The organism is Streptomyces sp. NBC_01381, assembly GCF_026340305.1.
Taxonomy (GTDB): domain Bacteria; phylum Actinomycetota; class Actinomycetes; order Streptomycetales; family Streptomycetaceae; genus Streptomyces.
Genome location: NZ_JAPEPI010000002.1, coordinates 2,684,306 through 2,740,021, shown reverse-complemented (window position 1 = coordinate 2,740,021; position 55,716 = coordinate 2,684,306). Strand labels below are relative to the sequence as shown.

General features: G+C 69.9%; 54 protein-coding genes and 1 pseudogene (2 of these 55 only partly in view). 29 read left to right on the top strand and 26 right to left on the bottom strand.

Annotated features, from left to right (window positions below; translation table 11 throughout):
* A protein-coding gene (locus OG453_RS33780) for a hypothetical protein (protein WP_266872362.1) crosses the window boundary here: on the top strand, window positions 1-2,155 show its 3' portion. 317 nt of this gene lie to the left of the window's left edge; the window shows 2,155 of its 2,472 coding nt (coding positions 318-2,472); its start codon lies off the left edge, out of view; it ends in the stop codon at window positions 2,153-2,155.
* Between the two features lie 24 nt (window positions 2,156-2,179).
* Here the strand turns inward: OG453_RS33780 and OG453_RS33775 are convergent, their stop codons facing one another.
* Complete coding sequence (locus tag OG453_RS33775; RefSeq protein WP_266872361.1) at window positions 2,180-2,419, bottom strand: WhiB family transcriptional regulator; 240 nt, start codon at window positions 2,417-2,419, stop codon at window positions 2,180-2,182.
* Window positions 2,420-2,643: 224 nt separating this feature from the next.
* Window positions 2,644-3,438 carry a VOC family protein gene (locus OG453_RS33770; RefSeq protein ID WP_266872360.1) on the bottom strand — a complete coding sequence of 265 codons (795 nt, stop codon included), beginning with the start codon at window positions 3,436-3,438 and terminating at the stop codon, window positions 2,644-2,646.
* Window positions 3,439-3,679: 241 nt separating this feature from the next.
* Between OG453_RS33770 and OG453_RS33765 the strand changes: the two genes are divergently transcribed.
* Window positions 3,680-4,906, top strand: coding sequence for a glycoside hydrolase family 64 protein (locus OG453_RS33765; protein WP_266872359.1), 1,227 nt, complete (start codon window positions 3,680-3,682; stop codon window positions 4,904-4,906).
* A gap of 85 nt (window positions 4,907-4,991) precedes the next feature.
* Here OG453_RS33765 and OG453_RS33760 read toward each other — a convergent pair whose 3' ends face one another.
* The 3 genes from OG453_RS33760 to OG453_RS33750 all read right to left on the bottom strand — a co-directional run bounded on the left by OG453_RS33760 (window position 4,992) and on the right by OG453_RS33750 (window position 8,110).
* Window positions 4,992-5,162: a chaplin gene (locus OG453_RS33760; protein WP_323178720.1), complete on the bottom strand. Its 171-nt coding sequence runs from the start codon at window positions 5,160-5,162 to the stop codon at window positions 4,992-4,994.
* Between the two features lie 207 nt (window positions 5,163-5,369).
* On the bottom strand, window positions 5,370-6,389 hold the full coding sequence (locus OG453_RS33755) for a LacI family DNA-binding transcriptional regulator (protein WP_266872358.1): 1,020 nt from the start codon (window positions 6,387-6,389) through the stop codon (window positions 5,370-5,372).
* Between the two features lie 128 nt (window positions 6,390-6,517).
* On the bottom strand, window positions 6,518-8,110 hold the full coding sequence (locus OG453_RS33750) for a GMC family oxidoreductase (protein ID WP_266872357.1): 1,593 nt from the start codon (window positions 8,108-8,110) through the stop codon (window positions 6,518-6,520).
* A 168-nt stretch (window positions 8,111-8,278) separates the two neighbouring features.
* On the opposite strand from OG453_RS33750, the gene OG453_RS33745 reads away from it, so the two are divergent.
* The 4 genes from OG453_RS33745 (at window position 8,279) to OG453_RS33730 (ending at window position 12,981) form a co-directional block, all read left to right on the top strand.
* Window positions 8,279-9,274: a hypothetical protein gene (locus OG453_RS33745; protein WP_266872356.1), complete on the top strand. Its 996-nt coding sequence runs from the start codon at window positions 8,279-8,281 to the stop codon at window positions 9,272-9,274.
* 66 nt (window positions 9,275-9,340) lie between these two features.
* A complete protein-coding gene (locus tag OG453_RS33740) occupies window positions 9,341-10,816 on the top strand; it encodes a HEAT repeat domain-containing protein (RefSeq protein WP_266872355.1) in 1,476 nt (491 codons plus the stop codon).
* 30 nt (window positions 10,817-10,846) lie between these two features.
* A complete protein-coding gene (locus tag OG453_RS33735) occupies window positions 10,847-12,331 on the top strand; it encodes a HEAT repeat domain-containing protein (RefSeq protein WP_266872354.1) in 1,485 nt (494 codons plus the stop codon).
* Between the two features lie 11 nt (window positions 12,332-12,342).
* On the top strand, window positions 12,343-12,981 hold the full coding sequence (locus OG453_RS33730) for a LysE family translocator (protein WP_266872353.1): 639 nt from the start codon (window positions 12,343-12,345) through the stop codon (window positions 12,979-12,981).
* A 26-nt stretch (window positions 12,982-13,007) separates the two neighbouring features.
* Here OG453_RS33730 and OG453_RS33725 read toward each other — a convergent pair whose 3' ends face one another.
* Window positions 13,008-14,084: a multicopper oxidase domain-containing protein gene (locus OG453_RS33725; RefSeq protein WP_266872352.1), complete on the bottom strand. Its 1,077-nt coding sequence runs from the start codon at window positions 14,082-14,084 to the stop codon at window positions 13,008-13,010.
* Window positions 14,085-14,493: 409 nt separating this feature from the next.
* Between OG453_RS33725 and OG453_RS33720 the strand changes: the two genes are divergently transcribed.
* From OG453_RS33720 to OG453_RS33710, 3 genes are all read left to right on the top strand, one after another.
* Window positions 14,494-16,839, top strand: a complete 2,346-nt coding sequence (locus OG453_RS33720; protein WP_266872351.1) for a ThuA domain-containing protein — start codon at window positions 14,494-14,496, stop codon at window positions 16,837-16,839.
* Window positions 16,836-19,040, top strand: coding sequence for a family 16 glycoside hydrolase (locus OG453_RS33715; protein ID WP_266872350.1), 2,205 nt, complete (start codon window positions 16,836-16,838; stop codon window positions 19,038-19,040). The genes OG453_RS33720 and OG453_RS33715 overlap by 4 nt, the downstream gene beginning before the upstream one ends.
* 75 nt (window positions 19,041-19,115) lie before the next feature.
* Window positions 19,116-21,230 (top strand): HEAT repeat domain-containing protein, encoded by a 2,115-nt coding sequence (locus tag OG453_RS33710; protein WP_266872349.1) that lies wholly within the window; start codon window positions 19,116-19,118, stop codon window positions 21,228-21,230.
* A 35-nt stretch (window positions 21,231-21,265) separates the two neighbouring features.
* On the opposite strand, the gene OG453_RS33705 is transcribed toward OG453_RS33710, so the two are convergent.
* Window positions 21,266-21,607, bottom strand: coding sequence for a hypothetical protein (locus tag OG453_RS33705; protein ID WP_266872348.1), 342 nt, complete (start codon window positions 21,605-21,607; stop codon window positions 21,266-21,268).
* 101 nt (window positions 21,608-21,708) lie between these two features.
* Here OG453_RS33705 and legP point away from each other — a divergent pair, with 101 nt between their 5' ends.
* Window positions 21,709-23,571 (top strand): Dot/Icm T4SS effector Zinc-dependent metalloprotease LegP, encoded by a 1,863-nt coding sequence (legP, locus tag OG453_RS33700; RefSeq protein WP_266872347.1) that lies wholly within the window; start codon window positions 21,709-21,711, stop codon window positions 23,569-23,571.
* Between the two features lie 49 nt (window positions 23,572-23,620).
* Here legP and ligD read toward each other — a convergent pair whose 3' ends face one another.
* On the bottom strand, window positions 23,621-24,634 hold the full coding sequence (gene ligD, locus OG453_RS33695; protein ID WP_266872346.1) for a non-homologous end-joining DNA ligase: 1,014 nt from the start codon (window positions 24,632-24,634) through the stop codon (window positions 23,621-23,623).
* Between the two features lie 168 nt (window positions 24,635-24,802).
* Window positions 24,803-25,063, bottom strand: coding sequence for a hypothetical protein (locus tag OG453_RS33690; protein WP_266872345.1), 261 nt, complete (start codon window positions 25,061-25,063; stop codon window positions 24,803-24,805).
* Between the two features lie 70 nt (window positions 25,064-25,133).
* On the opposite strand from OG453_RS33690, the gene OG453_RS33685 reads away from it, so the two are divergent.
* The 3 genes from OG453_RS33685 to OG453_RS33675 all read left to right on the top strand — a co-directional run bounded on the left by OG453_RS33685 (window position 25,134) and on the right by OG453_RS33675 (window position 27,544).
* The gene (locus tag OG453_RS33685) at window positions 25,134-25,319 is read left to right on the top strand and encodes a hypothetical protein (RefSeq protein ID WP_266872344.1); all 186 of its coding nucleotides are present in this window, start codon (window positions 25,134-25,136) and stop codon (window positions 25,317-25,319) included.
* Window positions 25,320-25,886: 567 nt separating this feature from the next.
* The gene (locus OG453_RS33680; protein WP_266872343.1) at window positions 25,887-26,963 is read left to right on the top strand and encodes a tyrosine-type recombinase/integrase; all 1,077 of its coding nucleotides are present in this window, start codon (window positions 25,887-25,889) and stop codon (window positions 26,961-26,963) included.
* A gap of 11 nt (window positions 26,964-26,974) precedes the next feature.
* Window positions 26,975-27,544 carry a hypothetical protein gene (locus OG453_RS33675; protein WP_266872342.1) on the top strand — a complete coding sequence of 190 codons (570 nt, stop codon included), beginning with the start codon at window positions 26,975-26,977 and terminating at the stop codon, window positions 27,542-27,544.
* A 127-nt stretch (window positions 27,545-27,671) separates the two neighbouring features.
* On the opposite strand, the gene OG453_RS33670 is transcribed toward OG453_RS33675, so the two are convergent.
* Window positions 27,672-27,878, bottom strand: a complete 207-nt coding sequence (locus OG453_RS33670; protein ID WP_266872341.1) for a helix-turn-helix transcriptional regulator — start codon at window positions 27,876-27,878, stop codon at window positions 27,672-27,674.
* A 277-nt stretch (window positions 27,879-28,155) separates the two neighbouring features.
* Here OG453_RS33670 and OG453_RS33665 point away from each other — a divergent pair, with 277 nt between their 5' ends.
* On the top strand, window positions 28,156-28,371 hold the full coding sequence (locus OG453_RS33665) for a helix-turn-helix transcriptional regulator (protein ID WP_266872340.1): 216 nt from the start codon (window positions 28,156-28,158) through the stop codon (window positions 28,369-28,371).
* Window positions 28,372-28,443: 72 nt separating this feature from the next.
* Here OG453_RS33665 and OG453_RS33660 read toward each other — a convergent pair whose 3' ends face one another.
* Window positions 28,444-29,154, bottom strand: a complete 711-nt coding sequence (locus OG453_RS33660; RefSeq protein WP_266872339.1) for a hypothetical protein — start codon at window positions 29,152-29,154, stop codon at window positions 28,444-28,446.
* A gap of 74 nt (window positions 29,155-29,228) precedes the next feature.
* Here OG453_RS33660 and OG453_RS33655 point away from each other — a divergent pair, with 74 nt between their 5' ends.
* Window positions 29,229-29,621 (top strand): NUDIX domain-containing protein, encoded by a 393-nt coding sequence (locus OG453_RS33655; protein ID WP_266872338.1) that lies wholly within the window; start codon window positions 29,229-29,231, stop codon window positions 29,619-29,621.
* Window positions 29,622-29,675: 54 nt separating this feature from the next.
* Here OG453_RS33655 and OG453_RS33650 read toward each other — a convergent pair whose 3' ends face one another.
* The 7 genes from OG453_RS33650 to OG453_RS33620 all read right to left on the bottom strand — a co-directional run bounded on the left by OG453_RS33650 (window position 29,676) and on the right by OG453_RS33620 (window position 34,152).
* The gene (locus tag OG453_RS33650) at window positions 29,676-30,479 is read right to left on the bottom strand and encodes a hypothetical protein (RefSeq protein WP_266872337.1); all 804 of its coding nucleotides are present in this window, start codon (window positions 30,477-30,479) and stop codon (window positions 29,676-29,678) included.
* Between the two features lie 133 nt (window positions 30,480-30,612).
* Window positions 30,613-31,236: a hypothetical protein gene (locus tag OG453_RS33645; RefSeq protein ID WP_266872336.1), complete on the bottom strand. Its 624-nt coding sequence runs from the start codon at window positions 31,234-31,236 to the stop codon at window positions 30,613-30,615.
* Between the two features lie 68 nt (window positions 31,237-31,304).
* A complete protein-coding gene (locus OG453_RS33640) occupies window positions 31,305-31,550 on the bottom strand; it encodes a hypothetical protein (RefSeq protein WP_266872335.1) in 246 nt (81 codons plus the stop codon).
* Window positions 31,551-31,670: 120 nt separating this feature from the next.
* Window positions 31,671-31,955, bottom strand: coding sequence for a hypothetical protein (locus OG453_RS33635; protein WP_266872334.1), 285 nt, complete (start codon window positions 31,953-31,955; stop codon window positions 31,671-31,673).
* A gap of 656 nt (window positions 31,956-32,611) precedes the next feature.
* Entirely contained in the window at window positions 32,612-33,535 is a 924-nt protein-coding gene (locus tag OG453_RS33630) for a hypothetical protein (RefSeq protein WP_266872333.1), read from the bottom strand.
* 114 nt (window positions 33,536-33,649) lie between these two features.
* Complete coding sequence (locus OG453_RS33625) at window positions 33,650-33,808, bottom strand: hypothetical protein (RefSeq protein WP_266872332.1); 159 nt, start codon at window positions 33,806-33,808, stop codon at window positions 33,650-33,652.
* Entirely contained in the window at window positions 33,805-34,152 is a 348-nt protein-coding gene (locus OG453_RS33620) for a hypothetical protein (RefSeq protein WP_266872331.1), read from the bottom strand. The genes OG453_RS33625 and OG453_RS33620 overlap by 4 nt, the downstream gene beginning before the upstream one ends.
* 143 nt (window positions 34,153-34,295) lie before the next feature.
* Here OG453_RS33620 and OG453_RS33615 point away from each other — a divergent pair, with 143 nt between their 5' ends.
* Together OG453_RS33615 and OG453_RS33610 are read left to right on the top strand one after the other, a co-directional pair.
* Entirely contained in the window at window positions 34,296-35,567 is a 1,272-nt protein-coding gene (locus OG453_RS33615) for a hypothetical protein (RefSeq protein ID WP_266872330.1), read from the top strand.
* Between the two features lie 11 nt (window positions 35,568-35,578).
* Window positions 35,579-36,106 carry an N-acetyltransferase gene (locus tag OG453_RS33610; protein WP_266872329.1) on the top strand — a complete coding sequence of 176 codons (528 nt, stop codon included), beginning with the start codon at window positions 35,579-35,581 and terminating at the stop codon, window positions 36,104-36,106.
* Between the two features lie 49 nt (window positions 36,107-36,155).
* Here OG453_RS33610 and OG453_RS33605 read toward each other — a convergent pair whose 3' ends face one another.
* Window positions 36,156-36,527, bottom strand: coding sequence for a hypothetical protein (locus tag OG453_RS33605; protein WP_266872328.1), 372 nt, complete (start codon window positions 36,525-36,527; stop codon window positions 36,156-36,158).
* A gap of 872 nt (window positions 36,528-37,399) precedes the next feature.
* Here OG453_RS33605 and OG453_RS33600 point away from each other — a divergent pair.
* The 3 genes from OG453_RS33600 (at window position 37,400) to OG453_RS33590 (ending at window position 39,501) form a co-directional block, all read left to right on the top strand.
* Complete coding sequence (locus OG453_RS33600; protein WP_266872327.1) at window positions 37,400-37,969, top strand: peptide deformylase; 570 nt, start codon at window positions 37,400-37,402, stop codon at window positions 37,967-37,969.
* Complete coding sequence (locus OG453_RS33595; RefSeq protein WP_266872326.1) at window positions 37,969-38,298, top strand: hypothetical protein; 330 nt, start codon at window positions 37,969-37,971, stop codon at window positions 38,296-38,298. Before OG453_RS33600 ends, OG453_RS33595 begins: the two co-directional genes overlap by 1 nt.
* A gap of 141 nt (window positions 38,299-38,439) precedes the next feature.
* Window positions 38,440-39,501 carry an ATP-dependent DNA ligase gene (locus OG453_RS33590; protein WP_266872325.1) on the top strand — a complete coding sequence of 354 codons (1,062 nt, stop codon included), beginning with the start codon at window positions 38,440-38,442 and terminating at the stop codon, window positions 39,499-39,501.
* A gap of 15 nt (window positions 39,502-39,516) precedes the next feature.
* On the opposite strand, the gene OG453_RS33585 is transcribed toward OG453_RS33590, so the two are convergent.
* From OG453_RS33585 to OG453_RS33565, 5 genes and pseudogenes are all read right to left on the bottom strand, one after another.
* Window positions 39,517-40,788, bottom strand: coding sequence for a vanadium-dependent haloperoxidase (locus tag OG453_RS33585; RefSeq protein ID WP_266872324.1), 1,272 nt, complete (start codon window positions 40,786-40,788; stop codon window positions 39,517-39,519).
* Window positions 40,785-42,131, bottom strand: a complete 1,347-nt coding sequence (locus OG453_RS33580; protein ID WP_266872323.1) for an LLM class flavin-dependent oxidoreductase — start codon at window positions 42,129-42,131, stop codon at window positions 40,785-40,787. The genes OG453_RS33585 and OG453_RS33580 overlap by 4 nt, the downstream gene beginning before the upstream one ends.
* 512 nt (window positions 42,132-42,643) lie before the next feature.
* A pseudogene (locus OG453_RS33575) lies at window positions 42,644-43,303 on the bottom strand (ABC transporter ATP-binding protein); the annotation flags it as partial.
* Window positions 43,279-44,133: an ABC transporter permease gene (locus tag OG453_RS33570; RefSeq protein WP_266872322.1), complete on the bottom strand. Its 855-nt coding sequence runs from the start codon at window positions 44,131-44,133 to the stop codon at window positions 43,279-43,281. The pseudogene OG453_RS33575 and the gene OG453_RS33570, both read right to left, overlap by 25 nt.
* Window positions 44,130-45,188: an ABC transporter substrate-binding protein gene (locus tag OG453_RS33565; RefSeq protein WP_266872321.1), complete on the bottom strand. Its 1,059-nt coding sequence runs from the start codon at window positions 45,186-45,188 to the stop codon at window positions 44,130-44,132. Before OG453_RS33565 ends, OG453_RS33570 begins: the two co-directional genes overlap by 4 nt.
* Before the next feature lie 433 nt (window positions 45,189-45,621).
* Here OG453_RS33565 and OG453_RS33560 point away from each other — a divergent pair, with 433 nt between their 5' ends.
* Both OG453_RS33560 and OG453_RS33555 read left to right on the top strand, forming a co-directional pair.
* A complete protein-coding gene (locus OG453_RS33560) occupies window positions 45,622-47,406 on the top strand; it encodes an FAD-dependent oxidoreductase (RefSeq protein ID WP_266872320.1) in 1,785 nt (594 codons plus the stop codon).
* A 75-nt stretch (window positions 47,407-47,481) separates the two neighbouring features.
* Window positions 47,482-48,435, top strand: coding sequence for a DUF3048 domain-containing protein (locus OG453_RS33555; protein ID WP_266872319.1), 954 nt, complete (start codon window positions 47,482-47,484; stop codon window positions 48,433-48,435).
* A 2-nt stretch (window positions 48,436-48,437) separates the two neighbouring features.
* Here the strand turns inward: OG453_RS33555 and OG453_RS33550 are convergent, their stop codons facing one another.
* Window positions 48,438-48,905 (bottom strand): MarR family winged helix-turn-helix transcriptional regulator, encoded by a 468-nt coding sequence (locus OG453_RS33550; RefSeq protein WP_266872318.1) that lies wholly within the window; start codon window positions 48,903-48,905, stop codon window positions 48,438-48,440.
* A gap of 170 nt (window positions 48,906-49,075) precedes the next feature.
* Between OG453_RS33550 and OG453_RS33545 the strand changes: the two genes are divergently transcribed.
* From OG453_RS33545 to pcaD, 7 genes are read left to right on the top strand one after another with little or no spacing between them, the layout of a single operon-like run.
* Complete coding sequence (locus tag OG453_RS33545; protein ID WP_266872317.1) at window positions 49,076-49,858, top strand: CoA transferase subunit A; 783 nt, start codon at window positions 49,076-49,078, stop codon at window positions 49,856-49,858.
* Window positions 49,858-50,505, top strand: coding sequence for a CoA transferase subunit B (locus OG453_RS33540; protein ID WP_266872316.1), 648 nt, complete (start codon window positions 49,858-49,860; stop codon window positions 50,503-50,505). The genes OG453_RS33545 and OG453_RS33540 overlap by 1 nt, the downstream gene beginning before the upstream one ends.
* Before the next feature lie 2 nt (window positions 50,506-50,507).
* Window positions 50,508-51,710, top strand: a complete 1,203-nt coding sequence (locus OG453_RS33535; RefSeq protein ID WP_266873223.1) for a thiolase family protein — start codon at window positions 50,508-50,510, stop codon at window positions 51,708-51,710.
* Between the two features lie 48 nt (window positions 51,711-51,758).
* A complete protein-coding gene (pcaH, locus tag OG453_RS33530) occupies window positions 51,759-52,529 on the top strand; it encodes a protocatechuate 3,4-dioxygenase subunit beta (RefSeq protein WP_266872315.1) in 771 nt (256 codons plus the stop codon).
* Entirely contained in the window at window positions 52,529-53,083 is a 555-nt protein-coding gene (gene pcaG, locus OG453_RS33525; RefSeq protein ID WP_266872314.1) for a protocatechuate 3,4-dioxygenase subunit alpha, read from the top strand. Before pcaH ends, pcaG begins: the two co-directional genes overlap by 1 nt.
* Window positions 53,080-54,420 (top strand): 3-carboxy-cis,cis-muconate cycloisomerase, encoded by a 1,341-nt coding sequence (gene pcaB, locus OG453_RS33520; protein WP_266872313.1) that lies wholly within the window; start codon window positions 53,080-53,082, stop codon window positions 54,418-54,420. Before pcaG ends, pcaB begins: the two co-directional genes overlap by 4 nt.
* On the top strand, window positions 54,417-55,538 hold the full coding sequence (gene pcaD / locus OG453_RS33515) for a 3-oxoadipate enol-lactonase (protein ID WP_266872312.1): 1,122 nt from the start codon (window positions 54,417-54,419) through the stop codon (window positions 55,536-55,538). The genes pcaB and pcaD overlap by 4 nt, the downstream gene beginning before the upstream one ends.
* Window positions 55,539-55,621: 83 nt before the next feature.
* On the opposite strand, the gene OG453_RS33510 is transcribed toward pcaD, so the two are convergent.
* A protein-coding gene (locus tag OG453_RS33510; RefSeq protein WP_266872311.1) for an alpha/beta fold hydrolase crosses the window boundary here: on the bottom strand, window positions 55,622-55,716 show its 3' portion. 922 nt of this gene lie beyond the right edge of the window; 95 of the gene's 1,017 nt are visible here — the last part of the coding sequence; its start codon lies off the right edge, out of view; its stop codon occupies window positions 55,622-55,624.

Here is a 55,716-nt window from a genome sequence, read left to right as displayed (position 1 = left end):
GCCGCAGCTGACGGGCGGCGGGACGGTCGGGCAGCGCATGGAGGCGCCGCATCTGCCGGTGGTCCTGACGACGTTCCGCACCGCCGACGGCACCGAGTTCGTGCAGCGGACCTTCGCTACCACCGTCGGTGCCCGGCAGCGCGATCTCGTCGTGACCCGCCTGACGGTGGGCAGCGCGACCGGGCAGGCGCGCGAGGGCTGGCTGTGCGCGGCGGTCATGCCCGCGGGGCCGAGCGGTTTCCAGCGGCACGACCGCAACGGCCGGCAGATCGCCGACCGGCGCCTGACGTTCCTGCGCCATCTGCCGGACGAGGGGCGGATGGAGACCAACAGCGGGTGGGGCCCGGTGTTCGACACGGCTCCGGAGCAGTACGGCGTGTACGGCAACCCGGACTTCACGTACGACCCCGACTCCTACCTCACGCACAGCCCGTTCCACGACCTGGTCAACGGCGGCAAGCTGAACGGCGCGCTGCGCGCCCAGGACCAGATCGCGGGGCTGTGCAGCGCGGCGTTCGCCTGGCCCTACCGGGTCGTGGACGACGAGCTGTTCGAGCTCGACGTCCGGCTCCCGGTCGATCTCTACAGCGGGGCCGCCGACCTGGCCGAGATCAAGGCCACTCCGGCCGCCCGCCTGGAAGAGGCCAACCGCGGCTTCTGGACGGACAAGCTCCTCTCACAGGGGGTCCAGCCCGAACTGCCGTCGCCCGTCGCCCACTTGACGGACCGGTTCCGGCAGTGCCGCTCGCAGCTGCTCATCCTCTCCGACCACGGCGAGATCCATCCCGGGCCGACGGTGTACGACTCCTTCTGGATCCGCGACTCGTCCGTCGAGGCCACGGCATGTTCACTGGTGGGCGATTCGGCCCTGGCCGAGCACCAGTTGGGTACGCACTACCCGCTCAAGTTCAACCGCGGGACGGGCCGGATCGGGCCGTGCGCCGAGTACGGCTTCTACGGCGGCCCGCACGAGAAGGACGACCGCGAGTGGGACAGCAACGGCCAGGCGCTGTGGGCGATCGGCCGCTTCGACCGCACGCGCGGCCGGACCGCCGCCTTCGGCGCGAAGCTCTACACGCCGTACGTCATCGACGGCGCCCGGTGGCTGCGGGACAACCGCGACCAGTACGGCCTGCTGCACAGCGGCTGGAGCGCCGAGCACCTCGGCGAGCGCGACAAGCCGCACTACTGGGACGACCTGTGGGGCCTGGCCGGACTGTACGAGGCGGCGCGGCTCGCGGAGCGCATCGGCTCGCCCGACGTGCCGGAACTCTGGGGCGCCTTCGATGACTTGAAGCGCGCGACGGCCGCGTCGGTGCGCTGGGTCCTTGAGGAGCAGCGCCGGCGCGGCGCCTGGGAGACGTACATACCGACGGGACCCGCCGACGTCGGTCGGCTCGACTCGACGATGATCGGCACGGCGGCGTTCTTCCATCCGCTGCGGCTGCACATGGGCAGCAAGCTGGGCGAGGACATCGACCGGGCGGCACGCCACACGCTCGACACGATGTACACCCATTTCGTGACCGGCGGCTACCGGCACGAGGCGGCGTGGAACACCTACGGCCCCTACCTGACCACGCAGTTGGCGCACGCCTACCTCCTGGCCGGCGACGCGGCGCGAATGGACGCGCTGCTCGGCTGGATCGTGGGCGCGTCCATGCCGCGGACCGATGAGCGTGCGGTGGCGCTGGGCGCGTGGAACGAGCAGCACGCGTTCCCCATCGCGTCCGACTACCGCGAAGTCCCCGGCCGCCACTGGTACATGGGGGACATCCCGCACGGCTGGGCGGCGGCCGAGTATCTGCTGCTGCTCCGCGACATCCTCTTCTTCGAGGCCGACGAGGACCGCGACCCGCATCTGTACATCGCTCCGGGCGTACGTCCGCACTGGGTGCCGGACGGCGAGTCGGTGGCCGTCGACGACGCCCCGAACCTGTTCGGGACGCCCTTCGGCTACTGCCTCACCCATGACGCGGGCGCGCGGAAGGTCACCGTGGACATCACCCGGTCACCGGAGCGGGTCCGCTATGTCTATCCGTGCCGGTTCGGCTCGGTGCGGTCGGCGACCGCGGACGGCCGTGATCTGACGGTCACGGGCGACGATGTGCGCGTACCGGCAGGGACGAGGAGGTTCACGGTCACGTACGCGTGAGAAGGTCGCGTACGCGTCAGATGATCACGTACGCCTGAGGTGGAGCCGCTCCTTCTCGGAGAGCCCGCCCCAGACACCGAACCGCTCGTCATGGGCCAGGGCGTATTCGAGACAGGCGGGGCGCATCTCGCAGAGCTGGCAGATGTACTTCGCCTCGCGCACGGAGCTGCCCGGTTCGGGAAAGAAGAAGTCGGAGCCCGTCTGCGCACACAGCGCCTGCTCCTGCCAGGCGAGTTCCGGCTCGGTGGTCATGTCGATCTTCATGCCGATGATGCTGGCAGGGCGCGCGAAACAACCGATCAACGAACGATCAACGCGGCGCGGCGAGGCGTTTCGGCCGTTCTGGAACGTGGCGAAATCCTCCATGCCCGCCAGGAACGCGGCGAAACCCCCGTCGGGTTCAAGTGATGGACGGGGCGGCCCGATCCACGGCTCCGGCCTGCCCGGCGCCGCCCCCAGTGGCGGGCGACGCCGGAAGGTCGACTCCCTCAGCCCGCGCTCGGCGCCTCCGGCTGCATCAGCGCGAACCGCGCCCCGGACGGATCGGCGAGCTTGGCGAAGCTGCCGACGCCCGCCAGGTCCATCCGCGGCACCCGCACCGTGCCCCCGGCGGGCTCGACCTTGGCGAGCACCGCGTCGATGTCGGTGACCTGGAAGTACGGAGTCCAGTAGGCCCCGCCCTCGGCTTCCTCCGGGGCGTCGGCCAGCGGCCACAGTCCGCCGAACATGTCGTCCGCGGTGCCGTCGGCGGGGTGGATCATCGTGTACGAACCGCCGGGGAAGGACTGGGTGGTGGTGCCCCAGCCGAAGACCGTGCCGTAGAACGCGGCGGCCGCCGCGATGTCCGGCGTGTACAGCTCGGTCCAGTTCATGCTGTTCGGCGCGTCGACGAGGTCGAGGCCCTTGATCGTGCCCGGCTGCCAGACGGCGAAGCCGACGCCCTGGGCGTCGGTGAACACCGCCATGCGGCCGAGGTCACCGACGTCCACGGCCTCGTACTTGACGCTGCCGCCGGCCTGCTCGACCGCCTTGCTCGTCGCGTCGGCGTCCGGCGTCTTGAAGTAGATCGTCCAGGACGGCGGGGCCTCATCGACGGGGACGGTCATGGCGCCCGCCACGGTCTTTCCGCCCGACTGATACATGCCGTATCCACCGAATTGCTCGCCGCCGGACTGGAACTCCCAGCCGAAGAGCGCGCGATAGAAGGCGTTGGCGCGCTCCAGGTCCGGAGTGCCGAGGTCCACCCATACAGGGGCACCCGTGAGGAAACGGGTACTAAGCATGATCGACTCCTTTGTCGCATCTCGCTTCCGTTCCTCCGAGTCTGGCACCTGGCACTGACACCGCACGCCGACCGCCACCTTGTGAAGGAACAACATTTCTGAGAGCGCTCTCAGCCCCATCTCTTGACGCCGGATTTCCCTGACGCAACAGTGGTCGCACGGCACGGCCGGCCGCACCCCCTCCCATCCCCCACCCCCCACGTACGACATCCCCACACCCCCACATTCCGGGAGATCCACCGTGATATCGCGTCGCGTATTCCTGTCGTCCGCAGCCGGTGCCGCAGGAGCCCTGACCTATCCGGCCTGGGGCAGCCTCCTCAGCCCCGACGCCAAGGCGGCGCCCGCCACCTGTGAACTCGCCCTGCAGAACAAGTCGTTGCCCGGCGAGGTGCGCGCCTACGTCACCGGGCACGAGCAGGGCACCGACCGCTGGGTCCTGCTCAAGCCGGACGGCGGTGTCTACCGGCCCGACTCGCCCTCGGCCCCGCAGACGCCGCTCCCGGTCGACTGCTCCATCCCGCTGGGCGCGGCCGGTTCCGCGCCGAAGGTCCTGACGCTGCCTCAAATGTTCGGCGCCCGCGTCTACTTCGTGCGGGACGACAAGCTGGACTTCTTCCTCAACCCGGGCCCGTCTCTGGTCGAGCCCGCCTTCGCGACGCGCGAGGATCCCAACTACGGGCGCACCTGGTCGTTCTGCGAATTCACCTTCAACAGCACGCAGTTGTACGCCAACATCAGCTACGTGGACCTGGTCACGGCCCTGCCCATCGGCCTGACCCTGGAGGGCGACGCCAAGCACACCGTCGCCCCGCTGCCCGACGGGGCCGTCGACAAGATCGCGGCCGATCTCGTCGCGCAGGGCGAGAAGGACGGGCAGCCGTGGGGCGACCTGGTGATCCGGGGCGACGACGGGGACGTACTGCGCGTCATCTCACCGCAGAACCTCATGGCCCCGTACTTCGACCGGCCCGACCAGATGCCGTTCCGGAACGTGTGGAACAGCTATATCGACCAGGTGTGGGAGAAGTACCGGGGCACCGACCTCAAGATCGACCTGCAGGGCGGCCGGGGTGTGTTCACCGGGCGGGTGAGTGGTGACACGCTGACCTTCGACGGCGGGCACACCTTCGCGAAGCCCACGTCCAAGGACATCTTCACCTGCAACCACGGGCCGTTCGCCAACAACCCCGCGGACTCCGACGACAAGAAGGGGCTGCTCGCGCGGCTGGCGGCGGGGTTCAACCGGAGCATCATGCTGACGCACGCGGAGCAGCCGAACGGCGCGGGCTCCGGGGACTACTACAAGGACGCGGTGACGAATCACTGGGCGCGGGTGGTGCACGCGAACTCCCCCATCGGGTACGCGTTCCCGTACGACGATGTCCGGCCGGACGGGGAGCCGGATGTGTCCGGTGCGGCGCACGACGGCAACCCGCGCAGGTTCACGGTGAGCGTCGGGGCGTAGCCCGGCGAATGTCGGGGCGTGACCCGGCATGCGAAGGCCCCGTCGCGTTCGGCACGCGACGGGGCTTTCGTCAGCAGAGGCAGACCTACTTGCAGCTGTTGCCCGCGGCGGGGTTGAGGGCGCCGATGAGATTCCCGGAGTCGCCGCAAGCGTTGATGGGAGCGTGGACCGGCGCTTGCACGAGGTTGCCGCTGAGGACGCCGGGCGCGTTCTCCACCACGCCCTCCGCGAAGGCGCCGGGCTCGGGACCGGCGATTGCGGAGCCGGCCCCGCCGATGACGGTGACCGCGGCGAGCGCCGCCGCTGCCAGGATCGCCCGCTTGCGCAGGGGTCTACCTCCTGATGAGGGGAAATGCCGCTTGCAGGCTCACCCGGCAGGCGCGCGGCGAAAACACCGGTGAGCCGCCCGCGGGGTAACCAGGGCACCCTTTCGTGCGGCGCTCTGGTCCGTCCGGCCGGCCGCCTACGCCGACCCCCTGCGCACCAGCTCCGTCGGCAGGACGACGCTCTCCTCCGGGCCGCCCCGCGCAAGCAGGATGCGCGCCATCAACCGCCCCATCTCCTCGATGTCCTGCCGCACCGTCGTCAGCGGGGGAGACGTCTGCTCGGCCACCGGCACCATGTCGTCGAAGCCCACCACCGCGACGTCCTCCGGCACCCGCACCCCCCGCTCGTGGAGCACCCGCAGCGCGCCCGACGCGGAGAGGTCGTTGGCGGCGAATACGGCGTCCAAGTCCGGGCAGCGGTCCAGGAGTTCGCGCATCGCCCGCTCCCCGCCGGCCGGCGTGAAGTCGCCCTCGGCGACGTACGCGTCGTCCGCATCCGGCAGGACGTCGCGGAAGCCGTCGAGCCGGTCGACCGCCGACGTCTGGTCAAGGGCGCCGGTGATGTGCGCGACGCGCGTGCGGCCCAGCGAGACCAGATGGCGGACCGCGGCCCGCGCGCCCCCGCGGTTGTCGCAGTCGACGTACGGCGATGTGGCCGTACCGTCGGGCCACCCCGGGCGGCCGCCGAACACCGTCGGCACACCGGCGCCCTGGATGATGCCGGGCAGCGGATCGTCGAGGTGCAGGGAGAAGACGAGCGCGCCGTCGACATGGCCGCCCGACAGATAGCGGCCGACCCGCTCGTGGTCGTCGCGCCCCTCGGTCAGGAGCAGCACGAGCTGCACGTCGCGGGAGGTCAACTCCTTGCTGATGCCGCGCAGTTGCAGCGCGAAGAACGGGTCGGCGAAGACCCGTGTCTCCGGTTCGGCGATCACGACGGCGACCGCGTCGTGGCGGCGGGTGACCAGGCTGCGGGCCGCGCGGTTCGGTACGTAGCCGAGCTCGTCGACCGCGTGCCTGACCTTCTCGGCGAGCGCCTCGCGCACCCCCGTGTCGCCGTTCACGACGCGGGACACCGTGGCCCGTGAGACCCCGGCACGGGCGGCCACCGCCTCCAGCGTGGGGCGCGCGGCGGCGCTCGTCGGCGGCTCGGTCACCTGGGGCTCCTCTGGGACTGCGGTGAATGAAGGGGTGCGGCGGATGACGGACTGGTGCGGATCGCCCGCCGGTCAGAATACGGTCGGGCAGGGACAGCGGGCGGCCACGGCCTGCGCGGTGCGCCCGGTCACCTGCGCGGCGCGTCCGCCCTGATCAGCTCCGCCGCCTTCTCCGCGAGGGCGACCGTGGGCGCGTGGGTGTGGCCGCGGGTGATCCTCGGCATCACGGAGGCGTCGACCACCCGCAGCGCCTGCACGCCGCGCACGCGCAGCGTCGGATCGGTGACCGACCGCTCGTCGCCGCCCATCCGGCAGGTGCCGACGGGGTGGTAGAGCGTCTCGGCGAAGCCGCGGATCGACCGGGCAAGGGTGTCGTCGTCGACGGTCCCCGGATACGGGTCGAGCGGGCCAGACGCGTACGGGGCCAGGGCGCTGCCCTTGAGGAGTTCCTCGGCGCGGCGCACCCCGGCGACCAGGGTGGCGATGTCGGCGTCGGCCGTCAGATAGCCGGGGTCGATGCGGGGCGGCGCGGAGACCCCCGGCCGGGTGGGCGTGATCCGGCCCTCGCTCTGCGGCTGGAGGAGGACCACGCCGATGGTGATGCCGTGCTCGGTGGGCGGGACAAGACCGTGGTCTACGAACGGCACGGGGGCGTAGATCAACTCGATGTCGGGGGCGGTCAGTTCGGGCCTCGTCCTGATGAAGGCGACGGCCTCGGCGACGTTGGACGTGAGCGGGCCGCGCCTGCCGAGCAGGAAGCGCCCGACGTTGGCGAGGGAGTCGGCGCCGGTCAGGGTGACGGGCTGCGGGCAGCGCATGGTGACCGAGTAGGCGAGGTGGTCCTGGAGGTGACGGCCCACGTCGGGTGCGGCGACGCGGGTCTCGATGCCCGCCTTGGAGAGTTCGTCGGGGTCGCCGACGCCGGAGGCCTGGAGCAGGTGGGGCGAGCCGATGGCGCCCGCGCTGAGGATCACTTCGCGGCGGGCGATCAGCTTGCCCGCGACACCGTCGGCGATCACACCGGCCACGCGTGTCCCGTCGAACTCCAGCCTGCGGACCCGCGCGTCGGTCAGGATGTGCAGGTTGCGGCGGCGCCGCGCCGTCCTGAGATAGCCGTCGGCGGCGCTCCAGCGGCGGCCGCGGCGCTGGTTGACCGGGGTGAGCGCGAAGCCGCCGTTGTCGGGGCCGTTCAGTTCGGTCAGTTCGCTCAGGCCCGCCGCGCGGCAGGCGTCGAGGAACGCGGGCGTGGTCGGGTTCAGTGCGCGCGGCGGCGAGATCCAGAGCGGCCCTTCCGTTCCGTAGACGGTGCCTGCGTCCGCCGGGCCCGTCCACCGCTCGGCGCGCCGGAAGTAGCGCTCGAACTCCTCGTAGGACCACTCGGGGCCCGCGGCCTCGCCCCAGGCGTCGTAGTCGTCGCGGTGACCGCGCACCCACATCATGGCGTTCATCGAGGACGAGCCGCCGAGCATGTGGCCGCGCGGCCAGAAGAGTTCACGGCCGTCGAGGGCGGACTGCTTCGCGGTGGAGAAGTTCCAGTCGTACGGCGTCTTGAACAGCTTCGGGAAAGCGGCCGGGATCCGGATCTCGGGTTTACGGTCCCGCGGCCCCGACTCCACGAGCGCCACCCGCGTCGCGGGATCCTCCGAAAGCCGCGCGGCAAGCACACATCCCGCGGATCCGGCACCGACGATGACGTAGTCGTACTCGCTGTCCTTGCTCAACTCGACTCCCTCGGGGGACGGTTCGCGGCGGCGTGCGTACTGGGACGTGCGGGGTCGCGGGGGTGCTCCGGACAAGTCGCAGGGGCGATCCGTACAAGGAGTACACCCAACGTGTATCCCTGGGTAAAGGGTTGGCACGACGATCCGTGTGTCGTACAGGATCTCCACATGACGACCAGAAGGGCCGATGCCGACCACAGCACCTCCGTTGCCGGGCACCCTCAGGAAACTCCTCCGACACCCCTCACTCCGTACGCACACCTGCCGCGCAGGTACCACGACCGTCACATCGCCCACAGCACCGTCGACGCCTTCGGGTCCGCGCACTGGCTGCTGGCCGCGCGCGAACCGAAGCCCGGACGCGGCGCCCTCAAGCCGTACGACGCCCTGGTCGTCACCGTCGACGCCGAGGGACGGGACCACGCGACGGAACTCAGCGCGCTGCGCGCCCGGTTCCCGCGGATCGACGCGCTGCCGGACGGGGGCTTCGTCGTCGCCGACGCGCGCAGCCGCAGGAGCGAGCAGCATGTGCAGGTGTACGACGCGCTGGGCCGCGAGTCGTGGACGTTCCGCGTAGGGGACGCCATCGAGCAGTTCCTGGTCGATCCGGCCGGCCGGCTGTGGGTCGGCCACTTCGACGAAGGGGTCTTCGGGGACGACGAGCTCAGCCGCCCCGGCCTGCGCTGCTGGAGCGCCGAGGGCGAGCCGCTGTGGGCGTACGAGGCGGTGGAGGGCGCGGGCGAGATCTACGACTGTTATGCGCTCAACGTGGGCGAGGACGGCGTCTGGGCCTGCGCCTACGACGACTTCGCGCTCCTGGAGATCGACGCGGATCGAACGGACCGCACGGACCGCACGGACCGCACTGATGGCTCCGACGGCTCCGACCGCACCGTGCGGCCGCGCCTGAACTCCGTCGCGGGCGCGCATGCGTTGGCCATATGGGCGGGCCGGGCGATGTTCGTCGGCGGGTACGGCGACGACCGTGACCGTCTCGTCGACGCCGTGGTCACGCACGACCGCGTACGGCCGGTCTCGACCGGACGGCTCGTCCGGTCGGACGGCACCCCGCTCGGGCACCACCGGACGGTCAGCCGTGGCCGGCACGTTTACGTACAGGAGGAGCCGCACACGGCGTGGTCGGTCCTCGACATCGGCGTGTGACTCCGCTGAGGGGGCGGGCATGGGACCCGCCTCCGGCCCGCGCGGCGCCCCGCCTACGCTGTCCGGATGTTCGCGAATCGGAGAGCGCGCAAGCAGGCGGAGCTGCATGAGGAGCTGGCCGCCAGGCTGCGGGACACGGACCCGGAGGTCCGGAGCAAGGCGGCGGCCGAGGCCGCCGAGACCGACGACCAGGAATGGGCGCTGCGCGAACTGGTGCGGGCCGTGGAGCGCGAACCGTGGGCGGAGGACTTCTCCGGGACCGTGGTGAGCGGCTTCGCGACCGCGCTGCGCCGCGAACGGCCGATCCGCGAACGCACGGAACAGGTCGTCGCACAGCACCTGGACGACCCCGAAGGATTCGTGCGGGCCTGGACCTCGCTGACGGCGGAGCTCGGCGGCGGCCCCGCCGTGCGGGACATCGACGACGACCTGCGCGACGACATGCGGGGCCGCCTCATCGCCATGCGACGCGAGGGCTGGACGGCAGAGGGCATATCCGGCCGCGGACAGCCGGGCGGCTTCGCCTACGACCTGGCGTTCGACATCGCCGTCATGCTGGCCTGCGTCGTGCTGCACCAGAACGCGCCGGTGTCGGACGAGGAGGCGGAGCAACTCCGTGCCGAGACGCGCGCCGTGCTGAGGAACGCGCTGCCGTACGCGCCGGGCAGCGACGAACGGGCCGCCGCCCTCGCCCCGTTGACCAAGTCCCCCGAGGTCGAGTCATGGACCGACCGGGCCCGTGCGGGCGTACGCGTCGACGAGGCGCTTGACCTGTGCACCAGCGGGGAGGAGGACCTGGTGACGCTGGGCGCCGAGCTCCTGGCCAAGCTCCTCTTCGGTGAAGTGGTCCGGCTCGGCCGGGTGCGCGAGGTCCTCGACGGCCTTGTGGCGCGCGAGGCCCGGGAGAACCCCTTCCTCCTGAGCCGGATCCTGCAGTGCTACAGCCATCTGCACATGCCGATGCCCCTGGACGACCCGCCCCTCCCGCTGCTGCTCGACTCGCTGCGCCATCCCGACCCCGTAGTCCGCGCCGCGGCCGCGGAGGGCCTCGACCCGATGGCCACCGGCTCCCCTGCGGAGGCTGAAGCCGTGGAGGGCCTCGTCGGCCTCCTGGAGAACGACCCGGACACGGGTGTGCGGTGCCGCGCGGCCCTGGCACTGCGATGGCTCAAGTACGACGATGAACACCACGCCCGCATCGCCTCCGACGCGTTGGAGCGCCAGGCGGACTCGGACGAACCGGAGATCCGCGCGCACAGCGTCGCCGACGCCCTGCGGCGCGGCGCCCCGGACGCGTACGACCGGCTGCTCGCTGGGCTCGAATCCCCGTCCGCACACTGGCAGTTGGTCCTGGCCCCGGGGAACGTACCCGGCGGATCCGGCTTCGTCCTCCCTACCCGCTCCCAGCGCAAGGCGATCATTCAGCGCGTCGAGGCGTTGCGCGACTCAGGGTGGGCCGACCGGGACATCACCGCGGACTTCACGGGTGCGGAGCGGGCGCAGCTGCTCTCCGACCTGCTGGATCTGCTGCGGGGCCGGTAGCCGGAGAGCGCCGCCGCATACGGTGTCCTCATGTTCAAGAAGCGGAAAGCGCGCCTGCAGGCAGAGCTGCACGAGGACCTGGCCGGCGCGCTGCGGGATGCGGACCCGGAGGTCCGGGGCAAGGCGGCGGGCGACATGGCCGAGACTGCCGAGTTGGGGTGGGCGTTGCGGGAGTTGGCGCTGGCCGTGGAGCGCGAGCCGTCGACGCAAGAGCCGTTCCTGACGCTGGCGGTCGGTCTCGCCAACACCCTCCGCCGGCACCCGACGCTCCGCGAGCGGACGGAGCGGATCTTCGCCGGCCATCTGGACGACCCCCATGGCTTCGTGCGGGAGTGGACGGGGCTCATGGCCGAACTGGGCGGGGGTCCCGCTGTACGGATGGTCGACACGGACCTGCGGGACGACATGGCGGGCCGACTGGACGTTCTACGGGGCGAGGGCTGGACGGAGGAAGGACTGTCCGGCGGCGGGCGACACCCGGACAGCGTCGCCTACCACGTGGCGTTCGGGGCCTCGGTCATCATCGTCTGCTCGGTCATCCGCCGGAACGAACCACTGACCGCGACCGAGGCGGACCGGATCCGCGCCGAGACACGCGCCGTGCTCGAGCGGGCCCTGCCGCTTCCGCCCGGCGGCGATGAACGCTCGGAGCTCACCGTGCCGTTGGCCGTGCAGCCGGACGAGGAATCGTGGTCGGACCGTGCCCGGCACGGACTTCGGACCGACGAGGCACTCGCCTGGTGCGCGAGCACGGAGCCGGACCGGGTGACGCTCGGTGTCGAGCTGCTTGCCGATCTGCTGCTGTTCGGTGACACGGTCAGGAGCGAGCAGATCGTCGCCACCCTCGACCGCCTCGTCCGCGAGGAACCACAGCCCTTGACGCTGACCGACCTCATGAACTGCTACGGCAACGTGCACGTGAGCGTCCCCTTGCAGGACCCGCCCTTCCAGCTCTTCTTCGACGGCCTGAGCCATCCCGACGACCGCGTCCGCACCGAGGCCGCCAGCGGCCTGGAGTCGCTGGCACCCGGCACCCCTGAGGAAGGCCGCGCGGTCGCGGGCCTGATCGAGGTCCTCGACCACGACTCCGAGAACGGCGTCCGCCGGATGGCGGCCGAGAGCCTCGCCGGCATGAAGTGGGTCGAGGAACGCAACTCCTGGGCCGCCGTGGACGCCCTGGAACGCCACGCCGATTCGCCGGTCGCGGAGATCCGGGCGCAGAGCCTCCGCGACGCGATCCAGCGCGGCACCCCGGATGCGTACGACTGGCTGCTCCGCGAGTTCGAGAACCCCGACGTGAGCTGGCACTTCATCTCGGCGTACACGATCGCCTCGCTCGGCGACGATTTCCTGCTCCCGTCCGACATCCGCCCCGCCTTCGTAGAACGTCTGGAGCGCCTCGCGACATCCGGCTGGGCCGACCGCTGTGAGGATCCGGACGCCTACCCCGATGCGGAGGACCGGGCCGAGATGCTCGACGAGATCTTGCGCGACCTCCGCGCCGACGCACGGTAGCCTGGCATTCCATGGAAATAAGCACCGCTCTGTGGTCCTTCGCCCTCGTCGTAGGGCTTCTCACTCTGACTCCCGGACTCGACACCGCGCTGATCCTGCGCACGTCGGCCCTCGGCCGGCGCAGGAGAGCCTGGGGCGTCGTCCTCGGAATCCAGACCGGCACCCTGCTGTGGGGTGCGCTCACCTCCCTCGGAGTGACCGCACTTCTCACGGCCTCCCACCTCGCCTACACCGCGTTGCGCTGGGTCGGCGCCGCCTACCTCATCTGGATGGCGGCCCGGATGCTCCGGGACACCTTCCGGGGACAGCCCACGTCGGACACGGACGATGCCGTCCTGACCGCCGGTACGGACTCGGTCGGCGGCGGCTGGCGGCAAGGAACGCTCACCAACCTCCTGAACCCGAAGGTGGGCGCCTTCTACGTCGCCGTCCTGCCCCAGTTCATCCCCCCGGGCACAGGCCACTTCGCCATGGGCCTCCTGCTGACCACCGTGCACATCCTCATCGGTCTGCTCTGGTCCGCCGTTCTCATCGGCTTCGCCCGCGTTCTGCACGGCTGGCTCCGCAAGCCCCGGGCCCGCCGCCTGCTCGACCGGATCACCGGCACCGTCATCGGCATCTTCGGCATCAGACTGGCATTCGGCGACTGACGCATCCGATGACGATCCGACACGCTCTAGCCGTGGTCGTGCCCGGACGCCCCGGACTTCTCCGCGGCCCCCGACTCCCCGGCGGAGTCGGACTTCTCGGTGGAGCCTGACTTCTCCGCGGAGCCTGACTTCTCCGCGGACCCGGCCGCCGCATGATGCGGCTCGTAATCCGGGATGGTCCCGTCCGCCTTCTTCACCAGGAACAACCCCGCCATCCCCATGTCCGAGTGGCTCTGCACATGGCAGTGGTACATCCACGCGCCCGCGCCGACCCCCTCCCCCGCGATCACCTGGAAGCCGAACGAGTCCCCAGGCCCGGTGATCTTGTCGTCGAGGATCTGGCTGGGGTCCTCGGGGCCGGTCAGCAGGCCCGTGCGGTTGTCCGCCCAGCGGTGACCGTGGACGTGGAAGGTGTGGTAGTACTCGCCGTGCGTGATCGAGACGAACTCGACCCGATCACCCACCGTGGCCTCGAAGTTGGGGCTGTCGTGGCCGGCCTTGTTGTTGATCGTCATGTCGTTGAAGACGATGGTGAACGTCTTGTCCGGCAGCAGATCGCCCTTGCGCCGTACGATCAGCGGCCCGTAGAGCCCCTTGCGTACGCCGCCGGTGCCGTGATCGGTGCCGACCACATGGTCGTGGTAGTGCCAGTAGCCCGCGGTACCGGGGCGCCAGGTGCCGTCCTTGCGGCGGCCCGGCGCGTGCGTGCGCCAGGTGTAGGTGCGCTTTCCGCCCGGCTCGACATCGCTCTTGGTGTGCTTGGTGCCGTCGCTGGAGATCTCGTAGTCCATGCCGTGGACGTGCAGGCTGGCGTTCACGTCCATCAGGTTCTCGAACTCGATGTGCAGCGTGTCGCCCTCGTTCAGCTCGATCAGCGGGCCGGGGATGGACGCCTTGCCCTTCTCCAGGCCGTAGCCCATCTGCCCGTCCGGCAGCTTCTCGGCGTACATCTTGATGCGGCGCACCTCGCCGCCGGCCGGCGCGGTCTTCGGCTCTTCGGCCGTGCTCGCCTCGGGGGCTGAGGCCAGCGACAACGATGTCACCCCGGCCGTCGCGGCCACGCCACCCACGAGCATCCGCCGGTTGAAGCTCCGTCTGTCCATGCCGAACTCCCCACTGCGGTACGGAGACTGACGGGGCAGAGGTTGCCCCCGGGACGGCCACACGGTACTGGGGGGATCTTCGTTTATCCACACTCAGGACAAAGTTGGCACTGTTGCAGTCATACCTATTGGCGAGTGGCGAAAAGAGGTCTAGCTTCATCGGCGCTGTTGCTGTGACCGACGAGGGGTGGGTGTACTCATGCGGCTCACACCGCATCAAAGGCCCTTGGGCGTACGAGGGTTGAGCAGACGCAGGGACCGCAAAGACCGAAGAGACCACAGAGACCGGGGAAGACGCCGGTCGCACCGGGCCTGGGCCGCCGCCCTGCTCTCCGGAGCGCTGGTCACCGGCGCACTCTCCGCACAGGCCGCGACCGCGCGGCCCTATCCGGAACCGCCGTTGACAACGATGTCCCTGCCGACCCCGCCCGGCGGGGCGAACGTCCGCGTGCTGGTCTTCCATGGTTCGGCGGCGGGCGGCGACGAGTCCCCCGTCGTCAACGCCGGCATCCAAGCCATCGAGAAGATCGGCCAATCCGGCCCGGCCGCCCAGCGGTTCAGGATCGAGGCGACGGACGACCCGGCGGTCTTCACCGACGAGGCCAAGCTCGGCAAGTTCAACGCGGTCGCCTTCCTGACCGGCGGCGGCGACGTCCTCGACCCCGAGCAGGAGGCGGGACTTGAGGCCTATATGGAGGCCGGCGGCGGCTTCCTCGGCATCCATGACGCGGCCCGCGCCGAGCCGTACTCGACCTGGTTCACCGGACTGATCGGTGCCCGCCCCACCGACTCCAGCCCAACGAACGTACAGAGGGCCACAGTTGAGGTGGGCGACCGCCAGAACCCCGCCACCAAGGACCTGCCGCTGCAGTGGAAGCGCCCCGACCGGTGGCTGAACTGGACGAAGAACCCGTCCGGCGACGTGCACACCGTGGCCCGCGTGCGCGAGGCGACGTACCAGCCGGGCGAGAGCAAGAACGGCTGGGACCACCCGGTGTCCTGGTGCCGCGACTACGACGGCGGGCGCTCCTTCTACACCGGCATGGGCGGCACGGCGGACTCGTACGACGAGACCGACTTCCGGCAGCATCTGCGCGGCGCCCTGCTGTGGACGACCCGCATCGCGCGCGCCGACTGCAAGTCGACGATCAACGCCAACTACAAGGCGGAGCGCCTGACCCAGGCCAACCAGCCGGGCCAGAACGACCAGATCGGCGAGCCGCACGGACTGGTCACCGCGCCCGACGGGCGGGTCTTCTACATCGGCCGCGGCGGCGCCGACTCCTCGCAGCCGGTGGTCACCGACTGGAACAACCCCGACATCGGCAAGGGCAAGGGCGAGATCCACGTCTACGACCCCAAGACCAAGAAGGTGACCCTCGCGGGAGCGCTCACCGTCTTCGGCAACAAGGGCGGCGGCGATGAGCTCATCAAGGTCGAAGAGGGTCTGCTCGGCATCGAGTTGGACCCCAGGTTCGCGGAGAACGGGTGGGTGTATCTCCACTACACACCCCACTCGAAGATCAACCGCGACACGCACATGGCCGAGCGCCACGTGTCCCGCTTCACCCTCGACCAGACCACGAACCAGCTGGACCTGAACAGCGAGAAGGTCCTGCTCAAGTGGCCGGTGCAGATTCACAGTTGCTGCCACTCGGGCGGCGGGATGGCCTGGGACTCCAAGGGCAATCTCTACATCGCGACCGGCGACAACAACTCCTCGCGGTTCAGCGACGGTTACTCGGGCAACAACCCGGAGCCGAACTTCAAGGGCGTCTCCTTCGCCGACGCGCGCCGCACCGCCGGCAACACCAACAACCTCAACGGCAAGATCCTGCGCATCCACCCGGAGTCCGACGGGACGTACACGCTCCCCGAGGGCAACCTCTTCACCGGCAAGGAGCCGGACGAGGGCGGCGGCAAGACGCGCGGCGAGATCTATGTGATGGGCGTCAGGAACCCGGCGCGCATCTCCATCGACAAGAAGACCGACACCTTGTACGCGGGCTGGGTCGGGCCCGACGCCGGTGCGCCGTCGACGACTTGGGGCCCGGCGAAGTACGACACGTTCGCCGCGATCACCCACGCCTCCAACCGCGGCTGGCCGTACTGCATGGGCAACAACCAGCCCTACCGCGACCGCAATCTGCCGGACCCGACGAAGCCGCTCGGCTGGTACGACTGCAAGAACCTCAAGAACGAGTCGCCCAACAACGACGGCCTGGTGAACATCCCGCCGGCCGAACCGAACAACATCTGGTACTCGCCGCAGGGCGGCGGCATCGACTATCCGCGCGACGCGAACGGCGTGCCGAGCTACAAGACGGAGGAGCAGAAGCAGCTCCTGCCGTGGCTCAAGGGTGGCGGCCAGGCCACGATGAACGGCCCCGTCTACCGCTTCGACGCGGCGAGCACGAGCGCCGACAAGTGGCCCTCGTACTGGGACGGCAAGTGGTTCGTCGGCGATTTCTACGACGCCGACCAGCCGCGCCACGCGGTGCTCACCGACCCCAAGACGGTCGGCAGCGGCGGGCTTCCGACGCACGCCGAGTCCCTGAAGAAGATCATCCCGATCGGCAACGACGGCATCAAGAACCTCATGGACTGGAAGTTCGCCCCCGACGGTTCGCTGTACGTACTCGACTACGGCCGCGGCTTCTTCACCTCGGACCCCAAGTCGGCGCTGTGGCACGTCACTTACAAGGGCGGCGAGGCCACACCGGCCGCCGACGACCTGGCAAGGAGGGCGGGATGAAGCCCGTCGTGCGCAAGCGAAGACTCTGGACGGCGCTGCTCGCGTCGCTCCTGATGGTGCTCGGCCTGACGTCGACGGTGGCCTTCGGGCGCGACGACAACTCGGGCCTGGCCGCCCAGACGCTGACCTGGACGGCGAACAACAGCATCGACAAGTACGCCTCCGCGCCCGCCACTGCGGTCGCGGGCGCGACGACGATCGTCTTCGAGAACAGCGCGGCGACCGGCAACGACACCGGCATGCCGCACACGCTGACGTTCGACGTATCCGATCCCGAGTACAACAACGACGTACCGCTGAACATCCTGGCCAACCCCAACGACGACCAGGGCGGCAAGCACACCGCCGAGGTGAACCTGACGCCCGGCCGTTACCGCTACCACTGCACGATTCCCGGCCACGGGGCGATGCAGGGCATCCTCGTGGTGACCGAGGGCGGCGGCGAGGACACCACGGCTCCCGAGACCTCGGCGAAGGTCGAGGGGCAGACCAACTCCGATGGTGCGTACATCGGTTCGGCCAGCGTGGCGGTGACGGCGACCGACGCGGGTTCGGGCGTCGACAAGGTCGAGTACGCGGTCGGCGCGGACGGCGCATGGCAGCCGTACACGGCCCCCGTGGTCGTCGACCAGGTCGGCACCCACAAGATCCGCTATCGGGCGAGCGACAAGGCGGGCAACGTGGCGGCGGAGAAGGCCGTCGACTTCACGGTGGTCGCGCCGCCGACCGACGACAAGACACCACCGGAGACGTCGGCCACGGTGACCGGCGAGAAGAACGACAAGGGCGAGTACATCGGGATGGCGACCGTCACCGTGACGGCGTCCGACACCGGCTCCGGCGTCAACAAGATCGAGTACGCGGTCGGGGACGGCGGCGCATGGACGGCGTACACGGCGCCGGTCATGGTCCACGCGGCGGGCGCGCACAAGATCCGCTATCGCGCGTCCGACAAGGCGGGCAATGTGGCGGCCGAGAAGGCCGTCGAGTTCACCGTGGTCACGCCGCCCGTCGAGGACAAGACGCCGCCGGAGACCAGCGCGAAGGTCGAGGGCGACAAGGACTCGGACGGCGCGTACATCGGCAAGGCGAAGGTGACGGTCACGGCGACCGACGCCGACTCGGGGGTCGACAAGATCGAGTACTCCCTGGACGGCGGCCCCTATCTCGCGTACGCCGATCCGGTCGTCGTCGACCGCGTGGGGCGCCACACGGTGGCGTACCGGGCGAGCGACAAGGCGGGCAATGTGGCGGCGGCGAAGGACGTGTCCTTCACGGTCACCGAGGGCGGCGGGATTCCGGCGCCCAACTGCCCGGAGTACGACGAGCGGTTGACGGTGTTCGTCGGCACCGTCGACACGGGCATCCCGAACCGGGTCACCAACAACCGGTGCCGCATCAACGAGTTGATCGAGGACGAGAAGGAGTGGACGTCGCAGGCGCTCTTCCTGAAGCACGTCAAGAGCGTCACCGACAAGCTCCTGAAGGCCGGGGAGATCGACCAGCGCGAGTACAACAAGATCAACCGCGCGGCGAAGCAGTCCGGCATCGGCAAGCCGGGCCAGACCGAGGGCTACCGCAAGATCTTCGACGGCACCCAGGAGTCCCTGAACAAGTGGGAGCAGGTCGGCGGCGGCAAGTTCGGCCTCAACGGCGACGGTTCGATCACCAGCAGCACCTCCGTGGCGGGCATGGGCATGCTGTGGTTCCCGGAGCGCAAGTACGGCGACTTCTCGCTGAAGCTCCAGTGGCGGGACGACGCACCGGGCAACGGAAACGCCAACTCCGGTGTCTTCGTGCGCTTCCCGCAGGTCCACGACCACCCGGAGGAGCCGCGTCCGGAGTGGGTCGCCATCAAGTACGGGCACGAGGTGCAGGTGCTCGACCGTCCTGACGGCGACATGTACAAGACGAGTTCGATCTACGGCTTCGACCGGGTGGGACTCGGCGGCGCCGGTGTCACCCCGAAGGGCACGTGGAACGACTACGAGATCCGCGTGGTGGACCAGCACTACTCGGTCTACCGCAACGGCGTGCTGCTCAACGAGTTCGACAACACGGGCGGCCAGGACTTCGTCCCGCCGCGTGGTGACGACCCCGGCACGGACGGGCGGCGGTTCGCGTCCGGCTATGTCGGGCTGCAGGTGCACGGGGTCACTGATGTGATCTCTTACCGGGACATCAGGATCAAGGAGCTGTAGTACCACCGCACTCGGTGCCCTCGTCCCACCGGGGCGGGGGCACCGTTGTCAGTGGGGTGCGGCATGCTTTTGACCATGGTGTTCACGGGGATCGAGGACGTCGACTGGGCGTCGATGAATCATGCGTACGGCGATGCCGCGGACGTGCCGGACCTGCTGCGCGGCCTCGCGTCGGCCGACCCGGCCGAGCGGGACGTCGCGCTGGACGGGATGTACGGGGCGGTGCATCACCAAGGGGACGTGTACGACTCGACGGTCGCGTGCATCCCCTTCCTCTTCGACCTGGTCGGCCGGTCATCGGTCGAGGACCGGGGCTCGGTCGTGGGCCTGCTGCGCAGCATCGCGGGCGAAGAGGAGCCCGACCCGGAGGAGATCGGCGGCCTCTTCGAGGACGAGGAGGAGGACGCGGCCTGGGTGGCGAACTTCGTGGACGCCGCCGCCATCATCCGGGGCCGCGCCGGGTTCTTCCTGGAGTTCGTCGCCGACCCCGACCCGGGACTGCGCGCGGCGGTCCCCGGCGCCCTCACCCAGCTGCACGCCGACCCCGCGCGCGTGTTCGCGGTGCTGCGCTCGCGGCTCGACGTCGAGCGGGACGGTGACGTCGTGCGTTCCCTCGCGACGGCGGTCGGCAGGCTCGGCGTGGAGCACGCGGAGCTGCGCCCCGAGGCGGGCCGGTGCCTCGCCGAGGTGGTCGCCTCGGGCGGCGCCGACCCTGAGCTGCGCCTGAAGGCCCTGGCCCAACTGGCCCGCTACTCACCCGAGTTGCTGCCCGAGGACAGCGTGGACATCGCGGTCGAGGTGATGCGGATCGCCCACGAAGCCGAGCCCGCCGCCGCGGAGGCCGAGCCCGCCGCCGCGGAGACCGGGCCCGTCGCCTTGGAGGCCGAGCCCGAACGGCCCCGGACGGACACGATGGTGTCGTATCTGCGCGACCTGGAGGCGGCCCACCGGGCGAGCATCGACGCCCGCCTCGCCGACGACCTCCTCCGGGATCTGCACATCGCCCTCGACGACCGCACTCAGGAGCGGTTCGGGCTGCTCCACGCGCAGTTGTGCACCGCGGACTGGGGACAGCGCATGGCGGCCGTCCGGGAGAGCGGCCTGCTCCTGACCGGCTGGCGCGCGCCGAACGACCTCGCGGTGGCCCTGCTCGCCCGCCAACTGGTCGAGCACGACGAGGAGTTGTCCCGGGCGACGCTGAGCGAGCTGGCCCACGTCCACCCCATCGCCGGGGTGACGGCGGACGTCCTGGAGGCGTGCCTCATCGAGTGGGAGGACGACTGGGACCCCGCCGACTGGCAGGACTCGCTCTTCGGCGGCGTCTTGAAGGCACTGGCGCTGCAGGGCGACGCGCGGGCGGTTCCCTATCTGGCGGCGGTCCTTGAGGACGGAGGTGTCCCGGAGAACCTGGGGGGCTGGATGGAGGCGATCGGCCCCGCGGAAGCGGCGCGCCTCGCCCCACTGCTGCACGACAGGCTCGCCGCGGTGCCGCCCTCGGCGCGCGGTGAGTCCCGTCAGCGGCTGATCGGTGCGCTCGGCGTCCTGTCCCCGGCGGCGTCGCTGCCGTTGATCATCGATGCCGCGCGCGGCGACCGTGGCGGTATGACCCAGTGGGCGGCGCTGCGGGCCCTCGCCCGGTACGGGCCTTCGGCGACCGAAGCAGCGCCCCTTCTGCGGGAGTTGACGTCGGACGGCGCTTCGGGCCACCGCGCGGAGGCGGCGAGTGCTCTCTGGGCGGTGACGGGCGAGGCCGCGGCCGTCGTCCCCGCGCTGTCCGCCGTGCTTGCGGGTGACCGCTGGTACGAGCGCGAGATCGCCCTCCGCGTGGCCCGCGCGATGGGCTCCGATGCGGCTACCCTCGTCCCGTGCCTGCGCGGCCTGCTGACGGCACAGGAGCAGCAAGGGCTGGTGGCTGCCGCCCTCTGGCGGATCCGCGCCGATGCGCAGGAGGTGCTGCCCGTCCTGCTCGAGGCATGGACGGCGACTCCCACCACCCGTCCGTCGACGGCGGCTTGTCTGCTGGAGATGGGCCCGGCCGCGCTCCCCGCCCTCCCTCTCGTCCGCCGGGAGCTCGCCTCGACCCGCCGCCACAACAACTACGGCGCCGAGGGCAATATGCGCTACGACGTCGTGGCGGACGAGCAGCTGCTCCAGGACTGCCGCCGCGTGGCGGCCGCGCTGGAGCGCTGACGCACCGAACCGACGTACTCACCGGACTGACGTACTCACCGGACCGAAGTCACCTCCACGGCCACCGAGTCCGGACTGCCGTGCGTGAGCACCGGATTGCTCCGCACCGAGACGAAGTCCTCGGGAGCCACGGCACCGGAGCCGTCGACGTCGGCGTGGACGCGGACCGTGTAGCGGGCCCGGGGGTCGGGAGGCGGCACCTCCAGGGTGAGGTGCGGGGCGTCAGCGAGGTCGACGCCCCGCTGCACCACGCGGGACACGACGCGCGCCGGCGCGTCCGCGGCGGTGATCTCCTCGACCTGCACGCGCAGGGTCACCGCGCCCTGCGGCGCCTTCGTCCCCGGCGCGAGACGGACAGCGATTTCTACGTTGCGCATACGCTCGCCCAGCCCTTGTTGGTCTCCACGTCCGCCACTACTTTCCGCAAAATAGCGCCCTTTGTGGCAGGGCGGGAGAAAAAAGGCGAGGGGAGAACGGGATGTCTGCTTCCGAGTCGCGAGTTGCGGGTGAGGGACACGGTGAATTCCGGTCCTCGCGTGATGTGAAGACCGGTCTGATCGACGGCGCCACTTTCCAGACCAAGCCGGTCCAGTACGTGAACATCGACGGACTCGCGGTCTTCGAGGGCGACATCGTGCTCGGCACGGTGGCGGATGTGGAGCGCCGCACTTCGGAACTGAAGGCGGAGTCCGAGGGAAAGGTTCCGCAGTCGGCGGTCGCCATCAGCGGAAAGCAATTCCGGTGGGCCAACGCTCTGGTGCCGTTCGAGATCGACTCCTCCCTGCCCAACCAGCAGCGGGTGACCGACGCGATCGCGCACTGGCAGTCCCGTACCCGGATGCGCTTCGTGCAGCGCACGCCCGCCAACCAGGCGCAGTTCCCGGACTTCGTCCGGTTCGTGCCGGGCGGTGGCTGTTCCTCGTTCGTGGGCCGGCAGGGCGGATCGCAGAGCATCACGCTCGCGAGCGGCTGCACGACGGGAAACTGCATTCACGAGATCGGGCACGCGATCGGCCTGTGGCACGAGCAGAGCCGTGAGGACAGGGACACGTTCGTCACGATCGTCTGGGCCAACATCACCCAGGGCTTCGAGCACAACTTCGACCAGCACATCACGGACGGCGACGACGTCGGCGCCTACGACTACGGCTCGATCATGCATTACCCGCGGGACGCCTTCTCGAAGAACGGCCAGGACACCATCGTGCCGTCCGTGCAGGGCGTCACCATCGGTCAGCGCTCGGGGCTCAGCACGGACGACATCGCCGCCGTGCACGCGCTGTACGGTCCTTCGCCGGCCTCCGGGCCCGTGGTGTCGTGGGAGTCGGACCGGCTCGACGTGTTCGGGATCGGCACGGACTCCGCTCTTCACCACAAGTGGTGGGACGGCAACGCGTGGGGCCCCGGCATCAAGAACTGGGAATCCCTCGGCGGCATCTGCACCAGTCCCCCGACGGCCCTCGCATGGGCGCACGACCGCCTCGACGTGTTCGTCATCGGGACGGATTCGGCGCTTCACCACAAGTGGTGGGACGGCAACGCGTGGGGGCCCGGCGTCACGAGTTGGGAATCCCTGGGCGGAATCTGCACCAGTGCGCCCGAAGCGGTTTCCTGGGGGCCCGACCGCCTCGATCTCTTTGTCGTCGGCACCGACTCCGCTCTCCACCACAAATGGTGGAACGGCAGCGCGTGGGGCCCCAGCGTCAAGGGCTGGGAATCCCTCGGCGGAATCTGTACGAGCAAGCCTGTAGCGGTGTCCTGGGGCGCCAATCGACTCGACCTCTTTGTGGTCGGCGCGGATTCCGCGCTGCACCACAAGTGGTGGGACGGGAACGCATGGGGACCCAGCGTGCAGGGCTGGGAATCCCTCGGCGGCATCTGCCAGGGCACACCCACCGCAGTGTCCTGGGGGCAGAACCGACTGGACCTCTTTGTGGTCGGCACGGACTCTGCGCTCCATCACAAGTGGTGGGACGGGAACGCATGGGGACCCAGCGTGCAGGGCTGGGAATCCCTCGGCGGCATCTGCCAGGGCACACCCACCGCTGTGTCCTGGGGCACCGACCGCCTCGACCTCTTCGTGGTCGGCACGGACTCCGCGCTCCACCACAAGTGGTGGGACGGCACGGCTTGGGGCCCCAGCGTCAAGGGCTGGGAATCCCTCGGCGGCATCTGCACGAGTCCACCGGCGGCCGTCTCCTGGGAGCCCAACCGCCTCGACCTGTTCCTCACGGGCACGGACTCCGCTCTTCACCACAAGTGGTGGGACGGGAAGGCGTGGGGGCCGAGCGTCACGGGCTGGGAGTCCCTCGGCGGGACCCTGACGAGCTTCACGGACTAGGGCCTGTCCGGCGGCTCATGTCCGGCCTGTCCGGCAGATCATGGCCGGGTCACTCCTCGTGCTTGGCCCGGCTCGGCTGTACCCGCTTCGGCTCGCCCGGCATCTTCGGGTACTCGGGCGGGTACGGCATGTCGCCGAGCCCCCGGTCGTGTTCGTCCCGATCGGCCTGTTCGAGGAGCGCGTCGAGCGAGAAGGCGTGCTTCTCCATGTCCGCGTGCACATCGCCCACTTGGGCATACCGGTGCGGCATCGAGGCGATGTCGAAGTCCTGCGGGACGGCGTCGTCGATCTCGTCCCAGCGCAGGGGCGCCGACACGGGCGCGTTCGGCCGGGGGCGGACCGAGTAGGCGGAGGCGATGGTGCGGTCGCGGGCGGTCTGGTTGAAGTCGACGAAGATCCGCTCGCCCCGCTCTTCCTTCCACCACGCGGTGGTGACCGCGTCCGGCATGCGCCGCTCCAGTTCACGTCCGCAGGCGATCACGGCCCGCCGTACGCCGGTGAAGTTCCACCGAGGCTCGATCGGCACGAAGACGTGGATGCCGCGCCCGCCGGACGTCTTTGGCCACCCCTGCAGCCCGAACTCATCAAGGACAGACCGGAGTTCGTGCGCCGCGCGTACCGCATCCGCGTAGTCCGTGCCGGGCTGCGGGTCGAGGTCGATGCGGAGTTCGTCGGGGTGGTCGGGGTTGTCGCGGCGTACCGGCCAGGGGTGGAAGGTGAGGGTGTTGAACTGGGCGGCCCAGACGACGGCGGCGATCTCCGTGGGGCAGATCTCGTCGGCGGCGCGGCCGCTGGGGAAGGCGATGGTTCCGGTGGGGATCCAGTCGGGGAGGTTCTTGGGGGCGCGCTTCTGGTAGAAGAACTCGCCGGTGACGCCTTCCGGGAAGCGCTGGAGTGTCGTGGGGCGGTCCCGCAGGGCGCGGACGATCCCGTCGCCGACCGCGATGAAGTACTGGGCGACGTCCAGCTTGGTGAAGCCCCGCTCCGGAAAGACGATCTTGTCCGGGCTGGAGAGCCGTACCGTCCGGCCGCCCGCGTCGAGCTCCACCGCTTTACCGGCCATGCGCTTCACCACCCATGCCGTCACGCTAGGCGCAGCGGGCGAAAGTCGCATACCGGGCAGTGAAGGGCACACAGGATCAGAATCGAGCCATGGATCTGCGGCGTGGCAACAATGCGCAGGTCAGATGCCCCGCAGGCAGGCGATCAATAGATCATTTTCTACGCTCCCTCAACCCACACCATGGAGGCCGTCAAGAGCATCGGCGGCCGAGCGGAGATCCTCCGCATCCGGGGCGACGTACCTGGCCTTCGTGAAAGCCGCGTTCGTGTGACCTGCCCACGCCGCCAGGATCACGTCCGGCACGCCGTTGACCGCCAGGTACTTCAGGACCGCATGCCGCGCGTCGTACAGACGTACCCACCGCAGTCCCAGCTGCTCCATCAACCGGTAGGCGTGCTGCCGCGAGGAGCTCGCCGCCGCCCGCTGCATGGGCCTCGCCGCCCGGTCCCGCTCACGGTCAGCTCGCTCGCCGAGTCGATGCAGGGAGAAGGAGACGTCGATGCCTGAGAAGAAGACCAGGAAGACGACGGCCGCGGAGCGCCTCGCCGCATGCGCCCTAGGGCAGCCTGAGCCGGATGTCATCGAGCTGTCGACGCGCAGCGCGGCCGAGCAGCACCAGGACCGGCTGCGCACCCGCGCCGGCTGGCAGCCGACGGAGGATGACGGGCCACCGCCCGCCGTCTGACCCTAAGGCCAGAGCACGAGGGAAGCGCTCGAGAAATTCCACTTCTACGTCCCTGGAGAGAAGGGCAACAGCAACCACCGGAACCCGACCAGTGACGGTCTGGATCTCATGGTCGACATGTTCGCGGCCGAGATGCTCGACGCAGCTCGTACCTGGTGGTCCTCTCTGGCCTCAGAGGTGCGGGCGGCGACCGAGCCACGGATGCTCGAGCTCCACGGAACAGATGACGGCACCGCCCTGAGGTGACCCTCTAATCGCATATGGGGGGTGCGGTTGCCCGCCTCTGACCTGCGGATTGATAGCCGTGCTGGCACAGATGTGGCACACCAGGCAATACGACGCCCCGCCCTTGGCGCTGTCCATCGGGCGGGGCATCGGTGCATCCGCGCAAGCAGCCATGCGGCACGAATAGTTGACGGCTCAACGCTACGCCACACCGCTGACAACGACGTCTGAGAGCACCCCGCGGCTTCCCACTAGGCGGTCAACTCGCCACCACATAATCACTGTTATGTGGTACTCATGAATGGCGGGGCTCAATGCACCGCTCTTCACCGGGAGTTGACCATGAGCGAGATAGCCATCCGCCCCGACGCTGTTCTCGACACCCCGGTCCGCAGCGCGGCCGACGACTGGCCCAAGGAAGCTCTCGACTTCGCCAGCGAGCTCGCCGCGCACTACCCGCAGGGTGACCCGCTGCCCGCGCTCGCCGGCGCCTGGATCGCCCGGCAGAAGACTCCCAACACTCGCAGCACCTACATCCGCCAGTTCCGCGTCTGGGAGCAGTACGCGCGGCGCAGGGCCGGCCACCCGCTCGAGGCGGACTTCCCGCTCGCCGAGGCGTTCTCCCGCTACCTCGAGACCGCGCCGACCATGAAATCCGTCAAGGGCGGCAAGCGCGGGCAGAAGGAGCCTGTCGGTCCGCCCCGGTCCGACAGCGCCCGCGCGAACTTGTTGTCAGCCTGCTCGTCCTTCCACGCGTATGCGGTGCGCGCCCGCCGCGAGGGCTCCGACCCGTTCGAGCTGGTGAACCGTCCCGACCTCGAGCAGGCAGACTCGACGACCCGCGGCTCCACCGAGGTGGAGTCGGCGCTACTGCTCGCCGCGGCGCGCGACGACTCGCCGCGCGCCTACGCCCTACTCCTCACCATGTACTCGATGGCCCTGCGCCTCGACTCCGCGCTGAGCGCCCGCGTGGAAGACCTCGGGTACGACAAGGGGCACCGCACGCTGGACGTCCGCCTCAAGGGCGGCCGACGCAAACGCAAGGCCGTCCCGCCCGCTGCCGGGCACGCCATCGACCTATACCTCGACGGCCGCACCGAGGGCCCTCTGTTCCAGACCAGCACCGGGCGGCCGCTCGACCCCAAGTACGTGTGGACGCTGGTCCGTCGGCTCGCCGACAAGGCAGGAATCAAGAACGCGGCCGCCTTCCACCCTCACGTTCTCAAGCACGACGCGGTGACACACGCGCTCGCCGCGCCCGGCGCAAAGCTGCATGACGTGCAGGACTTCGCCGACCACAAGGACCCGCGCACGACCCAGCTGTACGACCAGAAGCAGGGGCGCCTCGACAGCAGCCCCGGCTACGGCATCGCCGCCCGCATCGCCGAGCGGTTGGCCGAACACGACGACCAGGAGTAGGGAGAAGCCCCATGCCTCTCGATGAGTTGTCCCCCGAGGACCGCCGGGCGGTCCTGGCCGAGCGCCGCACCGAACGGGACAGCTTCTGGCCCGGCAAGGACGGGGCGCAGGAGCGAACGACGATCAAGATGTATCCGCTGCTGCACGTCGACAAGCCGAACTACGGGCACACCATGATCCGAGCGACGGACGACATGAAGTTGCGCCGGATCGTCGAGGCGTTCGGGAAGTGCTTCCGCCGCGAACTGCGCTTCGACTTCCCCCCGTTCTCTGCCGAGCGCGTCGACTTCTACGGCCGGCTCAACGAGGCCGAGGTCGTCCTGTTCGACGCTCAGAACGCGAGCTTGGCCACCTTCCCGATCGCGGCTGGCGCTGCGGGCCTGTCGGTCGTGAAGGGGCAGCGAGTGCTGGACTGGATCTGGCTGCACCCCTTCGAGCGCGGCCAGCGCCTCATGGACTACGCGTGGAACGACCTCGAGGCCGCCTATGGCGACGACTTCCTCGTGCAGGGGCCACTGTCGCGAGCGATGGAGGGGTTCCTGACCAAGCAAGAAGTCGCCCTCGAGCGCTGGAAGCGCTGACAGCTGCAACGACGAAGTGTCCGGTCCAGTTGGACCCTTTCCGTTACGCATTTCGTTACGCCGCACCGCGGGTTGAGCCGCTGCGCCCGGCGTCCTCGACAGCCGCCGCACGAAGCTGCCCGCACTCCTAGGTCGTGAGAGCGAGCGTCGTGGCGAGCACCTCAGCGACGGCCACCGACGGGACCCGCCGACCGGCCTCGAGCAGCCACAGGTACCCCTGACTCACACCGACCAGCCGAGCCGCTTCCCGCTGCCCGATCCCTGCTCGTTCGCGGGCGCAGCGCAGCATGGGCCCGAACTCATCTGGCGGGGTGCGCCGTTGTCTTATCTCCATGACCATCACCTAGCGTAAGGATTCAAAGGCGTAACCCAAGGTGCACCTTTGAACCCATGTTCAAGCTGAGGTAGTTGGCGTATCCTGCCACCGAGGATGCGTTAGCCGTACAGCCAAGGTCCCAGCCCGCCGGGAGGCGGACTCGAGCGTGATGCTCCGCGGGGACGAAGGTGAGCGGCGTCGGTGGGCGAAGCAACGTGATGCCGTAGCCGCAGCGTGATGCGAGACCGGACGGAGACCTCGACTCCCGCTCGCTGCCCACGCCCTGGGATGCCCCGTGCCGCGCTCCTTCAGTGGTCCCGCCCTGCGTTCCGCCCGCCGCTCCGCGGGCCTCACCGTCCCCGAACTCGCCGCAGCCGTCGGCAAGTCCCAGTGGACGATCTATCGCACAGAACAGGGCCACGTCCCCGTACCCGTCGACCTGGCGGACGCGCTCGCCGAGGCCGTCAACGTCCAGCTCGAGGCGCTCCTGCACGCCGACCCGCTGGTGTAGGCCACTGACGCCCTGCCGTTCCGGGTGGGGCGCCCACCTGAAGCTGTGCGCCGGGTTGTCGGTCGGCGCCAGCTATCCACCCGTTGGCGTGCCGCCCTCGCCGAGCTCGTGGGCCACGCGGCGGGCCGCGTCCATGTCCTCGGCTGTGTACCTGGCTCCGCTGCGGGCAGCGTCAGCTTGCTCAGAAACCCGATGATTGAAGAAGGCTGTAAGCACCTGCCTGATCCTGTCTCGGTCCTCAGGTGAGTCTCTCGCGATGCGTTGGAGGCCGTAGATGGCACCGAGCCGTTCTGGGAGGTTCTGGCTTCCCAGCAGCTTGATGGATGTCACGTAGTCGTCGGTGGTCGTCGTTCGGTTCGTTTGCTCTGCCGACGCCCGGTCCTTCTCCTGTTCGTACTCGAACTGCTTCTCTGTGTGCTTGAACTGGTTCTGCACCAGAAGGAACTGCTGATGTGCCAGCTCGTACTCTTGCTGCGCCTGGTGATATTGGCGGGCGAACTGCACCTGGTTTTCCTCGAATTGCTCTCGAGCGAGCTTGTGGTTGCGGTGCGTGTACCAGAGGCCGAGCCCTCCGATGGCGCCGGCGATGACGGCGATGAAGGCGGTGCGGAGCCCAGTGATGATGATCCCGGCGGAGGACGCGAGGCTGCCATCTCGGACGTGCTGGCCTTCGAAGTACCAAGGGGCCCAGATGATGGCTGCGATGAGGGCGGCGGTGCCGAGTCCGCCCCATATCCAGATTTTGGCGGGGATCTTCTTCACGCCGTTGTCGCTGTCGCTCATGGCGGCATGATGACCGCGTGTGGGCAGCAGCATATCGTGAACGGCGCTTCTCGGAGGGAGAGTTGAGGTTACGCGTGGAGCCGACGATCGCCGCCGCAGTGATCGTGCATGACGGCCGCGTGCTGCTGATCCGACGCCGTGTCGCTGAGGTTTCGCTGCTCTGGCAGTTCCCTGCTGGAAAAGTGGAGCCGGACGAGGCGTCCGAACAGGCGGCTGCCCGGGAGGCGTTGGAGGAGGCGGGTGTCGTCGCAGAGCCGCTGTCGGTGATCGGTGAGCGGCTGCATCCGACGTCGGGGCGGCGGGTCGTGTACGTGGCGTGTCGGTGGCTGTCAGGTGAGGCTCGTGCGGCGTCTCCGCGGGAGGTGGCGGAGGTCGCCTGGGTGCGTCTCGACGGGATTCCGCAGCTGGTGCCGGGGGGCCTGTTCGGGCCGGTTCAGGCGTACCTGGATGAAGCGCTGCCGCACTGATCACGCACGCACGAAGACCCCCGCCCGATCTCCGAGCGGGGGCGCTGTCGTGTCCTAGTCGCGATCAGTTGCTTCGTACCCGCCACTGCCGCTTTCGGCGGCGGCCCTGTCGTCGATGACGACGGTGACGGGTTCGGCACCTTGGCCTTGGTGCGGGTTTTCGACGATGGCCCGGACGGTGTCGGTGAGCCGTTTGTGGAGGTGTGCGGCGATGGCGCGGGTGCCGGGCGTGTCTCCGGTTCGGCTGACTTCGTCGAGGCTGGTGATGGCGGCTACGAGGCTCGGTCCTGATACGGCTGCGGTGACGGCGCCGTTCTGGATGGTGACGGCGCCGGGGACGTGGAAGTGCTGGTCGGGTCCGGCGTGTTTGACGAGGAATTCCCAGGTGTCGCGGTGGGCTTGGAGGGTGGCTGCGGAGATGCCGGCTGCGGCACGGAGGATGGCTTCGTCTGCCGTGCCCGCTTCTGCTGGTGGCGCCGCTTCGGGCTTCCGGTCTTGGGCGGGCGTCGACTCGGTGTCAGGTTCGTGTTCCAGCGAGACTGGTTGAGCTGCTGCCGCGCTTTTGGCTTGGCTGTCGAGCTGGCTGATGCCGCCGCGGATGGCGACGAGTTCGGTGCTGATGCGGGTGAGTGGGTCACCGATCGTGTCGTGGGTGCGGGCGAGGCCGTCGCGGATTACGGCCCGGTTCTCGGTGAGGCCGCTGTTGAGGGCGGCGGTGGTGTCCTGCCGGATCTGGTCGATGGCGAGCTGCTGGTCGGAAACTTGCTGTTTGAGGGCGGCGAGGTCGGCGCCGATCTGTCCGAGCTGGCCGATTGCCTGCCGTAGCAGGTCTGCGTTGTCGTTGCCGAAGATCGCCATGGGCCCCCTGTGGTCGTCAGCTGACCTGGTCAGAGTGGGGCCCGGTTGAATTGGCGACAAGCGGGCAAACCGGCCATCGGGTGGCACATACCTGGCGCACGTGCCGGAGCGCACTACCACCCGGCGGCTCGCGCTACTTCCGGACGCTGCGCCGCTGCCGACGCCGTTCCTCTGCCTTCTTGGACCGAGTGGCCCCTCGCCACCGACAGTAGGTGCGGTCCCGCCACCGATCGAATGAGATGGGATCTTTCATCTCGTCGCCATCGAAGATGGGCTCGCACTGTCTCAGCAGCCTGTACTGCCTGCTCTTGCTTCCGGCGGATCCGCCTTGTGTTCCACGGACGGCTTTCCACTCACCGCGCACCGGCCATACCCGGAGCTGGTAGGCCATGCCCTTCTTCCAAGCGCACCACGTGTCTGCGCTGACGAGCCCCGATTCGCGGAGACGGAGTTCGTCTTCGCAGAGGCGGAGATAGAGCACGCAGGTTCTGCGGATTGCTGGGTCGGCGGAGACGGCGTCTGGGGCGGGGTCGCCGTGGACGCAACAGCGGATGCGTCGGCGTGAGCTTCTGGGTTGCTGCGCTGTCAGGGCTGCGTGATCGAGCTGGTCGATGATCTTCCAGTAGCGCTCGAAGTAGACGTTCTCGAGCTCACGCAGACGGGCTCGCGCCGCGGAGCGGAGTCCAATGAAGAGACCTATACCGGCCAGCACCACGGCCGCCCCGGCTATCCACGCTTGCCATGCCTCTGCGCCCATGGCGACCTCCTGGACCCGCTCTTCCAGGATGATCCTTGGGGCTCTGGGGTGCGCGTCGAGGCCGGGCGCTAGCCGAGGTAGTTGATCTGTAAGACGGTCACGGTATTCAGCGTGTGACCGAGGAGCAGAACGGCGAAGACGTGCTCGGTGACGGCCATGCGCATGACGTCGTCTTCGACGTCACCGTAGGGCTGTGTGGCGCCGAGGGGGTCGTGGCAGGCGGCGGCGAGCGTGATGCTGAGTTGCTCGCTGGCCTCTGGGGGGAGCGCGTCGTGGACTGCTTCGACCCCTGGGTCGTACTTCAGTCGGTACATGAGCCGACCCTTCTAATCGATCACGGACATACGTGTCCCTTGAGTGCCGCAGTGATCGGGTCGGTCTCCGTGCATGCAGCGTAGCCAATTCGCGACGCTGCGTGTGCGGGTTCTGGGATGTCAGGCCGCGCCGCGGGCGCGTGCCTGTTCGGCTTCGGCGAGGACGCGGTCGGTGGCGTCGATCCACTCACCGGGAGGCTGCTCACCGCAGGCATCGTAGGCGGCGAGCTCGCGGCCGCGTTCGACGGCGGCGAGGGTGTCCTTGGCGATGCGCTCCCACTTGGCGAAGACGCCGAGGAGTTCGTGCGCGGGCGCCTTGTTGATCTCGCTGAGGAAGCGTTGGGCGAGGGCAGGGTTGCCGAGGGCGTCACGGATGGACTCGATGGTCCACGGCTCGCTGCTCATCACGGCCTCCTGCTCTCGCCGGTTTCTCGTCTGAGTTCGCAGATCTGAATCCAGATGAGTTCACGGTTGACAGTCGGATCGTACCGCCTGGGTGGGTGGCTGGGTGGGTGGCCAGGCAACAAGCCAGGTCACGCTGCGGCCCTCTCCGCGAGCGGCAGCCCGTCTCCCCCGGCTCCTCAAAGCCACGATGCTGCGCAACGCGCTCGCCGTCGACCTCAACTTTCTGACCCTCATGGCGCCGCTGAGTGCCGCGCTGGACCGTCCTCGGCTCATCGGCTGGACCACCTACCCGAAGGCGCCTGCGGCCAGTCAGGCGCGGCCGTGGCGTACCCGTCGTTCGGGGCGACGATGGGTCTGCCCGCCGAGTACGACAGCTACCTCTTCGACCAAGACCCATCCCGCATGCACTGCTTGAACGGGCACCAGTGGCTCGAGGCGGGCTTCCCGCGGGAAGCCTCGGTGACCATGCGCTGCGCGCACAGGACATCGCCCCCGACTAGCTGCCACTCTTCTCGGCTAGGAAAGCCTTCAGCTGCTGCGACTGGATGTACTCCACGCCGTGACGAAGCTCTGACAACCCGAGATCGGTAACCCCATAGTTCGTTTGTGACGCTTCTAATCTCCGGTTGCGCTCTGTAGCTGATACGGGAATCGACCTAGGTGGCCACTGATTCATCCTCAAAGCCGAGCTCGACTGACGCTGCGTTGCGGAAGGCCGAGTATGCAACCCCTTGGCGATTGATGGCAGCGTGGGCGCGCTGAATGCGCTCTGTGGTCAGCGGCCCTTCGGCAGCCCAAGCTGAGATCGCTTCGCTTGTAGCCGCGTCCAGCTCATCGGCTGCCTCACGTACCGAACGCGGGCCAGCAAGATCAACCCTCGCCTTCGCCGAAGCGATTTCGCTAACCAGTGCGATGACCGGGTCCAGCAATTCCTGGGGAGGTGTCTCGACGTCCTCGCGCATGGCCCCAAGTCTGTACTCGGCTTCGATCGTCCTGTCGACGACGTCCAGGAGAGTCGAATAGGCCTCGCGCCGTCTATCGCGCACCCACTGCCTGTTGCCGTGCCGCTCCATGCGCTGGGCCTGTTCGAGCGCGACGGCAGCCGTCTTGCGGACGCCCCACATCGCAGCCCCGGAGCCGATGCCCGCACCGATCAGTCCAAAGATCGCTGGTAGCCACACATCCATGTGCCGCATTGTGACCTGGTCAGTGCCTGAAATGGAGGAGCCCCGGCCGGTGGACATGCCCGGCCGGGGCTGGTGCCGCCCGCTCCTGGAGCTACGGGGTACGGGGCGGGCGGGGTCGTCGAAGCCGTGACCGCCAGCGCGACGGGCCTTTGCGCGGGCCACCTGCAGCGCTTCGCTCTCCACCCCGCGCACGAGGCAGTGGCAGGGGCAATCCTCCACGGTGCCCATGATGAGGCGCCCGCCGTCGATGGCGAGGGTGGACGTCATGCTGCAGGTGTTCGGCCCACAGGTTCGGCCGCTCAGGATCTGCTGCAGGCACGGCGGACACGACACGAGAGTCAGGTCCGGGGCCTCTGGCTCGTCCAGCAGGGGGCGGTGTTCCGGGCTGGTCATGGTCTTCGCCTCTGCTCGGTGGCAGATGATGAGCGGCCCGCCCCCATGAGTTCCTACTGGGCGAGCCGCTCCTTCCCATGCCGTGGGCTGTCCTACGGGGCCACGGCCGGCGGCTTACCGGGGCGTGCGGCGGACGTAGGCCGGCCGCTTCGGGCACTTCGTGTGCATGGTGACGATCCTGCCGCCCGCCGAGATGGAGACCTTCGCGTAGGTCTCGACTGGCTGCCCCGGCTTGATCGGCTGGTCGCAGCGCCAGCAGAACCCTCCGCTCATCGCCGCACCTCCTTCAGGGCCTGGCGTAGCGCCTTGCCCTCTGCGCATCGGCCGGTCTCGTCGTTGCACTGCTCGCAGCTCTGGATGTGGTCGAGGAGTGCGCCGTAGGCGTGTGGCTCGGCGCAGAGGCGGCAGCCGCGGGGGAACCAGACGAAGTCGGTGTCGAACCGTCGCTCGGAGCGTGTGCCGAGCTCGACGGCGTTCTCCGTGGTGAGGACGACGGCGCACCACACGCAGGCCCGGCCGCACGTCTGCGCCACGGACAGGCCCTCGACGGGCGGCACCTCGATGGTGCTGCCGGTCGGGATAGTGCCGTTCGCCTGAGAACTGGCGTCTCTGCTCATGACGTCGAGGTTCTCCGAAGTGTCCTGTTCCCCATCAGGACGGATCCGGGGCAGTTACTCGCAGCCGACCGGACAGTTTTACCCAGCGGCGGACGACGGTAGGTCTACCGTCGAGAGACGCGGGCGCAAGGTGGGGGACGGTCATGGCCAAGCAGCGGAACACCAAGCTCGATGCCCTGCTTGTGGAGTTCGGTTTCACCCATCAGCAGCTGGCCGACGAGGTGAACCAGGCCGCGCAAGACGTGTTCGGCAAGCCCACCCAGTGCGCCGACCGCCATGTACGCCGCTGGATCGCGGGCGACGTGCAATGGCCGTGGTCCCGCTACCTTCTCCCCCTGCAAGAGATCTTCGGCCGCAGCCCGGAGGCTCTGGGGTTCATCCCGCGCAAGTCCTCACGCGTACCGGCCCCGCCCCGGCGGTCGGCGCCCGTGCAGGAGGAACGCCCCGTGAGACGCCGGGAGTTCATCGCGGTCGGCCTGGCGGCTGCCCTTGGCCTGGATGCCATCCCCTCCGCTGGTCGCCTCGGTACAGCGGACGTCGAGCGGATCCGGGCGATCGCCCCCGCTCTGTACAACCACGACCATGCGCTTGGCGGGGGCGCACTGCACGCGGTCTCCGAGGAGGCACTGCGCGCCGTCCACTACGCGCTCAACCACTGCACCTACGGCTCCCGCGTCGAGCGCGCCCTTTACGCGGCGAGCGGCGACCTGGCGGCGTCGGCCGGCTGGTTCGCCTACGACGCTGGACTGCAGGAGGACGCGACGAGCTTGTACAGCGAGGCATTGCAGGCGGGCATGCTCGCCGGGGACGGAATGCTGCAGGCCCGCGTCTGGTCGAACCTCGCCATGCAGGCACGGCTGTTGGACCGCGACCAGGAGGCTCTGCGGATCGGCCGGGCCGCGGTCGAGACGCGGCAGGCAAAACAGGATCCGTGGCTCATGTCGCTGCTGCACTGCCGCCAAGCCGTCGGCCATGCCCGCGTCGGCGAGCGCACCCGCGCCGAGCGGTCCCTTGCGCGGGCTGAGAGCGCCTACGACCGCGCGAACGGCGAGCCTGCAGTCTGGCTGTCATTCCTCACCCCCGCGGAGCTCACCGGGCTAGCCGGGGCCGCGCACCAGGCCCTCGGCCGGTACGGGCAGGCACAGGAACTCACCGCCTCCGCGCTGGACATGCTCGAGCCGCGCTTCGAGCGCAACCGGGTCTACTACACCGTGCAGAGCGCACAGGCCCTACTCGACAGCGGGGAAGTCGAGCAGGCCGCCGTCGAGGCGCGCCGCGCTTTGGCGATAGGCGAGCGTGTGCAGAGCGAGCGGGTACAGGGCAAGATCGACGGGCTAAGCCAGCAGATGCGCCGCCACGCCCACGTGCCCGCGGCGGCGGACTTCCTCGAGCAGACGCGACGAGCGGGAGCGTGAGCGTGGACGGCATGCGGATGGAACGACGGGACTCGGCAGGGCTCGGCGAGATCCGGCCCGAACTCCTCGACGTGTACGCGGAGATCTACGCCGACCGGCTCGGCGAGGAGTTCCACACGGTCGAACGGTTCGACGAGCGGCTCGGCTGGAACACCGAAGTGCCCGGCTTCGCCGCGGTCGTCGGCTATCTCGACGAGACTCCAGTCGGCTACGCCTACGGCTGCACCCTGCAGGCGGGCACTAGGTGGTGGAACGGACTGCGCACCACGGTCCCGGACGGCGCGACCGTCGAGGACGGCGCCCGCACGTTCGCCTTGTCCGAGCTCATGATCGTCGACAAAGTACGCGGCACCGGGGCGGCGAAGGCGATCCACGACGAGCTGCTCCGCGGCCGGCCTGAGGAGCGGGCGACGCTCCTCGTCGAGCGGGAGCACCCCAAGGTGCGTGGCCTGTACGAGGGCTGGGGGTACGAGTGGTTCGCTGAAGTGCTGCCGTTCGCAGACTCGCCGCTGTACGACGCGATGAACCTACGGCTCTGAAACACAGAAGAGCCTCCGCCCGGTGAGGGGCGGAGGCCTTCGATGGCCGTCAGATGTCGGTGCGTCCGCCAAAGTACCCGGGGACCTTGGTGCGCAGCACCCGCTCGACCTCGTCGTACTCGTTCGCCTCCGATATCCGGGTCCGGTGCAGAGCGAAACGCAGGCCGCTGATCAGAGCGTCGAGTGTGACTTCCATGCCCTCCGGGCCGTTACGCCGCGCCTCAGCGAGCAGATCCGCGAACAGGGACACGGCCGTGTCCCGTCGTGTGTCCCACAGCCAGGCGAAGACCTCGCCGAACGGGTCGCCGGGGTGAGCAACCTTGCCGTCTTTGTAGAACCTGCCGAGATCGATGCCTTCGTAGCAGACGAAGCCGGTCAGCAGCTGCTCGAACTGCCGGTACGGCACTGCGATGTCGTCCATGAATGCCCCCTCCGTAGTCGTATGCCGTGGCTCATCCTGGCCGCGGCGAACCGTCCGCGACAGTGCGCATTCGCGCCCCAGCCCGTGAGGGAGGGAGGCGCCGGAGGGGAAGCGGAAGTACCCGTTTCCCGTTTCCTGCGTGACCGCCTCCCCGTGGCCTCGAGTCCCGAACCCCCGTCGCACACGCCGGGAATCCGGAGAGCTCCGCAGGCGACGCGCACGCGACCAACCTGCTCGTCGAGCACGAGGCCACGAGGCTGTTCTACGACGGCAGCACCTACCAGGCCACGCAGCGCCACAGCCTCTACAACGACAGCCCCGCCCCTGTGACCCGCTATCTCATCCGCATCTCCGTCGACCGGTACCCCGGCAACCCGGAGCGTTCCAACCAGCACTACCGGGACCACCCGCTGACGTGGGATGAGATCGGACTGAAGCGCGTCCATCGACGGCGAGCCGCTGACGTGGCGCGTCAAGCACGACCGGGACGCGTTCAAGGAGCTCTGGCTGCTCTTCGAGAACACCCACGGCCAGTACTCGCTCTACCCCGGCGAGTCGGCGTGGCCGGAGTACAGCTACACCGTCGGCGACGACAAGTGGGGGTCCTGGTTCCAGCGGGCGGTGCGCTTGCCGACGCAGCGTATGAGCGTCCGCCTCGACTTCCCCGCCGAGCTCGACCCTGTGGTGTGGGGCACGGAAACCAGCATGACCGCGGAGGCGCTCCCCTTCCGTTCCGTACTGCCATACGCCGTACCGAAGATGACGGCCGGCGGGTCTACTCGTGGGCGACGGACGACCCGCCGCTGCACGCCCGCTATCGGCTCGAGTGGAAGTTCCGCTCAGGCCCCGACCTCGAGGAGAACCCGCACGCCATGGAGACCACCCCCACCGCTAGCGAGAGGATGCGTGCCGTCGGCGTCGTGCAGGAGGGCGACCCCATCCTGACCAAGACTGCACGCCCGTTCAGCCTGCCCGACGAAGCCGAGGATGTGCGCCGCGTCGTCGCCGAGCTCGTCTCCGCATGCGAACGCGCCGCGGCAGTCCAGGTGTTCGGCAAGGGGATGGGGATGGCCGCCCCGCAGATCGGCATCGACCGGGCCGCCGCGATCGTCCGCACCCCAGACGGTGAATCCATCACCCTGTTCAACCCCCGCATAGTCGAGGAGTCCCCCGAGACCGACGAGCAATACGAAGGCTGCCTCAGCTTCTTCGACGTCCGCGGCAAGGTCCCCCGCCCGCTCGCCATCAGCGTCGAGCACCAGGACATCGACGGCACCGAACGGATCACCATCTTCGAGCGCGGCATCGCCCGCCTCATTGCCCACGAAGTCGACCACCTGCACGACCAGCTGTACCGGAGCCGCATGCGCGAGGGTGTCGCGCCGATCCCCGTCTCGGAGTACCGCGGCACCGGCAGCACTTGGCAGTACGGCAGCAACTGATGGCGCAGCCTGTCGCAGCGGCGGTGATCGCCCATGCGGTCGCACGGCAGGATGCGCGGGGTTCCCATGAAGGCATGAACGACTCCGACGTTTCCCGTGAGCAGGCCACCCGGATCAACCGCTGGTGGCTAAGCCTCCACGGCAACGAAAGGGACGAGGCCAAACGCCTGGGGCCTGACGATCAAATGTCGGCCGACATGGCGGCGAGCCTCAAGGCCTACCTGGTTCATGTCGTGGAGCTCGGCACTCCGACCCTCGAGAATGGCGTCGAACTCATCCAGTCTCAAAACCTGAAGGACTTCCTCGCCAAGCAGCGACGTGAGGGCTGAGCTGGCGGTGTGTAAGCCGCCTTCCGTCTCACACATATCTCACAGATCTGGCGTGAGACGGTGGCCGCAGCACGGCTGACCTGGTGTTTGTGGACGCTGGCTGAACAGGCGGACTGTGTGGACGCCACCTAGATTTGAGCCATGGATCTGCCGGTGATGCCCCCCGTCAAGCCCATGCTCGCCAAGCCCGTGGCGAGGATCCCGCCGGGCATGCAGTACGAGGCCAAGTGGGACGGGTTCCGGGCGATCGTCTTTCGTGACGGCGGCGATCTGGAGATCGGCAGCCGGACGGGCAAGCCCCTCACCCGGTACTTTCCCGAGCTGGTCGAGGCCCTGCGGGAGCGGATCCCGGAGCGGTGCGTGCTTGACGGCGAGGTCGTCATCGCGCGCGACGGACGGCTCGATTTCGATGCCCTCACCGAGCGCATCCACCCCGCCGCATCGCGCGTGCGGACGCTCGCCGAGCGGACCCCTGCCTCGTTCGTGGCCTTCGATCTGCTCGCCCTGGACGACGAGGCGCTGCTCGACACGCCCCTCACCGACCGGCGCGCACGCCTGACCGAGGCCCTCGACGGGGTCACCGCCCCCGTCCATCTCGCGCCCGCCACCACGGACCCGGAGTTGGCGCGGGAGTGGTTCGAGCGGTACGAGGGTGCGGGCCTCGACGGGGTCATCGCCAAGCCGCTCGACCTGCGCTACCGGCAGAACGAACGCCTCATGTTCAAGATCAAGCACGAGCGCACGGCGGACTGCGTCGTCGCCGGCTACCGCTTCCACAAGAGCGGCCCCATCGTCGGTTCGCTCCTGCTGGGTCTGTACGACGACGGGGGCACCCTGCAGCACGTCGGTGTCTGCGCCGCGTTCTCCATGCAGCGGCGCGCGGACCTGGTGGAGGAGCTGGAGCCGCTGCGGATGGAGTCCGCCGAAGGGCACCCCTGGGCGGCCTGGGCGGAGGAGTCCGCGCACGAGACATCGCGGATGCCGGGCGCCCCCAGCCGCTGGTCGGGCAAGAAGGATCTCTCCTGGGTGCCGCTGCGCCCCGATCGCGTCTGCGAGGTGGCGTACGACCACATGGAGGGCGGGCAGCGCTTCCGGCACACGGCGCGGTTCCGCACCTGGCGGCCGGACCGGACCCCTGACAGCTGTACGTTCACCCAGCTGGAGGAGCCGGTCCGGTACGACCTGGCGGATGTGCTGCGGTAGCCGGTCCCCGCGGGGTCAGCTAGCCGGGCGCAGCAGGGTGTCGGCGTGGCGGAGTGTCTCGGCCGCGACCTGCTTGCCGAGGCGGATCCCCGCCTCGTCGGCGGACCGGGTGTGGATGCCGGAGTAGATGCGGGCCTCCACGTTCTCGGCGGAGAGCCGGTGCCAGTCGGTGTAGGTGCGGGTCACGCCCGGCGCGGTGGGGCTGGTCAGCTCGTACGGCGCGGTGTGCGGGCCCGCGAGGGCGTTCAGGACGCCTTCGGCCGCACCCGAGTACGTGTTGTGTCCGCTCGGGTAGTCGGGGTGGGCGGGGGTGTCGTGCAGCGGGGTCCAGCCCGCGTCCTGCTCGATGTCACCGGTGCGGATCGCGGTGACGGGGCGCCAGCGCTGGTGGGCGTACTTGCTGTCGGACGTGGCGATCTGGGTGTCGACGGACGCGATGTGGAAGAGCGCGACGAGACGGGCCCGGTCGGCGGGCGAGCGCGGGGCCCGGTCGACGGCGACGCGCAGGGGCGCGGTGTAGAGGGTCAGCGACGAGCCGAGCCAGAAGTTGGCGGTCTCGGTCTGCCGGGCGGTGCGGCTGCTGCCTTCCCTGACGCCGTACGCGCGGACCTCGGCGAGGTCCGCCTTGTACCGCCGGGAGTCCAGTGCGGGCGGCGCGGGCAGCCGGTACTGGTCGGCGGTGCGCAGCGCGAAGGGCTTGGCGAGGCGGTTGCCGTACTGGGTGGCGGGGGCGTACGCGGGCGGGGTCGGCTGCCAGACGCCGGGGGCGGCTGGTGGCACGGTGAAGGGGGCGTTGACCGACTTCGGGTCGAGCCCGTCGCCCTCGCGGGACTTCAGGGCGAGGGCGGCCTGCCGGGATCCGGCGGCCACGCCCTTGGTCTCGGCCGCACCGTCGGGGATCGCGTCCAGGGTCTTCCGCAGCGACGCGTCGAGCTGCTCGGTGCGGGCGGGCGCGAGGGCGACGAGCGCGTCGTGGACGGCGGAGGCGAGGGCGGCGTCCTGGTAGTCGGCCCGCGCCACGCCGTCGGGCACGGCGCGAGTCGCCCGTGCGGCGGCGAGCCAACTGACGGCCCAGGTACGGTTGTTGGTGACCTGCGTCGTGGCGCCGGCGGTCGCGATGGTCTCCGCGGTCGTGTCGTACCAGTCGAGCGCGGCGGACGGCGCACGTCCTGTGCCGGTCGCGCCGTTGGTCGGTGTCGCGGCGACGGAGGGCGCCGCGGTGGCGACGGCGAGCAGCGCGGTGGCGCCGAGCGCGGTCAGCGCTGCACGGGATCTGAACACGTTCACGAACTCTCCTTGAGGCGGGCGGGGTTGGCGTACTGACTGTCCGGGCGGGTCAGCCCGTAGTGATCGCGCAGGGTCGTGCCGGTGTACTCCGTACGGAACAGGCCGCGGGCCCGCAGGATCGGCACGACGTGGTCGGCGAAGAGGTCGAATCCGCCCGGCAGCCAGGGCGGCATGACGTTGAACCCGTCGGCGGCGCCCTGCTCGAACCACTCCTGGATCTGGTCGGCGACCTGCTCGGGCGTCCCCGCGATCACCCGGTGCCCGCGGGCCCCGGCGAGGCGGTGCAACAGACCGCGCACGGTGGGCTGTTCGCGTTCGATGATGTCGAGGATCACCTGGAACCTGCTCCCGTTGCCGAGCTCGCCGCCGGTCTCGATGAGCTCGCGGGGTACGGGGCCGTCGAGCTGATCGGCGGTCAGCCGGACGCCGAGGATGCGGTGCAGCAGTTGCAGGGAGTACTCGGGCTGGGTGAGTTCGTTGAACTCGTCGTGCAGGGCCCGCGCCGCGGACTCCGTGGAGGCGATGAACGGGCTGATTCCGGGAAGGACGAGCACCTTCTCCGGGTCCCGACCGGCCTGCCCCACCCGCTTCTTCAGATCGGCGTAGAAGTCCTGGCCGTTGCCGAGGGTCTGGTGCGCGGTGAACACGGCTTCCGCGTACCGCGCCGCGAAGGCGCGACCGTCTTCCGACGCCCCGGCCTGGACGTAGACGGGCCGGCCCTGCGGCGTGCGCGGGGTGTTGAGCGGCCCGCGCACGGTGAGTCGCGGGCCCACATGCTCGATCGGATGGATCCGTTCGGTGTCGGCGAACAGCCCGCTCCCGGGGTCGGCGACGAGCGCATCGTCCTCCCAGCTGTCCCAGAGCTTGGTGACGACGTCGAGGAACTCCCGTGCCCGGTCGTACCGTTCGGCGTGTACGGGGTGCGCGTCGAGTCCGAAGTTCTGCGCGGCCTGCGGGGCGCCGGTGGTGACGATGTTCCAGCCGGCGCGTCCCCCGCTGAGGTGATCGAGCGAGGCGAAGAGCCGGGCCAGGTTGTAGGGCTCGGTGTAGGTGGTGGACGCGGTGGCGATGAGGCCGATGCGTTCGGTGACGGCGGCGATGGCGGAGAGCCAGGTGAAGGGTTCGAGGCGGAAGCGGCTCGCGTACCGGACGTTGTCGGCGAGGGCGGGCCCGTCGGCGAAGAAGATCCCGTCGAAGGCGGCAGCCTCCGCGCGCCGGGCAAGGTCCTGGTAGAACCCGATGTCCAGGATCCGCCCGGTCTCGGACCCGTCGTACCGCCAGGCGGCTTCATGGTGCCCGCCGGGATAGACGAAAAGGTTGAGATGGAGCTCCCGCCGACTCATACGCGACTCACCTCTACGGCCCGCGCGCCGGCCGCGGGGGCATCGGCGCCGGGGGCCACGCCGCCGGCCGCCGGGTCTCGGTCGGCCGGGTCCGCGCCGGCGGACGGCGGATCACCTCCAGCCGGATCCCCGTCAGCGAGCGACGTTTCGCCCCTGCTCAACTCCGCGTCGGCGCCCGGCAGATCACCTCCAGCCGGGCCCCCGCCGACGAGCGAGGAGGCGCCTTCGGCCAGACCCGCGCCAGCAGGAGGCGGGGCACCTTCAGCCGAGTCCACGTCAGCGAGCCACGCTTCGCCTCTACTCAACTCCGCGTCGGCACGCGGCAGATCACCTCCAGCCGGGCCCCCATCAGCGAGCGACGGGGCACCTTCCGCCGGGCCCGCGCCAGCCGGCAACTCATCGCCCTCAGCCGGATCCGCATCGGCAGGCGGCGAATCCCCTTCGGCAACATCAACGCCCAGCTGCCGCAGCAACCGCCCCCGCAGCGCCACGTACTCCGCACTGCCCTGGACGCGTGGCGCCGGCAGTTTCACCCGCACGTCGGCCGCGATGCGGCCCTCGTCCAGGACGAGCACCCGGTCGGCCAGTGCGATCGCCTCGTCGACGTCATGGGTGACCAGGAGCACGGCGGGGCGGTGTGCCTCGCAGAGGCGGCGGAGCAAGGCGTGCATGCGGATGCGGGTGAGGGCGTCCAGCGCGCCGAACGGCTCGTCGGCCAGGAGGAGTTGGGGCTCGCGTACCAGGGAGCGGGCCAGCGAGACGCGCTGCTGTTCGCCGCCGGAGAGGTCGGCGGGCCAGGCGTCCTCGCGGCCCGCGAGGCCCACCTCGGCGAGGGCCGCGCGTCCCCGGTCAAGGGCTCCGGGGCCGGTGAGGCCGAGGGTGACGTTGGGCAGGACCCGCTTCCAGGGCAGCAGTCGCGCGTCCTGGAAGACGACCGAGACATCGCCGGGGGCCGACAGCTCCCCGCTGCCGGTGACCTCGTGGTCGAGTCCCGCGAGGGCCCGCAGCAGCGTGGACTTCCCGGAGCCGCTGCGGCCGAGGAGAGCGACGAACTCGCCCGCCGAGATGGAGAGTTCGAGCTCGTCCAGTACCTTGCGGTCCCCGAAGGAGCGGACAAGGCCGCTGATCCGGACCGTCGGCCCGTCCGTCAGCCCGCCAGTGTGCGTCGCCATGACAGCGCCCTCCGCTCCACGAGTCGTACCAGTGCGTCCGAGATCAGGCCGAGGAGGCCGTACAGGACTAGGCCGACGATGATGATGTCGGTCTGTCCGTAGGTGCGGGCGAGCTCCATCATGTAGCCGATGCCGCTGGTGGCGTTGACCTGCTCGACCACGACGAGCGCGAGCCACGCGCCGGTGACCGCGAACCGCATGCCGAGCAGGAAGCCCGGCAGCGCGCCCGGCAGGACGACGTGGCGCAGGAACCCGGCCCGCGAGAGGCCCACGGTCTCGGCGAGTTCGGCGTACCGGCCGTCGATCGTCCGCAGTCCGTTGTGGGTGTGGATGTAGACGGGTACGAAGACGCCGAGCGCGATGGTGATGACCTTCATCGACTCGCCGATGCCGAACCAGAGGATCAGCAGCGGGATCAGCGCCAGGGAAGGGATCGCCCGCTTGATCTGCACGGGGCCGTCGATGATGCCCTCGCCGAGCCTGCTGAGCCCGGCGACGACGGCAAGCGCGAGCCCCGCCGCCGTGCCGAACAGGAGGCCGAGCAGGGCGCGTTCGGCGGATGTGGCGAGGTTCGACTGGAGCCGGCCCTCGGCGATCAGATCGGCGGCGGTGCTCACCACTGTCCAGGGCGCGGAGAGGTTACGGGCGTCGATGAACCCGGCGGCCGAGCCCGCCGACCAGAGGGCGAGCAGCAGCAGCGGCCCGAGCGCCCAGCCGTACGGAAGAGGGCGGCCGGGGCCCAGCCGGCGCCGCGGACGGCGGCGCGACTCGAACGGGGCAGCGGCTGCGGGCCTGACGGCCTTGGTCAGGGTGGGTGCCTGAGCGCTCATGATGCGGACCCCGCCTTGATCGCGTCCGCCGCCACCGACTCGTAACGGCGGTCGAAGAGCACCTCCGCGTCGAAGCTCTTCCTCCCGGTCTCCTTCGCCAGCAGGTCGACCGTCTTCTGCTGCCGCGCGATCGCCGATGTCCAGTCCGCCGGGATGTCGGGGTGACCGACCCCCTTGACGAGGTACTCGCCGTCCTCGCGGGTCAGCCCCTGGTCCTTGACGTAGTAGCCCTCGATCCACTCCGTGGGATGCCCGTCGACCCATGCGGCGGCGCAGGCCCAGAACTTCACGAACTCCCTGATGGCCGCCGCCTTCCGCGGATCCTTCACCGACTCGGTCGGCACCCACAGATGCCCCGGATCGTCCCGCAGCCCGTGCTGGATCGTCTTCGCGCCGTCCTTGCCGTACTTCGCCGGATAGCGCTTGATGTTGACTCCGCCGAGCGGCGCCGCGTCGACCTCGCCGCTGCCGAGCGCCGTCGGGTAGACATCGCCGGTGCTGGGCAGTTCGACGAGTTCCACGTCGTCCTTGCCGAGCCCCGCCTTGGCGAGGATGCGCAGGACGAGCGCGCCCTGCGCCTGGCCGGGGCTGTAGGCGATCTTCTTGCCGCGCAGATCCTTCAGCGTGTCGATGTCGGCGCCGGGCGCGATGCCCAGTTCGTACGTGGGGTGGTCGATCGGGTCCTTACGGAATTTGGCGGCGACCAATTTCGTGTCGAGCCCCGTCCAGTGCGCGTGAATGGAGGGTATTTCCGCCGCCGAGCAGACGTCGAGGGAATGTGCGCGGAATGCCTCCGAGCATTGCGGGCCGCCGCTGACATTGGCCCACTTCACCTTGAAGGGAAGCTTGTCGAGCTGCCCGGAGAGTTTCAGGGCGATCTGTATCTCGGGGGATCCGACGGTGATGGTGGTGTCCGGGTCCACTTTCGCCGGAATCTTGGCGGAGACCTTCTCGGCGTCGACGGTCGTGGTGGGCGATGTGCTGTCGGCGCATCCCGCAAGGAGCAGCGGAACGGCCAGGGCAGCGACGAGCGCCACCCGTGGGTGTCTGGGCATGAGTTCTTTCCCGGGAGAGCGGACGTACACGGAAGGAGAAGCCAGGAATTACTGGAATTTCGCGTGGCTTCTTACGAGAAGACGTTCCGGACGTCAGCTACACAGCGCGGCGGAGACGCGCATCAGATCGACAGCGCGCCGCTGCTTGAACCGCCGGGATATTCGCATGGCGTCGAAACTAGCCACGGCGCCGAGAGAGGGTCAAGCCCCTTGTCGCGGCCGGGGTTTCCGGCAACGCACCTTTCGTACGGCGGCCATACGTCCGTTACACCACCGCCCGCCGCGAACACCCCGGCCGGACCACGACCACCATCGGCGGCACAATCGCGCCAACATTCACGCCCGCCGCCTCGTGCGGCTTCCGCGTCACGGTGCGGTGACCGTATGCTCCTGCGCCTGATACGGGAGTTACCTACGGTAAGGGGGACGGGACATGGGGCGCTCGGGAGCCGAGGGCAGCACGAGGCGTACGTTCGTCGCGGGGGCGGCCGCGGCGGGTGGCGTGGCCGCGCTCGGCATGGGGGCACTGCCCGCGGTGGCGGACGACCGGGCCCCGAAGGCGCGGCAGTCGGTCGCCGTGCTCGGCGGCGGTGTCGCCGGTCTGACCGCGGCCCATGAACTGGCAGAACGCGGCTTCGCGGTCACGGTCTACGAGCGCCGGGCGCTCGGCGGCAAGGCCCGCAGCATGGACGTACCGAACAGCGCGAAGGGCAACCGCAAGCCGCTGCCCGGCGAGCACGGGTTCCGCTTCATCCCCGGGATCTACCACAACCTCCCGGACACGATGCGCCGCATCCCGTTCCCCGGGAACGCGAACGGCGTGTGGGACAACCTCGCCGCGCCCCGCGAGATGTCGTTCGCGCGCACCGGCCGCGAGGACATCCGGATGCCGATCCCCTGGCCGGGCAGCGAGCCGGAGCAGCTCACCCTCGACGACATCCGGCGGGCGCTGACCGCGCTGCTCGACACCGCGTTCAACCTGCCGGCCCACGAGGCCGCGTACTTCGTGAACCGCGCCCTTGTCTTCCTCACCAGCTGCGACGAGCGCCGCGACGACACCTGGGAGTCGACGCCCTGGTGGGAGTTCACGCGGGCCGAGCAGATGTCGAAGGACTATCAGCGCATCCTCGTCATCGGCGTCACCCGCAACATCGTGGCGACGAAGGCCGAGGAGGCGAGCACCCGCACCGTCGGCACGCTCGGTGAGGCCTTCGTCTTCAACGCGCTCGGCCAGGGCGCGGACGGCCCGCCCGACCGGATCCTGAACGCGCCGACCAACGAGGCGTGGATCGACCCGTGGGTGACCCATCTGAAGTCGCTGGGCGTCGAGTTCCGCATGGGCTGGAACGTGCGCGACCTGGGGTTCGCGGGCGGCCGGATCACCAAGACCGTCGTCGAGGATCCGGACGGCGTACGTCACGACATCACCGCCGACCACTACGTCCAGGCCATGCCGGTGGAGCACGCGCGCAAGACGTGGAGCGCCGAACTGAAGGCCGCCGACCCCCAGTTGGCGCGCTGCGACAAGCTGGAGACGGACTGGATGACGGGCATCCAGTTCTACCTGACGGAGCACCCGCCCATCGTCAACGGCCACTTCAACTGCATCGACTCGCCGTGGTCGCTCACGGGCATCGCACAGGCGGGCCACTGGCCGGACCGCGACTTCCCCGCCGACTACGGCGACGGGGTCGCCGTCGAGTGCCTCTCCGTGGACATCTCCGAGTGGGACAAGCCGGGGATGCTGTACGGCAAGACGGCCAAGCAGTGCACGCGCGACGAGGTCGCCAAGGAGGTGTGGGCGCAGCTCAAGGCCGCGCTCAACGACACCGGCAAGACGGTCCTGAGCGACGGCAAGCTGCACTCGTGGTTCCTGGACCCGGGCGTCGACGGCCTCGGGACGCCGAACCCGACCAACGAGGACGAGCTGCTCATCCACCCCGTCGGCACCTTCCACAACCGTCCGTCGGCCGAGACGAAGATCCCCAATCTCTATCTGGCGGGCGACTACGTGGCCGTGCCGATCGACCTGGCGACGATGGAGGGCGCCAACACCTCGGCGCGCCAGGCGGTGAACGCCATCCTGGAGCGGGTCGGGTCGGATGCCGAACGCTGCACGGTGACTCCGCTGTACCGCGTTCCGGCGGTGGAGCTCCTCAAGCGCCACGACCGCACCCGCTACCGGCTCGGCCTGCCGAACGCCCTGGATCTGGGCTGAGGCCGTCGACGCAGGCCGAAGACTGAACCCGTGGACGTAGGCTGAAGGAAGGGCCTGACGGGGTAGGTGGTCGCCATGGGACGGTGGACACACATTCGGCGCGCGGCGGTGGCGGCAGTGGCCGTCATCGCCCTCGCGCCGGCCTGCACGTTCGGGGACGACTCCGGAGGCGACGGGAACACGCCGTCGGACGGGTCGGGCGGCGGCCCCGTACTCGCGGTGAAGATCGACAACGTCGGCCCGGCGCGCCCGCAGACCGGGCTCGACGCGGCGGACATCGTCTACGCCGAGCAGGTGGAGGCGGGGCTCAGCCGGCTGATGGCCGTCTACGGCGATCCGGAGCGGCTGCCGTCGATCGTCGGTCCGGTGCGCAGCGCGCGCGAGACGGACCTGGAGCTGCTTCGCCAGTTCGACGACCCGGCGCTCGCGTTCTCCGGGGCGCAGTCGAAGCTGCTTCCGCTGATCTCCGACGCACCGCTGCGCGGCCTGACGCCCGGCAAGGCACCCGCCGACGCCTACTTCCGCGACGGCAACAGGGCCGCGCCGCACAATCTCTTCGTACGTCCGAAAGCCCTCGGCCTGGAGCAGGGCGACGGCGACGGCCTGGCGAGCACGGGCTTCGTCTTCGGCCCGCGCCCGAAGGCCGGCGGCACCCCGGAGCAGGAGCGCACCGTCCGCTTCCCGGCGGCACGGTTCACCTTCACCTGGTCGACCGAGCAGGAGCGCTGGCTGATCGCCATGGACGGGGAGCGGGCCATCACGTCCGACGGCAAGGGCCTGGCGGCGTCGACGGTCGTCGTGCAGTACACGAAGGTCCGCGAGTCCCGCTTCCAGGACCGCTCGGGCAACAACACCCCGTTCACCGAGACAGTCGGCTCCGGCAAGGCGCAGGTCCTGCGGGACGGCCGCGCCTACGAGGCGCGCTGGGAGCGGCCCGACGCGGAGGACGGCACGGAGTTCACCACGCCGGACGGCGAGCCGCTGCCGTTCGCGAAGGGGCAGGTCTGGGTGGTGTACGCGAAGGCGTGACGTCAGGCCTTGCCGGCGGCGAGGGGCTCCGCGGGATGGCGGAGGCCCTCCGCCGCGTCCGACACCCGCTGGATCAGATCGAAGAACACCGTCTGTTCGTCGGCGGAGAGCGGGCCGAGGAAGACCTGGTTCATCCGGGCCGTCCGCACGGTCAGCTTGCGGTGTGTGCGCTTGCCCTCGTCGGTGAGGTGCAGCAGATAGCGGCGGCCGTCCTGCGGATCGCGCACCTTGTCGAGCAGCTCGCGGCGGATGAGCCGGCTGATGACCTCCGCGATGGTGGAGCGGTCGAGGCCGACCCGCTCGCCGACGGTGCGCTGGTCGAGGCCGGGCTCCGCGACCAGCGCGTTCAGGACGGCGAACTGCGGAGAGGTGATCTCCTCGGAGACCATCGTGTTCCACAGCAGGTAGTGCGCCTGCTGCAGACGCCGGGCCAGGTGCCCGGGGTGGGTGGTCAGGTCCACCGCGGCCATGAGTGCCTCCGTTTTCCGTGGGTGCACTGAACAATACTCGCCCTTGACGGCTTAGGGAACGAGTGGCAGCGTAAGTCGAACCTCGTAAAAATAGTCAGTGCCCTGATTAATGGATGGGGCATCGAAGGCCTGGGAAAGAGCGCAGGCCTGGAAGAGATGGGGCTCGACGGATGGACAAGGTGGTGGCCTCGGCCGCCGATGCGGTGGCCGACGCACGGGACGGCGCGTCGCTCGCCGTGGGCGGGTTCGGCCTCAGCGGAGTGCCGAACGAGCTGATCCGGGCGCTGTACGAGCGGGGCGTCTCGGGCCTGAGCGTGGTGTCCAACAACTGCGGCGCCATGGACACCGGGCTCGCGGTGCTGCTCTCGGCGGGCCGGATCGCCCGCGTGACCGGGTCGTACATCGGCGCCAACAAGGAGTTCGCCCGCCAGTACCTGGGCGGTGAGCTAGAGGTGGAGATGATCCCGCAGGGCACGCTCGCCGAGCGGCTGCGGGCCGGGGGCACCGGCATCCCCGCGTTCTACACGCCCGCCGGGGTCGGCACACAGGTCGCCGACGGCGGACTGCCCTGGCGTTATGACGGACAGGGCGGGGTTGCGGTGGCCTCCCCCGCCAAGGAGGTCCGGGAGTTCGACGGCGTCTCCTACGTCCTGGAGCACGGCATCCGCACGGACTTCGCCCTCGTACGGGCCGCGAAGGGCGACCGGCACGGGAACCTGGTCTTCAACAGGTCCACCCGCAATTTCAACCCACTGGCGGCCATGGCCGGGCGGGTCACGATCGCCGAGGTGGAGGAGCTGGTGGAGCCGGGCGAGATCGACCCGGACGCCGTGCATCTGCCGGGGATCTTCGTGCAGCGGGTGGTGGCGCTCACCCCGGAGCAGGCCGCCGACAAGAGCATCGAACGGCGCACGGTTTCCGCGCCGCCGGCACGAGGGACGGTGAGCGGCTGATGGCCTGGACGCGTGAAGAGATGGCCGCGCGGGCCGCGCGCGAGCTGCGCGACGGGCAGTACGTGAACCTGGGCATCGGCCTGCCCACGCTGATCCCCAACTATCTGCCCGCGGGAGTGGAGGTGGTCCTTGAATCGGAGAACGGCATCCTGGGCGTCGGCCCCTACCCCACCGAGGAGCAGGTCGACCCCGACCTGATCAACGCGGGCAAGGAGACCGTGACGGTCCTGCCGGGCGCCTCCTACTTCGACTCCTCGCTCTCCTTCGGGATGATCCGCGGCGGTCACATCGACGTCGCGGTGCTCGGCGCGATGCAGGTCTCCGCGGGCGGGGACCTGGCCAACTGGGCCATCCCCGGGAAGATGATCACCGGGATCGGCGGGGCGATGGACCTCGTGCACGGGGCGCGGACGGTGATCGTGGCGATGACCCACACCGCCAAGGACGGCTCGCCCAAGATCCTTGAGGAGTGCGCGCTGCCGCTGACCGGCAAGGCCTGCGTGAACCGGATCATCACCGACCTCGGCGTCCTGGACGTCACCGAAACCGGCCTGGAACTGGCCGAGTTGGCGCCCGGCGTCACCGTGGACGAGATCACGGCCAAGACCGCCGCCAAGGTCCACGTCCCCGAAGGGATCTCCTCATGAGCCTGCGTGACGTCTACATCGTCGACGCCGTACGCACCCCCGTCGGCAAGTACAACGGCGCGCTCGCGGGCATCCGCCCCGACGACCTGGGCGCGCACGCGATCCGCGAACTCCTCGCCCGCACGCCCGACTTGGACCCGTCGCTGATCGGCGATGTCTATTTCGGCAACGCCAACGGCGCCGGCGAGGAGAACCGGAACGTGGGCAGGATGGCCGCGCTTCTTGCGGGGCTGCCCGTGACCGTCCCCGGCGTCACCGTCAACCCGCTCTGCGCCTCCGGCCTCGAAGCCGTCATCCAGGCCGCCCGCGCCATCGCACTCGGCGACGCCTCCGTCGCCGTGGCGGGCGGCGTCGAGTCGATGACCCGCGCACCCTACGTACTGCCCAAGAGCGACCGGCCCTTCCCCGCCGGGCACACCGAGCTGTACTCCACCACGCTCGGCTGGCGCATGGTCAACCCGAAGATGGAGCCGCAGTGGACGGTGCCGCTCGGCGAGAGCGCCGAACTCATCGCGGACAAGCACCAGATCACCCGCGAACAGCAGGACGCGTACGCCCTCGCCTCGCACCACAAGGCGGCACAGGCGCAGAAGGACGGCCTGTTCGACGCCGAGATCGCGCCGGTCGCCATCCCGCGGCGCAAGGGCGATCCCGTCCTCTTCGAGCGCGACGAGTGCGTGCGCCCCGATGCGTCCCTGGAGGCGATGGCCAAGCTCAAGCCGTCGTTCCGCACCCCGGACGGCACGGTCACGCCCGGCAACGCGTCGCCGCTCAACGACGGCGCCGCCGCGCTGCTCCTCGTCGACGAGGAGGGACTGAAGGCGACCGGCCGCGAGCCGCTGGCCCGCGTCTCGGCGTCCGGCGTCTCCGCGATCGAGCCGCACTACTTCGGTCTGGCGCCGGTCGATGCCGTCAACCGGGCGCTCGCGAAGGCGGGCAGGTCCTTCGGCGATCTGAGCACGCTGGAGCTCAACGAGGCTTTCGCGGCCCAGGTGTTGGGGTGCGCGGCCGAGTGGCCGGACCTCGACCCGGACGTCCTGAACCCGCAGGGCGGCGCCATCGCGCTCGGGCATCCGCTCGGCGCGTCCGGCGCACGACTCGCCGGCACCGTCGCTCACCAACTCGCCCGCAGGGGAACAGGCGTTGGCGTCGCCACCCTCTGCATCGGCGTCGGCCAGGGCCTCGCGCTGGTCCTCGAACGCTGACCCACCGCCCCTCACCAGCACCACCCCGTACTCACGGAGCCGAGAGACATGACCCTCACCGAACCCCTGCCCGACGGGCTGAGCCAGCGGGAGATAGACGCGGAGGTCGCCAAGGCACAGGCCTCGGCGGTGCCCGCCGACCACCCGCCGCGCGACTATCCCCCGTACCGCAGCAGCCACTTGCGCCACCCGAAGCAGCCGCTGATCCCGCTGCGCGACCCGGAGGCGGTGGAGCTGAGCGGGCCCGCGTTCGGCGTCACCGACATCACCGCGCTCGACCGCGATCTGACCCGCCGGCACCAGGGTGAGCCGCTGGGCGAGCGGATCACGGTGTCCGGCCGGGTCCTGGACCGCGAAGGGCGGCCGGTGCGCGGCCAGTTGGTCGAGCTGTGGCAGGCCAACGCGTCGGGGCGATACGCCCATCAGCTCGACCAGCACCCGGCGCCGCTCGACCCGAACTTCACGGGCTTCGGCCGCTGTCTGACGGATGACGACGGGTCGTACTCCTTCACGACCGTCAAGCCGGGTGCGTATCCGTGGCGCAACCACGTCAACGCGTGGCGCCCGGCCCACATCCACTTCTCGCTCTTCGGCTCGGCGTTCACCCAGCGTCTGGTGACGCAGATGTACTTCCCCGGCGATCCGCTGTTCCCCTACGACCCGGTGCTGCGGTCGGTGACGGACGAGGCGGCACGGCAGCGCCTGGTGTCGACGTACGACCACGATCTCTCCACCCCCGAGTGGTCGCTCGGCTACCGCTGGGACATCGTCCTCGACGGCCCCTCCGCGACGCTCTTCGAGGAAGGCGGCAACCACTGATGTCGTACGCTCCGACGCCCTCCCAGACGGTCGGCCCGTTCTACGGCTACGCGCTGCCCTTCCCGCGGGGCGGCGAGGTCGCGCCGGCCGGCCACCCGGACACGATCACCCTGCACGGGCATGTGTACGACGGCGCGGGAGACCCCGTGCCCGACGCCCTGATCGAGACCTGGCAGCCCGCGCCCGACGGCTCCCGCACGGGAGCGCCGGGATCGCTGCGGCACGACCCGGTCACGGGCGAGGTGATCGGCCGCGACGGCGTCGCGTTCACCGGGTTCGGCCGCGTGCCGACCGACGCGGACGGCCACTGGGCGATCCGTACGCTCCCGCCCGGCGGTGTCTCGTACATCGCGGTCGCGGTCTTCGCGCGCGGCCTGCTCCACCACCTGTACACACGCGCCTACTTGACGGACGAGCCGGGCGACCCCCTCCTCGGCTCGCTCGACGCGCGGCGGCGCGCGACGCTGATCACGCGCCCCGAGGCGCACCGCACGTACCGTTTCGACATCCGCCTTCAGGGCGAGGGCGAAACGGTGTTCCTGGAGTTCGAGTGAGTTCAGCGGAGTACGACAACGGCCTGCTCGCCCCGGGGCGGGCGGGCTCCCCCGCCGAGGCCGCGGTGTCGGATGTGGCGTTCCTGCAGGCGATGCTGGACGCGGAGGCGGCGCTGACCCGCGCCCAGGCGGAGGCGGGCCTCGCCCCTGCGGACGCGGCATCCGCGGTCGGCGCCGCGGCGGACGCCGCCCGCTTCGACGTACGCGACATCGCGCTCCGCGCGCGTGCCGGCGGCAATCCGGTGATCCCGCTGGTGGCGGACCTGACGGCGGCGGTGCCGGAAGCGGCGGCGCCGTACGTGCACCGGGGCGCGACGAGCCAGGACATCATGGACACGGCGATGATGCTGATCGCGGGCCGGACCCTCGACCTGATCCTCGCCGACCTGGCCCGCGCGGAACAGGCACTGGCCCGCCTCGCCGCAGCACACCGGGACACGGTGATGCCGGGCCGCACGCTGACCCAGCACGCGGTCCCGACGACCTTCGGCCTGAAGGCGGCGGGCTGGCGCTCGCTGACCCTCGACGCACGGGACAGGGTGGCGGCGGTGCGTGCCTCGCTGCCGGTGCAATTGGGCGGCGCGGCAGGGACGTTGGCGGCGTTCGGGGCGTACGGCGGGAGCGCGGGGCTCGTCTCGGCCTATGCCCGGCAGTTGTCGCTCGCCGAACCCGGGCTGCCCTGGCACACCCTGCGCACGCCCGTCGCCGACCTCGCATCGGCCCTCGCCTTCGCCGCGGGTGCCTTGGGGAAGGCCGCGGTGGACATCCTCACGCTCGGCCGTACGGAGATCGCCGAGGTCTCCGAAGGCGCCGGAGGCGGCTCCTCCGCCATGCCCCACAAGGCGAACCCGGTACGTTCCACGCTGATCGCCGCGGCGGCGCGCCGCGCGCCCGCCCTCGCGGCCACGCTCCTCGCCTCCATGGCCGCCGAAGACGAACGCCCCGCAGGCGCCTGGCACGCGGAGTGGGAGGCCCTCCGCGACCTCCTGCGCACGGTCGGCGGGGCGAGCCGGGACGCGGTGGAGCTCACCGAGAACCTCCGGGTGCACGCGGACACCATGCGCGAACACCTCGGCCTCACCCACGGGTTGATCGTCTCCGAGCGCCTGACGGCCGAGCTTGCGCCGCTCGTCGGCCGGGCGCGCGCGAAGGAACTCCTCACGTCGGCGGCCCGCCGCACCCGGGACGAGGCCAGGTCCCTCGCGGACGTGCTGGCCGAGGAAGCCGAGCTCAAGGGCGTCGGCCTCGCGGGCATCGACCTCGCCGAACTCACCGACCCGACCCGGTATACCGGCTCCGCCGGCGCCCTCACCGACCGAGCCCTGGAGCGACGTTGAGCACCAAGCTGCCGCATCACACCATCGAGGGCGCCCCGACCGCGCCCGCTCTCCTCCTCGGCCCGTCCCTGGGCACATCCACGGCCCTGTGGGACGCCGTGGCGCCCGAACTCTCCACCGCTCAGCGGGTCGTACGCTGGGACCTCCCCGGCCACGGCAAGTCGCCCGCCCACCTGATCGGCCCGGGTGCCACCGTCGCCGACCTGGCGGATCTCGTCCTGGCGCTCGCCGATTCGCTCGGCATCGACCGTTTCTCGTACGCGGGTGTCTCGCTCGGCGGCGCCGTCGGTCTGCATCTCGCGGTGCACCACCCGGAGCGGATCGAGAGCCTCGCCGTGATCTGCTCGTCGGCGCACTTCGGCGGGTCCGCGCCGTGGGAGGAGCGTGCGGAACTCGTACGCCGCGAGGGCCTCGCCACGCTCGCGGAGACCGCACCGCAGCGCTGGTTCACCCCCGGGTTCACGGTGCCCGGCCTGGTGGACGACCACCGGAACACCGACCCCGACGCGTACGCCGCGTGCTGCGACGCGCTGGCGGCGTACGACCTCAGGGGCGCGCTGGCGGAGGTCGGCGCGCCCACGCTGGTCATCGCGGGGCGCGAGGATCCGGCGACACCGCCGGCCCACGCGCGCGAGATCGCCGACGCGGTGCCGGGCGCGTCCCTGACCGAGCTGGCCGGGGCCTCACATCTGGCCCCCGCGGAACGCCCCGACGCGGTGGTCGCCGCGCTGCGGGGGTACTTCGGCGGGGCGGCGGCGAGCGGGATGGCGGTACGCCGGGAGGTCCTGGGGGACGCGCACGTGGACCGTGCGCAGGGGAACACCACGCCCTTCACGGCGCGCTTCCAGGACTTCATCTCCCGCTACGCGTGGGGCGAGATCTGGACCGATCCCACGCTGGCCCGCCGCGAACGCAGCATGATCACACTGACGGCGCTGATCGCACACGGCCACTACGAGGAACTGGCCATGCATGTACGAGCGGCACGCCGCAACGGCCTGACGCCCGATGAGATCGGGGCGGTGCTGCTGCAGACGGCGGTCTACTGCGGGGTCCCTGCGGCGAATTCCGCATTCGCGGTGGCACAGCGGGTGCTGGCGGAGGAGGGCGACGAATAGCCCCTCCGGCGTTTGAGGAGCGGGGGTCTGAGGGCGGAGCCCCCAGGAGACCGAGCCACGGTGGCGGTCCAAGGGCCCCGCCCCTACGTCGCGCTGCGCTCACTCGCTTCGCGATACCTCCGCTCCAGCGCCCCCACAAACGCCTCCTCCCCCGGCCGCCCCGCCCGCAGCAACTGCC

Coding starts and splice junctions, on each gene's coding strand:
- OG453_RS33720 (WP_266872351.1), top strand. CDS start 14,494: ATGTCCCTGCCGACCCCGCCCGGCGGGGCGAACGTCCGCGTGCTGGTC.
- OG453_RS33635 (WP_266872334.1), bottom strand. CDS start 31,955: ATGAGCAGCGAGCCGTGGACCATCGAGTCCATCCGTGACGCCCTCGGC.
- pcaG (WP_266872314.1), top strand. CDS start 52,529: ATGTCGTACGCTCCGACGCCCTCCCAGACGGTCGGCCCGTTCTACGGC.
- OG453_RS33730 (WP_266872353.1), top strand. CDS start 12,343: ATGGAAATAAGCACCGCTCTGTGGTCCTTCGCCCTCGTCGTAGGGCTT.
- OG453_RS33660 (WP_266872339.1), bottom strand. CDS start 29,154: ATGAGCGACAGCGACAACGGCGTGAAGAAGATCCCCGCCAAAATCTGG.
- OG453_RS33640 (WP_266872335.1), bottom strand. CDS start 31,550: ATGTACCGACTGAAGTACGACCCAGGGGTCGAAGCAGTCCACGACGCG.
- OG453_RS33775 (WP_266872361.1), bottom strand. CDS start 2,419: ATGAAGATCGACATGACCACCGAGCCGGAACTCGCCTGGCAGGAGCAG.
- OG453_RS33595 (WP_266872326.1), top strand. CDS start 37,969: ATGGCGCAGCCTGTCGCAGCGGCGGTGATCGCCCATGCGGTCGCACGG.
- OG453_RS33670 (WP_266872341.1), bottom strand. CDS start 27,878: ATGGAGATAAGACAACGGCGCACCCCGCCAGATGAGTTCGGGCCCATG.
- OG453_RS33610 (WP_266872329.1), top strand. CDS start 35,579: ATGCGGATGGAACGACGGGACTCGGCAGGGCTCGGCGAGATCCGGCCC.
- OG453_RS33565 (WP_266872321.1), bottom strand. CDS start 45,188: ATGCCCAGACACCCACGGGTGGCGCTCGTCGCTGCCCTGGCCGTTCCG.
- ligD (WP_266872346.1), bottom strand. CDS start 24,634: ATGGCCGGTAAAGCGGTGGAGCTCGACGCGGGCGGCCGGACGGTACGG.
- pcaH (WP_266872315.1), top strand. CDS start 51,759: ATGACCCTCACCGAACCCCTGCCCGACGGGCTGAGCCAGCGGGAGATA.
- OG453_RS33710 (WP_266872349.1), top strand. CDS start 19,116: ATGGTGTTCACGGGGATCGAGGACGTCGACTGGGCGTCGATGAATCAT.
- OG453_RS33705 (WP_266872348.1), bottom strand. CDS start 21,607: ATGCGCAACGTAGAAATCGCTGTCCGTCTCGCGCCGGGGACGAAGGCG.
- OG453_RS33560 (WP_266872320.1), top strand. CDS start 45,622: ATGGGGCGCTCGGGAGCCGAGGGCAGCACGAGGCGTACGTTCGTCGCG.
- OG453_RS33550 (WP_266872318.1), bottom strand. CDS start 48,905: ATGGCCGCGGTGGACCTGACCACCCACCCCGGGCACCTGGCCCGGCGT.
- OG453_RS33620 (WP_266872331.1), bottom strand. CDS start 34,152: ATGAGCAGAGACGCCAGTTCTCAGGCGAACGGCACTATCCCGACCGGC.
- OG453_RS33745 (WP_266872356.1), top strand. CDS start 8,279: ATGACGACCAGAAGGGCCGATGCCGACCACAGCACCTCCGTTGCCGGG.
- OG453_RS33600 (WP_266872327.1), top strand. CDS start 37,400: ATGGAGACCACCCCCACCGCTAGCGAGAGGATGCGTGCCGTCGGCGTC.
- OG453_RS33615 (WP_266872330.1), top strand. CDS start 34,296: ATGGCCAAGCAGCGGAACACCAAGCTCGATGCCCTGCTTGTGGAGTTC.
- OG453_RS33625 (WP_266872332.1), bottom strand. CDS start 33,808: ATGAGCGGAGGGTTCTGCTGGCGCTGCGACCAGCCGATCAAGCCGGGG.
- OG453_RS33605 (WP_266872328.1), bottom strand. CDS start 36,527: ATGGACGACATCGCAGTGCCGTACCGGCAGTTCGAGCAGCTGCTGACC.
- OG453_RS33570 (WP_266872322.1), bottom strand. CDS start 44,133: ATGAGCGCTCAGGCACCCACCCTGACCAAGGCCGTCAGGCCCGCAGCC.
- OG453_RS33645 (WP_266872336.1), bottom strand. CDS start 31,236: ATGGGCGCAGAGGCATGGCAAGCGTGGATAGCCGGGGCGGCCGTGGTG.
- OG453_RS33690 (WP_266872345.1), bottom strand. CDS start 25,063: ATGCAGCGGGCGGCGGCGAGCTCCTCGCGGCAGCACGCCTACCGGTTG.
- OG453_RS33545 (WP_266872317.1), top strand. CDS start 49,076: ATGGACAAGGTGGTGGCCTCGGCCGCCGATGCGGTGGCCGACGCACGG.
- OG453_RS33680 (WP_266872343.1), top strand. CDS start 25,887: ATGAGCGAGATAGCCATCCGCCCCGACGCTGTTCTCGACACCCCGGTC.
- OG453_RS33715 (WP_266872350.1), top strand. CDS start 16,836: ATGAAGCCCGTCGTGCGCAAGCGAAGACTCTGGACGGCGCTGCTCGCG.
- OG453_RS33770 (WP_266872360.1), bottom strand. CDS start 3,438: ATGCTTAGTACCCGTTTCCTCACGGGTGCCCCTGTATGGGTGGACCTC.
- OG453_RS33630 (WP_266872333.1), bottom strand. CDS start 33,535: ATGACCAGCCCGGAACACCGCCCCCTGCTGGACGAGCCAGAGGCCCCG.
- OG453_RS33590 (WP_266872325.1), top strand. CDS start 38,440: ATGGATCTGCCGGTGATGCCCCCCGTCAAGCCCATGCTCGCCAAGCCC.
- OG453_RS33685 (WP_266872344.1), top strand. CDS start 25,134: ATGCCTGAGAAGAAGACCAGGAAGACGACGGCCGCGGAGCGCCTCGCC.
- OG453_RS33555 (WP_266872319.1), top strand. CDS start 47,482: ATGGGACGGTGGACACACATTCGGCGCGCGGCGGTGGCGGCAGTGGCC.
- OG453_RS33675 (WP_266872342.1), top strand. CDS start 26,975: ATGCCTCTCGATGAGTTGTCCCCCGAGGACCGCCGGGCGGTCCTGGCC.
- OG453_RS33580 (WP_266872323.1), bottom strand. CDS start 42,131: ATGAGTCGGCGGGAGCTCCATCTCAACCTTTTCGTCTATCCCGGCGGG.
- OG453_RS33735 (WP_266872354.1), top strand. CDS start 10,847: ATGTTCAAGAAGCGGAAAGCGCGCCTGCAGGCAGAGCTGCACGAGGAC.
- legP (WP_266872347.1), top strand. CDS start 21,709: ATGTCTGCTTCCGAGTCGCGAGTTGCGGGTGAGGGACACGGTGAATTC.
- OG453_RS33740 (WP_266872355.1), top strand. CDS start 9,341: ATGTTCGCGAATCGGAGAGCGCGCAAGCAGGCGGAGCTGCATGAGGAG.
- OG453_RS33650 (WP_266872337.1), bottom strand. CDS start 30,479: ATGGCGATCTTCGGCAACGACAACGCAGACCTGCTACGGCAGGCAATC.
- OG453_RS33725 (WP_266872352.1), bottom strand. CDS start 14,084: ATGGACAGACGGAGCTTCAACCGGCGGATGCTCGTGGGTGGCGTGGCC.
- OG453_RS33540 (WP_266872316.1), top strand. CDS start 49,858: ATGGCCTGGACGCGTGAAGAGATGGCCGCGCGGGCCGCGCGCGAGCTG.